At 72.7% G+C, this 55,766-nt stretch carries 53 protein-coding genes (1 of these 53 running past the window's edge); 32 read left to right on the top strand and 21 right to left on the bottom strand.

Going from position 1 to position 55,766, the window contains the following annotated elements:
- On the bottom strand, nt 1-715 hold the 5' portion of the coding sequence (locus tag ACZ62B_RS35800; RefSeq protein ID WP_469693617.1) for a PspA/IM30 family protein. It extends 71 nt beyond the left edge of the window; only the first 715 of its 786 coding nucleotides appear in the window; its start codon is at nt 713-715; its stop codon lies beyond the left edge, outside the window.
- A 261-nt stretch (nt 716-976) separates the two neighbouring features.
- On the opposite strand from ACZ62B_RS35800, the gene ACZ62B_RS35795 reads away from it, so the two are divergent.
- Together ACZ62B_RS35795 and ACZ62B_RS35790 are read left to right on the top strand one after the other, a co-directional pair.
- Nucleotides 977-1,621 carry a DUF3043 domain-containing protein gene (locus ACZ62B_RS35795; protein WP_344565428.1) on the top strand — a complete coding sequence of 215 codons (645 nt, stop codon included), beginning with the start codon at nt 977-979 and terminating at the stop codon, nt 1,619-1,621.
- Between the two features lie 62 nt (nt 1,622-1,683).
- Nucleotides 1,684-2,349 carry a methyltransferase domain-containing protein gene (locus ACZ62B_RS35790; protein WP_344565426.1) on the top strand — a complete coding sequence of 222 codons (666 nt, stop codon included), beginning with the start codon at nt 1,684-1,686 and terminating at the stop codon, nt 2,347-2,349.
- A 160-nt stretch (nt 2,350-2,509) separates the two neighbouring features.
- Here ACZ62B_RS35790 and ACZ62B_RS35785 read toward each other — a convergent pair whose 3' ends face one another.
- Nucleotides 2,510-2,722, bottom strand: coding sequence for a hypothetical protein (locus ACZ62B_RS35785; RefSeq protein ID WP_073935607.1), 213 nt, complete (start codon nt 2,720-2,722; stop codon nt 2,510-2,512).
- Nucleotides 2,723-2,806: 84 nt separating this feature from the next.
- Here ACZ62B_RS35785 and ACZ62B_RS35780 point away from each other — a divergent pair, with 84 nt between their 5' ends.
- On the top strand, nt 2,807-4,006 hold the full coding sequence (locus tag ACZ62B_RS35780; RefSeq protein ID WP_344565424.1) for a bifunctional adenosylcobinamide kinase/adenosylcobinamide-phosphate guanylyltransferase: 1,200 nt from the start codon (nt 2,807-2,809) through the stop codon (nt 4,004-4,006).
- 15 nt (nt 4,007-4,021) lie between these two features.
- Here the strand turns inward: ACZ62B_RS35780 and ACZ62B_RS35775 are convergent, their stop codons facing one another.
- The gene (locus ACZ62B_RS35775; protein ID WP_344565422.1) at nt 4,022-5,071 is read right to left on the bottom strand and encodes a class I SAM-dependent methyltransferase; all 1,050 of its coding nucleotides are present in this window, start codon (nt 5,069-5,071) and stop codon (nt 4,022-4,024) included.
- A gap of 222 nt (nt 5,072-5,293) precedes the next feature.
- On the opposite strand from ACZ62B_RS35775, the gene cobT reads away from it, so the two are divergent.
- Nucleotides 5,294-6,352: a nicotinate-nucleotide--dimethylbenzimidazole phosphoribosyltransferase gene (cobT, locus tag ACZ62B_RS35770; RefSeq protein WP_344565420.1), complete on the top strand. Its 1,059-nt coding sequence runs from the start codon at nt 5,294-5,296 to the stop codon at nt 6,350-6,352.
- Nucleotides 6,353-6,382: 30 nt separating this feature from the next.
- Here the strand turns inward: cobT and ACZ62B_RS35765 are convergent, their stop codons facing one another.
- Complete coding sequence (locus ACZ62B_RS35765) at nt 6,383-7,144, bottom strand: hypothetical protein (protein ID WP_344565419.1); 762 nt, start codon at nt 7,142-7,144, stop codon at nt 6,383-6,385.
- A 60-nt stretch (nt 7,145-7,204) separates the two neighbouring features.
- On the opposite strand from ACZ62B_RS35765, the gene ACZ62B_RS35760 reads away from it, so the two are divergent.
- Nucleotides 7,205-7,999 carry an adenosylcobinamide-GDP ribazoletransferase gene (locus ACZ62B_RS35760; protein ID WP_469693613.1) on the top strand — a complete coding sequence of 265 codons (795 nt, stop codon included), beginning with the start codon at nt 7,205-7,207 and terminating at the stop codon, nt 7,997-7,999.
- A 30-nt stretch (nt 8,000-8,029) separates the two neighbouring features.
- Here ACZ62B_RS35760 and ACZ62B_RS35755 read toward each other — a convergent pair whose 3' ends face one another.
- Nucleotides 8,030-8,371 carry a hypothetical protein gene (locus ACZ62B_RS35755; RefSeq protein ID WP_344565416.1) on the bottom strand — a complete coding sequence of 114 codons (342 nt, stop codon included), beginning with the start codon at nt 8,369-8,371 and terminating at the stop codon, nt 8,030-8,032.
- Nucleotides 8,372-8,399: 28 nt separating this feature from the next.
- Nucleotides 8,400-10,127: an aa3-type cytochrome oxidase subunit I gene (gene ctaD / locus ACZ62B_RS35750; protein WP_469693611.1), complete on the bottom strand. Its 1,728-nt coding sequence runs from the start codon at nt 10,125-10,127 to the stop codon at nt 8,400-8,402.
- A gap of 264 nt (nt 10,128-10,391) precedes the next feature.
- Between ctaD and ACZ62B_RS35745 the strand changes: the two genes are divergently transcribed.
- Nucleotides 10,392-10,997 carry an RDD family protein gene (locus ACZ62B_RS35745; protein ID WP_468878843.1) on the top strand — a complete coding sequence of 202 codons (606 nt, stop codon included), beginning with the start codon at nt 10,392-10,394 and terminating at the stop codon, nt 10,995-10,997.
- Here the strand turns inward: ACZ62B_RS35745 and ACZ62B_RS35740 are convergent.
- Nucleotides 10,957-11,766 (bottom strand): endo alpha-1,4 polygalactosaminidase, encoded by an 810-nt coding sequence (locus ACZ62B_RS35740; protein ID WP_469693609.1) that lies wholly within the window; start codon nt 11,764-11,766, stop codon nt 10,957-10,959. The two genes, ACZ62B_RS35745 and ACZ62B_RS35740, sit on opposite strands and share 41 nt — an antisense overlap.
- A gap of 312 nt (nt 11,767-12,078) precedes the next feature.
- Between ACZ62B_RS35740 and ACZ62B_RS35735 the strand changes: the two genes are divergently transcribed.
- The 7 genes from ACZ62B_RS35735 (at nt 12,079) to ACZ62B_RS35705 (ending at nt 23,033) form a co-directional block, all read left to right on the top strand.
- The gene (locus tag ACZ62B_RS35735; protein WP_469693607.1) at nt 12,079-13,620 is read left to right on the top strand and encodes a leucyl aminopeptidase; all 1,542 of its coding nucleotides are present in this window, start codon (nt 12,079-12,081) and stop codon (nt 13,618-13,620) included.
- A 438-nt stretch (nt 13,621-14,058) separates the two neighbouring features.
- A complete protein-coding gene (gene lpdA / locus ACZ62B_RS35730; RefSeq protein WP_344565409.1) occupies nt 14,059-15,447 on the top strand; it encodes a dihydrolipoyl dehydrogenase in 1,389 nt (462 codons plus the stop codon).
- Nucleotides 15,448-15,509: 62 nt separating this feature from the next.
- Nucleotides 15,510-17,267, top strand: a complete 1,758-nt coding sequence (gene sucB / locus ACZ62B_RS35725) for a 2-oxoglutarate dehydrogenase, E2 component, dihydrolipoamide succinyltransferase (RefSeq protein ID WP_469693605.1) — start codon at nt 15,510-15,512, stop codon at nt 17,265-17,267.
- Between the two features lie 236 nt (nt 17,268-17,503).
- Nucleotides 17,504-18,127, top strand: a complete 624-nt coding sequence (locus ACZ62B_RS35720; protein ID WP_030228993.1) for a GntR family transcriptional regulator — start codon at nt 17,504-17,506, stop codon at nt 18,125-18,127.
- A gap of 462 nt (nt 18,128-18,589) precedes the next feature.
- A complete protein-coding gene (gene aceE, locus ACZ62B_RS35715; protein ID WP_469693602.1) occupies nt 18,590-21,295 on the top strand; it encodes a pyruvate dehydrogenase (acetyl-transferring), homodimeric type in 2,706 nt (901 codons plus the stop codon).
- A 58-nt stretch (nt 21,296-21,353) separates the two neighbouring features.
- Nucleotides 21,354-22,328 (top strand): helix-turn-helix transcriptional regulator, encoded by a 975-nt coding sequence (locus ACZ62B_RS35710; protein WP_344565403.1) that lies wholly within the window; start codon nt 21,354-21,356, stop codon nt 22,326-22,328.
- Between the two features lie 186 nt (nt 22,329-22,514).
- Nucleotides 22,515-23,033 (top strand): DUF4240 domain-containing protein, encoded by a 519-nt coding sequence (locus ACZ62B_RS35705; protein WP_469693629.1) that lies wholly within the window; start codon nt 22,515-22,517, stop codon nt 23,031-23,033.
- 13 nt (nt 23,034-23,046) lie between these two features.
- Here ACZ62B_RS35705 and ACZ62B_RS35700 read toward each other — a convergent pair whose 3' ends face one another.
- A complete protein-coding gene (locus ACZ62B_RS35700; RefSeq protein ID WP_167748595.1) occupies nt 23,047-23,223 on the bottom strand; it encodes a hypothetical protein in 177 nt (58 codons plus the stop codon).
- A complete protein-coding gene (locus tag ACZ62B_RS35695; protein WP_344565400.1) occupies nt 23,220-24,143 on the bottom strand; it encodes a peptidoglycan recognition protein family protein in 924 nt (307 codons plus the stop codon). Before ACZ62B_RS35695 ends, ACZ62B_RS35700 begins: the two co-directional genes overlap by 4 nt.
- A 197-nt stretch (nt 24,144-24,340) precedes the next feature.
- Between ACZ62B_RS35695 and ACZ62B_RS35690 the strand changes: the two genes are divergently transcribed.
- A complete protein-coding gene (locus tag ACZ62B_RS35690) occupies nt 24,341-25,525 on the top strand; it encodes a MarP family serine protease (protein WP_344565398.1) in 1,185 nt (394 codons plus the stop codon).
- Between the two features lie 16 nt (nt 25,526-25,541).
- On the opposite strand, the gene ACZ62B_RS35685 is transcribed toward ACZ62B_RS35690, so the two are convergent.
- A complete protein-coding gene (locus ACZ62B_RS35685) occupies nt 25,542-26,027 on the bottom strand; it encodes a GNAT family N-acetyltransferase (RefSeq protein WP_468727481.1) in 486 nt (161 codons plus the stop codon).
- 72 nt (nt 26,028-26,099) lie between these two features.
- Between ACZ62B_RS35685 and ACZ62B_RS35680 the strand changes: the two genes are divergently transcribed.
- Together ACZ62B_RS35680 and ACZ62B_RS35675 are read left to right on the top strand one after the other, a co-directional pair.
- Nucleotides 26,100-27,002: a TIGR01777 family oxidoreductase gene (locus ACZ62B_RS35680; RefSeq protein ID WP_344565394.1), complete on the top strand. Its 903-nt coding sequence runs from the start codon at nt 26,100-26,102 to the stop codon at nt 27,000-27,002.
- A gap of 280 nt (nt 27,003-27,282) precedes the next feature.
- Nucleotides 27,283-28,686 carry an NAD(P)/FAD-dependent oxidoreductase gene (locus ACZ62B_RS35675; protein WP_469693598.1) on the top strand — a complete coding sequence of 468 codons (1,404 nt, stop codon included), beginning with the start codon at nt 27,283-27,285 and terminating at the stop codon, nt 28,684-28,686.
- Between the two features lie 626 nt (nt 28,687-29,312).
- On the opposite strand, the gene ACZ62B_RS35670 is transcribed toward ACZ62B_RS35675, so the two are convergent.
- A complete protein-coding gene (locus tag ACZ62B_RS35670; RefSeq protein ID WP_469693596.1) occupies nt 29,313-30,785 on the bottom strand; it encodes a regulator in 1,473 nt (490 codons plus the stop codon).
- Nucleotides 30,786-31,092: 307 nt separating this feature from the next.
- Here ACZ62B_RS35670 and lipB point away from each other — a divergent pair, with 307 nt between their 5' ends.
- From lipB to ACZ62B_RS35650, 4 genes are all read left to right on the top strand, one after another.
- Nucleotides 31,093-31,890 (top strand): lipoyl(octanoyl) transferase LipB, encoded by a 798-nt coding sequence (gene lipB, locus ACZ62B_RS35665; RefSeq protein ID WP_344565388.1) that lies wholly within the window; start codon nt 31,093-31,095, stop codon nt 31,888-31,890.
- A gap of 130 nt (nt 31,891-32,020) precedes the next feature.
- The gene (lipA, locus tag ACZ62B_RS35660; protein WP_468878827.1) at nt 32,021-32,986 is read left to right on the top strand and encodes a lipoyl synthase; all 966 of its coding nucleotides are present in this window, start codon (nt 32,021-32,023) and stop codon (nt 32,984-32,986) included.
- A gap of 270 nt (nt 32,987-33,256) precedes the next feature.
- Nucleotides 33,257-33,472, top strand: a complete 216-nt coding sequence (locus ACZ62B_RS35655) for an SCO2195 family GlnR-regulated protein (RefSeq protein WP_468723300.1) — start codon at nt 33,257-33,259, stop codon at nt 33,470-33,472.
- Nucleotides 33,473-33,509: 37 nt separating this feature from the next.
- Complete coding sequence (locus ACZ62B_RS35650; RefSeq protein ID WP_073935628.1) at nt 33,510-34,214, top strand: DUF4191 domain-containing protein; 705 nt, start codon at nt 33,510-33,512, stop codon at nt 34,212-34,214.
- A gap of 121 nt (nt 34,215-34,335) precedes the next feature.
- Here the strand turns inward: ACZ62B_RS35650 and ACZ62B_RS35645 are convergent, their stop codons facing one another.
- Entirely contained in the window at nt 34,336-34,806 is a 471-nt protein-coding gene (locus ACZ62B_RS35645) for an RDD family protein (protein ID WP_344565381.1), read from the bottom strand.
- Between the two features lie 210 nt (nt 34,807-35,016).
- Here ACZ62B_RS35645 and glnA point away from each other — a divergent pair, with 210 nt between their 5' ends.
- On the top strand, nt 35,017-36,426 hold the full coding sequence (glnA, locus tag ACZ62B_RS35640; RefSeq protein WP_468723303.1) for a type I glutamate--ammonia ligase: 1,410 nt from the start codon (nt 35,017-35,019) through the stop codon (nt 36,424-36,426).
- 129 nt (nt 36,427-36,555) lie between these two features.
- Nucleotides 36,556-36,813, top strand: a complete 258-nt coding sequence (locus ACZ62B_RS35635; protein ID WP_344565377.1) for an SCO2583/SCO2584 N-terminal domain-containing protein — start codon at nt 36,556-36,558, stop codon at nt 36,811-36,813.
- A 5-nt stretch (nt 36,814-36,818) separates the two neighbouring features.
- On the opposite strand, the gene ACZ62B_RS35630 is transcribed toward ACZ62B_RS35635, so the two are convergent.
- The 6 genes from ACZ62B_RS35630 to ACZ62B_RS35605 all read right to left on the bottom strand — a co-directional run bounded on the left by ACZ62B_RS35630 (nt 36,819) and on the right by ACZ62B_RS35605 (nt 43,251).
- A complete protein-coding gene (locus tag ACZ62B_RS35630; protein WP_468723307.1) occupies nt 36,819-39,371 on the bottom strand; it encodes an ABC transporter permease in 2,553 nt (850 codons plus the stop codon).
- Nucleotides 39,368-40,126 carry an ABC transporter ATP-binding protein gene (locus ACZ62B_RS35625; protein WP_469693627.1) on the bottom strand — a complete coding sequence of 253 codons (759 nt, stop codon included), beginning with the start codon at nt 40,124-40,126 and terminating at the stop codon, nt 39,368-39,370. Before ACZ62B_RS35625 ends, ACZ62B_RS35630 begins: the two co-directional genes overlap by 4 nt.
- Nucleotides 40,127-40,215: 89 nt before the next feature.
- Nucleotides 40,216-40,665 (bottom strand): hypothetical protein, encoded by a 450-nt coding sequence (locus tag ACZ62B_RS35620; protein WP_469693591.1) that lies wholly within the window; start codon nt 40,663-40,665, stop codon nt 40,216-40,218.
- 171 nt (nt 40,666-40,836) lie between these two features.
- The gene (locus ACZ62B_RS35615; RefSeq protein ID WP_344565369.1) at nt 40,837-41,511 is read right to left on the bottom strand and encodes a response regulator transcription factor; all 675 of its coding nucleotides are present in this window, start codon (nt 41,509-41,511) and stop codon (nt 40,837-40,839) included.
- The gene (locus tag ACZ62B_RS35610) at nt 41,511-42,758 is read right to left on the bottom strand and encodes a sensor histidine kinase (protein WP_344565367.1); all 1,248 of its coding nucleotides are present in this window, start codon (nt 42,756-42,758) and stop codon (nt 41,511-41,513) included. Before ACZ62B_RS35610 ends, ACZ62B_RS35615 begins: the two co-directional genes overlap by 1 nt.
- 178 nt (nt 42,759-42,936) lie before the next feature.
- Nucleotides 42,937-43,251: a hypothetical protein gene (locus ACZ62B_RS35605; protein WP_344565363.1), complete on the bottom strand. Its 315-nt coding sequence runs from the start codon at nt 43,249-43,251 to the stop codon at nt 42,937-42,939.
- A 232-nt stretch (nt 43,252-43,483) separates the two neighbouring features.
- Between ACZ62B_RS35605 and ACZ62B_RS35600 the strand changes: the two genes are divergently transcribed.
- The 8 genes from ACZ62B_RS35600 (at nt 43,484) to ACZ62B_RS35565 (ending at nt 51,523) form a co-directional block, all read left to right on the top strand.
- Entirely contained in the window at nt 43,484-43,843 is a 360-nt protein-coding gene (locus ACZ62B_RS35600; protein ID WP_344565358.1) for an arsenate reductase family protein, read from the top strand.
- A gap of 109 nt (nt 43,844-43,952) precedes the next feature.
- Nucleotides 43,953-44,594 (top strand): RlpA-like double-psi beta-barrel domain-containing protein, encoded by a 642-nt coding sequence (locus ACZ62B_RS35595; RefSeq protein WP_382053027.1) that lies wholly within the window; start codon nt 43,953-43,955, stop codon nt 44,592-44,594.
- Between the two features lie 261 nt (nt 44,595-44,855).
- Nucleotides 44,856-45,884: a glutamine synthetase gene (glnII, locus tag ACZ62B_RS35590; protein ID WP_344565354.1), complete on the top strand. Its 1,029-nt coding sequence runs from the start codon at nt 44,856-44,858 to the stop codon at nt 45,882-45,884.
- A gap of 322 nt (nt 45,885-46,206) precedes the next feature.
- Nucleotides 46,207-46,746: a winged helix-turn-helix domain-containing protein gene (locus ACZ62B_RS35585; RefSeq protein WP_469693588.1), complete on the top strand. Its 540-nt coding sequence runs from the start codon at nt 46,207-46,209 to the stop codon at nt 46,744-46,746.
- Nucleotides 46,747-46,806: 60 nt separating this feature from the next.
- Nucleotides 46,807-47,817: an NAD-dependent epimerase/dehydratase family protein gene (locus tag ACZ62B_RS35580; RefSeq protein WP_344565350.1), complete on the top strand. Its 1,011-nt coding sequence runs from the start codon at nt 46,807-46,809 to the stop codon at nt 47,815-47,817.
- Nucleotides 47,818-47,885: 68 nt separating this feature from the next.
- Nucleotides 47,886-49,151: a sensor histidine kinase gene (locus ACZ62B_RS35575; protein WP_344565348.1), complete on the top strand. Its 1,266-nt coding sequence runs from the start codon at nt 47,886-47,888 to the stop codon at nt 49,149-49,151.
- The gene (locus ACZ62B_RS35570; protein WP_344565346.1) at nt 49,136-49,789 is read left to right on the top strand and encodes a response regulator transcription factor; all 654 of its coding nucleotides are present in this window, start codon (nt 49,136-49,138) and stop codon (nt 49,787-49,789) included. The genes ACZ62B_RS35575 and ACZ62B_RS35570 overlap by 16 nt, the downstream gene beginning before the upstream one ends.
- 216 nt (nt 49,790-50,005) lie before the next feature.
- Nucleotides 50,006-51,523, top strand: coding sequence for a DUF1996 domain-containing protein (locus tag ACZ62B_RS35565; RefSeq protein ID WP_344565344.1), 1,518 nt, complete (start codon nt 50,006-50,008; stop codon nt 51,521-51,523).
- Nucleotides 51,524-51,600: 77 nt separating this feature from the next.
- On the opposite strand, the gene ACZ62B_RS35560 is transcribed toward ACZ62B_RS35565, so the two are convergent.
- Entirely contained in the window at nt 51,601-52,035 is a 435-nt protein-coding gene (locus ACZ62B_RS35560; RefSeq protein ID WP_344565342.1) for a hypothetical protein, read from the bottom strand.
- Between the two features lie 134 nt (nt 52,036-52,169).
- Here ACZ62B_RS35560 and ACZ62B_RS35555 point away from each other — a divergent pair, with 134 nt between their 5' ends.
- Nucleotides 52,170-54,059, top strand: coding sequence for a hypothetical protein (locus ACZ62B_RS35555; protein ID WP_469693585.1), 1,890 nt, complete (start codon nt 52,170-52,172; stop codon nt 54,057-54,059).
- Nucleotides 54,060-54,123: 64 nt separating this feature from the next.
- Entirely contained in the window at nt 54,124-54,819 is a 696-nt protein-coding gene (locus ACZ62B_RS35550; protein ID WP_468878804.1) for a TetR/AcrR family transcriptional regulator, read from the top strand.
- Between the two features lie 4 nt (nt 54,820-54,823).
- Here the strand turns inward: ACZ62B_RS35550 and ACZ62B_RS35545 are convergent, their stop codons facing one another.
- Together ACZ62B_RS35545 and ACZ62B_RS35540 are read right to left on the bottom strand one after the other, a co-directional pair.
- Entirely contained in the window at nt 54,824-55,180 is a 357-nt protein-coding gene (locus tag ACZ62B_RS35545) for a 5-carboxymethyl-2-hydroxymuconate Delta-isomerase (RefSeq protein ID WP_344565336.1), read from the bottom strand.
- Between the two features lie 55 nt (nt 55,181-55,235).
- On the bottom strand, nt 55,236-55,766 hold a 531-nt coding region (locus ACZ62B_RS35540; RefSeq protein WP_469693582.1), incomplete at its 5' end, for an alpha-1,6-glucosidase domain-containing protein.

Below are 55,766 nucleotides of genomic sequence, written 5' to 3'. Positions count from 1 at the left end.
TGGCCTGCTGTCCACCCGTGGGACCGCCGGCCAGCTCGGCCTTCATGCGCTGCAGTTCCAGCTCTACATCCGTACCACCGGAGAGCCGGTCCAGCTCGGCCTGGATGTCGTCCTTGTGCATGCCGGACTGGTCGTCGAGGGCGCCGGAGGCGAGCAGTTCGTCGATCGCGCCGGCCCGCGCCTGGAGCTGGGCGGTCTTGTCCTCGGCCCGCTGGATCGCCATCCCGACGTCGCCCATCTCCTCGGAGATGCCGGAGAAGGCCTCGCCGATCCGGGTCTGCGCCTGGGCGGCGGTGTACGTGGCCTTGATGGTCTCCTTCTTGGTGCGGAAGGCGTCCACCTTGGCCTGGAGGCGCTGGGCCGCGAGGGTGAGCTTCTCCTCCTCGCCCTGCAGCGTGGCGTGCTGCGTCTCCAGGTCCGTCACCTGCTGCTGGAGCGCGGCGCGGCGGGAGAGGGCCTCACGGGCCAGGTCCTCGCGGCCGAGCGCGAGCGCCTTGCGGCCCTGGTCCTCCAGCTTGCCCGACTGGGACTGGAGCTGGTTGAGCTGGAGCTCCAGGCGCTTGCGCGAGGTGGCCACGTCGGCGACGCCGCGGCGGACCTTCTGGAGCAGCTCCAGCTGCTTCTGATACGAGTAATCGAGGGTCTCGCGCGGGTCCTCGGCCCGGTCAAGGGCCTTGTTCGCCTTCGCGCGGAAGATCATCCCCATACGCTTCATGACACCGCTCATGGGCTTCGCGCGCCCCCTTCTGACCGACTCCAGCTCCAGCACCTGCGACAGAACCCACAGTACGGGCCCCACATCCATTACCGCACTGTTCGGGGACGGATGCGCTCATCCCCAAGGACGACTGAGCAACCTCCCGATCCGGCGTAGGGAGTAGGTGATCCCCGGGGCCGGCCGGCCGGCTCCCCGGAGGCCCGCACAACGTCCCCCTCTGTCCTTTTGGAGACGTCCGGTGTTGCCGGATCGTTCCCCATGGGGCTGGGGTCCAACCCCGGGCACCCCGTACCCTTGGGTTTTGTGTTCCGTAGCCGCGCCAAGGAAGAGAAGGCATCGGTCGCCGACAAGGCGACGGTGACCGACTCCAAGCAGACCCGTCACCCGGAGGCCCCGAAGGGCCGCCCCACGCCCAAGCGGAGCGTGGCCCAGTCGCAGCGCCGCAGCGTCGCCAATACGACGATGACGCGCAAGGAGGCCGCCAAGCGGCAGCGCGAGGAGCGCCGTGCCGCGATGGAGCGTCAGCGCCAGGCGCTGGCCAGCGGCGACGAGCGCTATCTGCCCGCCCGCGACAAGGGGCCGGTGCGCCGGTTCGCGCGGGACTTCGTGGACTCGCGGTTCAACATCGCGGAGTACTTCCTGCCGATGGCCGTGATCATCCTGGTGCTGAGCATGATCCAGGTGCCGCAGCTGCAGAACGCCGCGCTGCTGCTGTGGCTCGTGGTGATCGTGATGATCGTCCTCGACTCGATCGTGACCGGGTTCCGGCTGAAGAAGCGGCTGGCGGAGCGCTTCCCCGACGACCGTCGGCGCGGCGCGGTGGCCTACGCGCTGATGCGCTCGCTCCAGATGCGCCGACTGCGTCTGCCCAAGCCCCAGGTCAAGCGCGGGGAGCGGCCCTGAGCGCCACGCTCAGCGGGCTCAGTGGGCTCTCCGGGCTGCGTGACGTCGTCCGGCAGGAGCTGGTGGCCCGCCAGCTGGAGGAACAGATAGCGGGGCGCTTCGCGGTCGGACGACGGCTGCGGGTGCTCGACGTCGGCATGGGCCGGGGCGCGCAGACGCTCCGGCTCGCCCGGGCCGGCCACCAGGTGACCGGCGTCGAACAGGACGCGGCGATGATCGCCGCCGCGCGGAAGGCCCTCGCCGGGGAGCCGGAGGGCATCCGGGAGCGGATGCGGATCGTCGAGGGCGCCGCCGGGGACACCGGTGTGCATTTCCTGCCGGGCAGCTTCGACGTGGTGCTCTGTCATGACGTGCTCATGTACGTCGAGGAGCCGGACGCGCTGCTGGCGGGGCTGGCCCGGATGCTGGCGCCCGGCGGACTGCTGTCCCTGCTGGTGCGCAACGGCGACGCGCCGGCGATGCGGGCGGGTCTGTGCGGCGACTGGGCGGAGGCGCTGGCGGCCTTCGACACGGAGTCGTACCGGTTGAAGCGGCTGACGGCGACGCTCGCGGGGATCGGGGCGCCGCTGCACACCTGGTACGGCGTGCGGGTCTTCACGGACACGGCGGCGGACGACGTGGTCCCGGACGACCTGGACGCCCTGCTCACCCTCGAGGACCGGGCCGGCCGCACGGATCCCTACCGGGGGGTGGCGGCACTGCTGCACCTGTGCGGGGTCCGGGGCTGAGAGCTCGGCCCCGGACGGGCGGGGGCATCGCGTTTTTTCTCGCCCCCGCCGCCCCTTCCCTTCCCGTCCCTGGGGGCTGCGCCCCCAGGCCCCCGTTCGCGCAGTTCCCCGCGCCCCTATAGGGACGTGGGCAACCACCCGCTCGCCCGCACGTCCGGGTTCACGCCTCTTCCGCGTGGAGGCTCATCGGGCCGTAGATCTCCGTGGTGTCCTCAAGGAGCCGCACCTGGTCGGCGCCGCCCTCCGCGAGGGCCTTCCAGTGCTCCCCGATCCAGGACTCGGCGTCCCCCTGCGTGGGGAACTCCTCCGGCGGCACCGCGGGCTCGACCTGCGTCCCGTCGGCCTTCTCGAACCGCCACGTCCATGCCGCCATGTACGCCTCCCAAGAGTGTGATCACACCGAGCTCAAAGCCTAGTCGGACGGGCAGCCACCGTGGGGGCAGGTGAGAATCGGGGCGTGGAACTGACTCTGCTCGGCACCGGTGCCCCGGCGGGACTGCCCCGCCCCGACTGTCCCTGCGCCGCGTGCGCGGCCGCGCTCGGCGTGGACGCGCGGGCGGCCACCTCGCTGCTCGTGGACGGGGCGCTGCTGCTCGACCTCACGCCGGGCACCGCGCTCGCGGCCGCCCGCGCGGGGCGTTCGCTGGGCGGCGTACGCCAGGTGCTGCTGTCGCACCCGCACGACGGCCCCGCGGTCGAGGTGCCGGCCGGGCTGCCACAGCCGGGACGGGTGCCGGACGGGCGGGAGTTGGCGCTGCTGACGGGGCATCGGGTGCGGGCGGTGGCGCTGGACGCGCCCGGCACCGGGTACGCGGTGACCGGCCCGGACGGGCAGCGGCTGCTGTACCTGCCGCCGGGCGGGGCGCCGGCCGGTCTCGACGGGCCGGCCGAGCCGTACGCCATGGTGCTGCTGGACGTCGTGGGGCGGCCGGACGCGCTGGCGAGGCTGCGGGAGTCGGGGGCGGTGGGCCCGGCCACGGACGTCGTCGCCGTCCACCTGGACCACGACGTGCCGCCGGGCGCGGAGTCGCGGCGCCGGCTCGCGGCGGCCGGGGCACGTGCCGTGCCGGACGGGACCACGCTGGAGGTGGGCGCCTACGAGGACGTGCCCGACGTACCGCGGCGGACGCTGGTGCTGGGCGGGGCGCGCTCGGGCAAGTCGGTGGAGGCGGAGCGGCGGCTGGAGTCGTTCCCGGAGGTGCTGTACGTGGCGACCGGCGGGACGCGGGGCGGGGACACGGAGTGGGCGGCGCGGGTGTCGGCGCATCAGGAGCGGCGGCCGGGGTCGTGGCGGACCGTCGAGACGTGCGACCTGGTGCCGCTGCTGAAGGACGACGGGCCGCCGCTGCTGGTCGACTGCCTGTCGCTGTGGCTGACGGACGCGATGGACGCCGTGGGGGCGTGGGACGACGCGGAGTGGGCGGACGGCGGGGAGCGGGCGCTGCGGGACCGGATGCGGGAGCTGACGGACGCGGTGCGCGGGGCGCGGCGGACGGTGGTCGCCGTGTCCAACGAGGTCGGCTCGGGCATCGTGCCCGCGACCGCGTCCGGCCGCCGGTACCGGGACGAACTCGGGCGGCTGAACGCGGCGTTCGCGCGGGAGTGCGAGCAGGTGCTGCTGGTGGTGGCGGGGCAGGCGGTCGTCCTGCGGGGATGAGGTCCTGGGGCGGCCCTACGGTTTCGGCTTGCGCGCGATGATCCGGTAGGCGTTGGCGAACGGGGTGTGCCGCACCACGGGCGCGAGGGCCAGGTCCGTCACCGCCGCCGCGACCACCAGCGGGGTGCCCGCGCGGAGCAGCACCGCGCGCAGGTGCTGCTGGAACGGGGTCGGCGGGACGGCACGCCAGGGGGTGTCCGGGGCGGGCAGCGCGTGGGAGAGGGCCAGGGCGGTCAGGCCGGCGAGGTCGTGCGGTACGTGCGCGGCGCGGTGCCCGGCGGTGACGATGGCGCAGCCGCGCTTCTCGAGCTCCGCGCGGAGGTTGCGCTGGGGCAGCAGGTGCGGTCGGCGGGGCTGGTCGTAGGGCAGCCACCAGCGGCCGAACAGGGCGGCGAAGGCGCAGCGCGGGTCCAGGGTCTCGATGAGCAGGTGGCCGCCGGGGCGCAGGGCGTCGAGGGCCGCGTGGAGCTCCGCGCGGGGGTCGATGGTGTGTTCCAGGTGGTGCAGCAGGCTGACGATGTCGTAGCGGCCGGCCAGCCGGGCCAGGACCCGCGGGTCGGTCAGCGGCCCGATGTGGGCCTCCTCGACGCGGCCGAGCGTACGGGCCCGCTCGACGCGCGCGGTGAGGTCGGTGCCGTCGAAGGCGGTGTACGGGAAGAACTCCCGCGCGGTCAGCGGGAAGCGGGCGAGTCCGGTGCCGACGTCCAGCCAGCTCTCCGGTTCGCCGAAGGGGAGCATCGCGCGGGCCGCGCCCCGGTGGCGGTGCCGGACGGCGTGCAGGGCGAGGACGCGTTCGGTGGCGGGGTCGCGGGGCGCGTCGCGCACGGTCCGCCGGTAGAAGGCGAGGCCCTCGGCGGTGAGGCGGGGGTTCTGGAAGGTGTGGCCGCAGTCCCGGCACTCGTCGACGGTGAACAGGCCCGGCCGGTGCCGGCGCAGATCGCCCGTTCTCAGCCGGTTGCGCAGCCGCGCGGAGCCGCACCAGGGGCAGTCCCCGCGGCGCGGCTCGTGCACCCGGGCGGAGCCGTGGGAGGCGGGGATCGCGCGGGCTGGGTCGGTTGCGGACATGGGCGGCTCCCGGCGTGAGGGCGTACGGCGCCCGGACGGGGCGACGTACGGGGACGAGTGGGACGGACGGACTAATGTCCGGCGATCCACGGCAAAACGTTACGGATGGGAGGGCGTCACGGGGTGGAACGGCGCCGGGGTGGCGTGGTGGGGGTGAGGCCCCGTACGCGAGGCCGACCGGTGGGCCGTTCGTGCCGGACGGGGGCCGGTACTGTTCGGCGAATGAGCTCGCTTAATCTCGACGACTTCACCGATCTGATCGAGCGTCCGGACGGCGGGGTGCGCCGTGACGCGGAGGCGCGCCGGGAGCGCCAGATCGTGCCGCCCGGATCGCTGGGCCGCCTGGACGACCTGGGTGAGTGGCTGGCGGCGGCGCAGTCCGCGGTGCCGGTGCGGCCGATCGAACGGCCGCGGGTCGTGCTGTTCGCCGGCGATCACGGGATCGCCGGGCTGGATGTCTCCGCGCGGGCGGCGGGCAGCGCCGTGGAACTGGTGCGGGAGGTGCTGGAGGGCGGCCGTCCGGTGTCCGTGCTCGCCCGGCGGCAGGGCGTGCCGGTGCGGGTGGTCGACATGTCCCTGGACTGCGATCCGGAATCGCTGCCCGAGGACGTGGTGCGCCACCGGGTGCGGCGGGGCAGCGGGCGCATCGACATCGAGGACGCGCTGACCCCTCAGGAGACCGAGGCGGCCTTCCGCGCGGGGATGGCCGTGGCCGACGAGGAGGCCGACTCCGGTACGGATCTGGTGGTGCTCGGCGATGTGAGCGTGGGCGGGACCACGGTGGCGGGCGTGCTGGTGGCCGCGTTGTGCGGGACGGACGCGTCGGTGGTGACCGGGCGCGGCGGGCTGGCGATCGACGACCTGGCGTGGATGCGCAAGTGCGCGGCGATCCGGGACGCGTTGCGGCGGGCGCGGCCGGTGCTGGGTGATCAGTTGCAGTTGCTGGGGACGGTCGGCGGGGCCGACCTGACCGCGATGACGGGGTTCCTGCTGCAGGCGGCGGTGCGGAAGCTGCCGGTCGTGCTGGACGGTGTGGTGACGGCGGCGTGTGCGCTGGTGGCGCAGCGGGTGGCGTTCCGGGCGCCGGACTGGTGGCTCGCGGCGCACGACAGCGGCGAGCCGGGGCAGGCGAAGGCGCTGGACCGGATGGCGCTGGACCCCGTGCTGTCGCACGGGGTCACGGTCGGGGAGGGCGCGGGCGGTCTGCTGGCGCTGCCCCTGGTCCAGGCGGCGGCGGCCCTGGCGGCGGAGCTGCCGGAGGTTTCGGCTTCGCCGGAGTGACGGGGCGGCGGGGGTGAAGAGGACTTCGGGTCAGTCCCGTTCCAAGGGGCGCGGCGTGGGGTCCGGTGTGCCGCCGAGCCAGTTCTCGACGGCCCGGCGGGGGCCGGACCAGCGGCGGTCGTGGTGGTAGGCGCGCAGGATCGCGCGGGCGCGGGCACGTGGCCGGCGCCGGTAGAAGCGCCGGGCCCACAGCGATCCCGGCCGGGCCAGCCGCAGCGACCCGATCACGGCCACCGCCGGGATGATCACACCGAAGACGGCGACACGCGCCTTCCCCTTGCTCAGGGCGATCAGCGCGAACAGGAAGTTCACCCCCACGCTCGCGGCGGCACCCGCGCGGTTCTGGAGCTCCTCCTGGGACAGGTCGTTGACACCGAACGGCGCGAACCCCGCCAGCAGCAGCCCGACCAGCGCGGCGGTGAGCACGACCGCCTCGACGCTCTTGCGCCCCGCCTCGGTCCAGTACACGTCGTCGAGGTGCAGGATGAGCGCGAACTCGTCCAGGACCAGCCCCGCGCCGATCCCGAACAGCACCGCGGCGAAGGCGGCCCCCAGCCCGTCCCCTCCGCTCGCCACCGAGCCGAAGCCGCCGACGACCGTGAGGACGACACCGGGCACGACGTGGTGGATGTGCAGTTCGCCCGCCGTGACGTTGCCGAAGGGGCCCTTCCCGGCCCGGATCAGACGGGTGATGGTCCGGGTGATCACAAAGGTGAGGACGAAGGCGGCGAGCGCGAGGAGCAGCGGAAGCTTGCCCGGTTCGATGATGTTCCGATCCAGCCAATGTCCCATATGCGCACTTTATCCACAGGGGGCACGGACGCCCCGGTGACCGCCGGGTAATCTGCGCCGGTGCCCGCACCCCCCTCCCTCGCATCCGTCGCCGACGGCCTCCGCTTCGCCTTCGGCACCCTCACCGTGCTCCCGGTCCGGGTCACCCGCTGGGACCGGCCGGCCGCACGCGCCGGAATGCTGTGCGCCCCGGCGGCCGGCCTGGTGGTCGGCGCCCTGTCCGCCGCCACGGGGCTCCTGCTGCTGCTCCTCGGCGCGGGCGCGCCGCTCGCCGCCGTCGCCACCGTCGCCGTACCGGCCGCCCTGACCCGCGGTCTGCACCTCGACGGGCTCGCCGACACCGCGGACGGGCTCGGCAGCGCCAAGCCCGCCGAGGACGCGCTGAGGATCATGAAGCAGTCGGACATCGGCCCGTTCGGGGTGCTCACGCTCGTCCTCGTGCTGCTGGCTCAGGTGGCCGCGCTGACGCAGGCGTACGGCCACGGCTGGGCGCGGGGCGCGTTCGCCGCCGTCGTGTCGGCGGTCGTGGCGCGGCTGGCGCTCGCCCTGGCCGCCCGCGCCGGTGTGCCGCCCGCCCGTCCGGAGGGGCTGGGTGCGGCGGTCGCGGGGGTGGTGCCGGTGGCGGGCGCGGTGGGCGTCGCACTCGCGGTGACCGGGCTCGCGGCGGCCGGGGGCGCGCCCCTGGGGGCGTACGACGTCCTGCGCGCCGTACTCGCGGTGGTCCTGGCCGTCGCCGTCGCCGAACTGCTGCTGCGGCACTGTGTCCGCCGTTTCGGCGGCGTCACGGGCGATGTGTTCGGCGGCCTCGCGGAGACGGCGGCGACGACCGCGCTCGTCGTCATGTCACTGGGCTGAGACCGCCGCGGAAGCGGGGTGTCATCGGTGTCATCGCCGGGTGAGGAGCGCGGCGATCGCCGTGGCCGCGCCGCTCGCCCCCGCCACGACCGCCAGGGCCACGCAGCGCGCCCTCAGCCGCCGGTAGCGGGCCTCGTACTCGGTGCGCAGCTCGGCCGTCCGGTCGCGGATCCGCACCAGTGTGGCCCGGGAGACGGCGATCCGGTCGGCCCGGTACACGCGTTCCACCTCTTCGCGCTGCGCGGTCGTCAGCCACGGCAGTTCCCCGGCGAACCGGTCGGCCTGCCGCCGGGCCTCCTCGACCTCGGCGGCCCACAGGAGGTGGCCTTCGAGCCGGGCCAGGCCGAGGGCGCTGTCCTGACGGGGATTCACACGCTCCTCCACGTTCCGGGCCGTGTTCTCATCGCTGCTTGTCGCCGGGGGCCACGGTCACGGAGGTCCGGGGGCGGTTCTCGCTGTCGTCCAGTGCGGCGATGTCCGGGTGGTGCAGGTCGAACGCCGGGGACTCGCTGCGGACCCTCGGCAGGGTGAGGAAGTTGTGCCGCGGGGGCGGGCAGGAGGTCGCCCACTCCAGCGAGCGGCCGTAGCCCCAGGGGTCGTCGACGCCGACCGGCTTGCCGTACTTGGCCGTCTTCCAGATGTTGTAGAAGAACGGCAGCATCGACATGCCCAGCAGGAACGAGGCGATCGTCGAGACCGTGTTCAGGGCGGTGAAGCCGTCCGCGGCCAGGTAGTCGGCGTAGCGGCGCGGCATGCCCTCGGCGCCCAGCCAGTGCTGGATGAGGAAGGTGCCGTGGAAGCCGAAGAACAGCGTCCAGAAGGTGATCTTGCCCAGGCGTTCGTCGAGCAGCTTGCCGGTGAACTTCGGCCACCAGAAGTGGAAGCCGGCGAACATCGCGAAGACGACCGTGCCGAAGACCACGTAGTGGAAGTGCGCGACGACGAAGTACGAGTCCGTGACGTGGAAGTCCAGCGGCGGCGAGGCCAGCAGGACGCCGGTGAGACCGCCGAAGAGGAAGGTGACGAGGAAGCCCAGCGCCCACAGCATCGGTGTCTCGAAGGAGAGACTGCCCTTCCACATGGTGCCGATCCAGTTGAAGAACTTCACCCCGGTGGGCACCGCGATCAGGAACGTCATGAAGGAGAAGAACGGCAGCAGCACCGCACCGGTGGGGAACATGTGGTGCGCCCACACCGTCACCGACAGGCCCGCGATCGCGATGGTCGCGCCGACCAGCCCCATGTAGCCGAAGATCGGCGTGCGGGAGAAGACCGGGATGACCTCGGTGATGATGCCGAAGAACGGCAGCGCGATGATGTACACCTCGGGGTGGCCGAAGAACCAGAACAGGTGCTGCCACAGGATCGGCCCGCCGTTGGCCGAGTCGAAGATGTGCGCCCCGAACTTGCGGTCCGCCTCCAGCGCGAACAGCGCCGCGGCGAGGACGGGGAAGGCGAGCAGGACCAGCACACCGGTCAGCAGCACGTTCCAGGTGAAGATCGGCATGCGGAACATCGTCATGCCCGGCGCGCGCATGCAGATGATCGTGGTGATGAAGTTGACCGAGCCGAGGATGGTGCCGAAGCCGGAGAACGCCAGACCCATGATCCACATGTCGGCGCCGATGTTCGGCGAGTAGGACTCGGTCGACAGCGGGGTGTAGGCGAACCAGCCGAAGTCGGCCGCCCCGTTGGGGGTGAGGAAACCGCCGACCGCGATCAGCGAGCCGAACAGGTACAGCCAGTAGGCGAACATGTTCAGCCGCGGGAAGGCGACGTCGGGCGCGCCGATCTGCAGCGGCATGATCCAGTTCGCGAAACCGGCGAACAGCGGCGTCGCGAACATCAGCAGCATGATCGCGCCGTGCATCGTGAACGCCTGGTTGTACTGCTCGTTCGAGACGACCTGCAGGCCCGGCCGGGCCAGCTCGGCGCGCATCACCAGTGCCAGGGCCCCGCCCAGCACGAAGAACGCGAACGACGTCACCAGATACAGCGTGCCGATCGTCTTGTGGTCCGTGGTCGTCAGCCACTTCACCACGACCTCGCCACGCCTCTGGCGTCTGACCGGCAGCTCGTCCTCGTAGGTCTCCTCGTCGAGTGAGCCCACCGCGCTCTTGTCCGCCACTGTCCACGTCCTCCTATGGGCTCGGGGAGAGTTCCGAAGGCAGCATGACGGGACGATTCCCTGCCGTGCCCGAAGTCGGACACCGTGGCGCGCTTTCCACTCGGCATTCGGGTGACGTCGGACTTCTGTGCCAGTGGCGGGCGCGGTGGCCGCCGTACCCGTCGTCATGTCACCGGGCTGAAACGATCTCCCCGTACCCCTGTGGACCCGCCGTCCACGCCGCTAGCCTGAGCCGCCGGACGGACAGAACAACGGGGGACGTCGATGCCGACCTTTCGTCGTGCCGTGGCCTGGTTCATCGACTTCGCGCTGGTGGTGGCGCTGGCCTCGGTACTCGCGGTGCTCACCTTCAACCGGATATCCACCCTGGTCACCGACGTGCCCGAACTCGCCGCGCGCGGCGGTTTCGACCTGCTGACCTCGCGCGGTGACGTGGTCGACGCCTCCGAGGACCTCGGCCTGTCGCTGTGGAACAAGTCCGTGCTCTACGTCGAACAGGCCTTCGGGCTGCTGGTCGTCGCCACGTTCCTCTACCAGTGGGCGTGCCTGGCCCTGATCGGGCGCACCCTCGGCAAGGGGCTGACCGGGCTGCGGATCACGCCCCGCGGGCCCGGCGCGGCGGCGCGCCGGGCGGCGGTGACCACGGCGGCGGACGTCGCCGTGTACGCCGTGGCCTGTGTGCTGCTGATCGAGGGGCGGTTCGCGCTGTCCGTGCTGGTGTGGGCGGTCGCGGTGGCCCTGTTCCTGTTCAACGCGCTGCCCGTGCTGGGCCCCGGCCGCCGTTCCCTCGCCGACCGGGTGGCGGGCACGTCGGTGACGGGGCTCGGCCTCAGCAGGCCTGACGCCATGCGTCCAGTTCGTACTTTTTGAGCAGGGAACTCAGCTCCAGCCGCCGGGAGTCGACGCAGAAGCGGTCGGTGGTCAGCTCGTACTCGACGTGGAAGACGGCCTTGTCCGCCTCGACGAACGGGGTCAGCTCGGCGCACTCGCCGTACTGGGCGCACTGTTCGTTGACCGCGAAGTCGAAGTCGTCGACCAGTTCGGGGATCTGGTCGAGGTCGTTCTTCAGGCCGACGGCCATACCGCGCTCGTGGGCGAGCCGGGCGATCAGCCGGTTGTAGCGGAGCTGGTCGCCGGCGGTGAGCGGGAACCCGGTGCGGTTGCGGTAGCCGTCCATGTTGTCCGGCTCCACCGCGTCGAAGCCCTTCTCCCGGCACATGTCGATGCGCTCGGCCATGAGCGGCTCCAGTACGTCGGTACGGCGGATGTCGAGCCAGCGCTCGCCCTCCCAGCCGTTGCCGCGGCCGATCACCGACTCGGGGAAGTCGTCCGCGTCCGGGCGGAAGTCCTCCCAGGCGCCGGTGGAGAGGTAACAGATGACCTTCCGGCCGTCGCGGTGCAGCTTCGCGACCGTCTCCTCCGAGTGGTCGAAGCCGTCGATGTCGTAGACGGGGACGTCGACGGAGGTGTCGAGCCGTCCGCTGAGCTGCCACTGCCAGTCGGTGCCGGGCCGGGGCCGCCAGCGGTCGCCGGCCGGCGTCTTCGCGCCGGCCGCGTCGTCGGCGCCGGGTCCGGGCGCGGCCGTACAGGCCGCCAGCAGCAGGGCGAGCAGCGGGACAAGGAGGAAGGGTCGTCTCACCGGGCGGTCTCCAGAACGGGTGGCGGTGTGGTCGGCACCGCGGGCGGTACACGGGAACCTCAAGGATCATCGTCGCCGCCCCCGGGTGCGGCGGCGGGGTCCGGGAGATGACCGCGGCGCCGCCACGAGGTGAACGCCCGCGGGAGTGAGCGAACGCTCACACGCGCGTAGGCTCGTGCCGAGTGTCCGCCGCCCGGGGACGACCCCGACGGCACCGCGCCCGCAGGCCGGAACTAGGGTCGGCTGCCGGGCCCGGTCGACCCACACCCTTCGGCCACAGCAACTTCACATCGGAAGCGAGATTTCACCACCGTGACTGCTCTCACTCTCAGCACCGCCGCGATCCCCGGCCTGCGGGCCGACGCGATCGTGATCGGCGTCGCCAAGGGCTCCGCGTCAAAGCCGGGGGGTCCCGTCGTCGCACCGGGCGCCGAGGCCGTGGACCAGGCGTACGACGGCGGACTCGCCGGCGTCCTGGAGACCCTCGGCGCGTCCGGTGCCGAGGGCGAGGTGACGAAGCTCCCCGCGCCGTCCGGCTTCAAGGCGCCGCTCGTGGTGGCGGTGGGCCTCGGCGCCCAGCCCGAGAAGGACTCCGGCTACGACACCGAGGCGCTGCGCAAGGCGGCCGGTGTGGCCGCCCGTGCCCTCGCCGGTTCCAAGAAGGCCGCGTTCGCCCTGCCCCTGACGGACGCCGCCGACGCCGGCGCGGTCGCCGAGGGCGTGCTGCTGGGCGCGTACTCCTTCGACGTCTACAAGGACAACGGCACGTCCGCCAAGGACGGCAAGAACGGCAAGGCGCCGCTCGCCGAGGCCGCGCTGCTCGGCGGCAAGCCCCGCGACAAGGCGTACAAGGCCGCGGTCGAGCGCGCCACCGCCGTCGCCGAGGAGCTGAACCGCGCCCGCGACCTGATCAACATGCCGCCGAACGACCTCAACCCCGAGGCGTTCGCGGCCATCGCCCAGACGGCGGCCAAGGAGCACGGCATCAAGGTGCAGGTGCTCGACGAGAAGGCCCTGACCAAGGGCGGTTACGGCGGCATCCTGGGCGTCGGCGCCGGGTCGGCGTCGGGGCCGCGGCTGGTGAAGCTGTCGTACACCTCGGCCAAGGCGAAGAAGCACCTCGCGCTGGTCGGCAAGGGCATCACCTACGACTCGGGCGGCATCTCGCTGAAGCCGGCCGGGCACAACGAGACGATGAAGTGCGACATGAGCGGTGCCGCCGCCGTGTTCGCCGCGGTCGTCGCCGCCGCACGGCTCGGTCTCGAGGTCAACGTGACCGGCTGGCTGGCGCTGGCCGAGAACATGCCGTCCGGCTCGGCGACGCGCCCGGGCGACGTGCTGCGCATGTACAGCGGCAAGACGGTGGAGGTGCTCAACACGGACGCCGAGGGCCGGCTGGTCCTCGCGGACGCGCTGTGGGCGGCCTCCGCGGAGAAGCCGGACGCGATCGTGGACGTCGCGACGCTGACCGGGGCGATGATGCTGGCGCTGGGCAACCGGACGTTCGGGATCATGGCCAACGACGACGCGTTCCGCTCCGCGGTGCACGAGGCGGCGGAGGAGGTCGGCGAGCCGGCGTGGCCGATGCCGCTGCCGGAGCACCTGCGCAAGGGGATGGACTCCGCGACCGCCGACATCGCCAACATGGGCGAGCGGATGGGCGGCGGGCTGGTCGCGGGTCTCTTCCTGCGCGAGTTCGTGGGTGAGGGGATCACCTGGGCGCACCTGGACATCGCCGGGCCGGCGTTCAACGAGGGCGGGCCGTTCGGGTACACGCCGAAGGGCGGTACGGGGTCGGCCGTCCGCACGCTGGTGCGGGTTGCCGAGCTGGCGGCTTCGGGGGACCTCGGCTAAGGGTGCCCTTTCAGGGCGCCTTTTCGGGGCGCCTGAGAGCTCGGGGGCACGGGGAGTTGCGCGACTGCGGGTCCGTCGTGGCTGGTCGCGCGGTTCCCCGCGCCCCTTTGGGGCGGCTGCGGCCCGGCCCCCTTTTTTGCAGGCACCGCCGGCCGGGTCGCGCCCCTCCGGGGGCGCGGGAACTGCGCGAGCAACCCCCACCGACCCGCACCGACGGAATCCCGGGGGCAGCACCCCAGGGGCGTCGGGGCCCCACCTTTTGGGGAACGTGGGGTGTCTCACACCACGGCCCGGCGTCTCGTTCGGGTTCCACAAGTGCGAAGATGGGGCTCGGCAGGACAGGGCCCCATCCAAGGGCCGAGAACATAGAGCGGCCGGACACCAGCCGCCGACCGGTCACTGGAGACCGGCGTGGCGCACATGCATGGAGGACGTGACGTGGCGAACGACGCCAGCACCGTTTTCGACCTAGTGATCCTCGGCGGTGGAAGCGGTGGCTACGCCGCGGCCCTGCGCGCGGCGCAGCTGGGCCTGGACGTCGCCCTGATCGAGAAGAACAAGCTCGGCGGCACCTGCCTGCACAACGGCTGCATCCCCACCAAGGCCCTGCTGCACGCGGGCGAGATCGCCGACCAGGCCCGCGAGAGCGAGCAGTTCGGCATCAAGACGACCTTCGAGGGCGTCGACATGGCGGGCGTGCACAAGTACAAGGACGATGTGATCGCCGGCCTGTACAAGGGCCTGCAGGGTCTGGTCGCCTCCCGCAAGGTGACCTACATCGAGGGTGAGGGCCGGCTGTCCTCCCCCACCTCCGTGGACGTCAACGGCCAGCGCGTCCAGGGCCGCCACGTCCTGCTGGCGACCGGCTCCGTGCCGAAGTCGCTGCCGGGCCTGGAGATCGACGGCAACCGGATCATCTCCTCCGACCACGCCCTCGTCCTGGACCGCGTGCCGAAGTCCGCGATCATCCTGGGCGGCGGCGTCATCGGCGTCGAGTTCGCCTCCGCGTGGAAGTCCTTCGGCGCCGACGTCACGATCGTCGAGGGCCTCAAGCACCTCGTCCCGGTCGAGGACGAGAACAGCTCCAAGCTGCTGGAGCGCGCCTTCCGCAAGCGGGGCATCAAGTTCAACCTGGGCACCTTCTTCCAGAAGGCCGAGTACACCCAGGACGGCGTCAAGGTCACCCTCGCCGACGGCAAGGAGTTCGAGGCCGAGGTCCTGCTCGTCGCCATCGGCCGCGGCCCGGTCTCGCAGGGCCTGGGCTACGAGGAGCAGGGCGTCGCCATGGACCGCGGCTACGTCCTGGTCGACGAGTACATGCGCACCAACGTCCCGACGATCTCCGCCGTCGGTGACCTCGTCCCGACGCTCCAGCTCGCGCACGTCGGCTTCGCCGAGGGCATCCTGGTGGCGGAGCGTCTGGCCGGTCTGAAGACCGTTCCGATCGACTACGACGGTGTCCCGCGGGTGACGTACTGCCACCCGGAGGTCGCCTCCGTCGGCGTCACCGAGGCCAAGGCCAAGGAGATCTACGGCGCGGACAAGGTCGTCGCCCTGAAGTACAACCTGGCGGGCAACGGCAAGAGCAAGATCCTGAAGACCGCGGGCGAGATCAAGCTCGTCCAGGTCAAGGACGGTGCGGTGGTCGGCGTCCACATGGTCGGCGACCGTATGGGCGAGCAGGTCGGCGAGGCCCAGCTGATCTACAACTGGGAGGCGCTGCCGGCCGAGGTGGCCCAGCTCATCCACGCCCACCCGACGCAGAACGAGGCGATGGGCGAGGCCCACCTGGCGCTGGCCGGCAAGCCCCTCCACTCCCACGACTGACGCTCTCGGGCATCGGGCGCGACGACACAGACTTCCGCACTTTTAAAGGAGCAACCGAAACCATGGCGGTTTCCGTAACCCTTCCGGCGCTCGGCGAGAGCGTCACCGAGGGCACTGTCACCCGCTGGCTGAAGGCCGAGGGCGAGCGCGTCGAGGCCGACGAGCCGCTGCTCGAGGTCTCCACCGACAAGGTCGACACCGAGATCCCCGCTCCCGCCTCCGGCGTGCTGTCCTCCATCAAGGTCGCCGAGGACGAGACGGTCGAGGTCGGCGCCGAGCTGGCGCTGATCGACGACGGCACCGGCGCCCCGGCGGCCGAGCAGGCCCCGGCCGCCGAGCAGGCCGCCCCGCCGGCTCCCGCCCCGGAGCCGCAGGCCCAGCCCTCCGCCGAGCAGGCCGCACCGGCCCCGGCGCCCACCGCCGAGGCCACGGCCGGCGGCGGCTCCGCCCAGGGCACGGACGTGGTCCTGCCCGCGCTCGGCGAGTCCGTCACCGAGGGCACCGTCACCCGCTGGCTGAAGTCGGTCGGTGACACCGTCGAGGCCGACGAGCCGCTGCTGGAGGTGTCGACGGACAAGGTCGACACCGAGATCCCCGCCCCCGCGTCCGGCACGCTGCTGGAGATCGTGGTCGGCGAGGACGAGACCGCCGAGGTCGGCGCCAAGCTGGCCGTCATCGGCGAGGCGGGTGCCGCTCCGGCCGCCGCCCCGGCCCCGGCCGCCCCCGAGGCCCCGGCGCAGCCCGCGCCCGCCCCGGCTGCCCCCGCCCCGGCTCCCGCTGCTCCGGCTCCGGCCCCGCAGCAGGCCGCCCCGGCTCCGGCCCCGGCGCCCGCTCCGGCCCCGCAGGCGCCCGCGGCTCCGGCTGCCGCCCCCGCCGCCGCCCAGGCGACGGACGAGGGCGCCTACGTGACCCCGCTGGTGCGCAAGCTCGCCGCCGAGAACGGCGTCGACCTGTCCACCGTCAAGGGCACCGGCGTCGGCGGCCGCATCCGCAAGCAGGACGTCATCGCCGCCGCCGAGGCCGCGAAGGCCGCCGCCCCGGCCCCGGCCGCCGCCGCTGCGCCCGCCGCGAAGAAGGCCCCGACCCTCGAGGCCTCCCCGCTGCGCGGTCAGACCGTGAAGATGCCGCGGATCCGCAAGGTCATCGGCGACAACATGGTCAAGGCCCTGCACGAGCAGGCCCAGCTCTCCTCGGTGGTCGAGGTCGACGTCACCCGTCTGATGAAGCTGCGCGCCCGCGCCAAGGACGCGTTCGCGGCACGTGAGGGCGTCAAGCTCTCCCCGATGCCGTTCTTCGTCAAGGCCGCGGCCCAGGCGCTGAAGGCGCACGCGCCGATCAACGCCAAGATCAACGAGGCCGAGGGGACCATCACCTACTTCGACACCGAGAACATCGGTATCGCGGTGGACTCCGAGAAGGGCCTGATGACCCCGGTCATCAAGAACGCCGGTGACCTCAACCTGGCCGGCATCGCCAAGGCGACCGCCGACCTGGCGGGCAAGGTCCGGGCGAGCAAGATCACCCCGGACGAGCTGTCCGGCGCGACCTTCACCATCTCCAACACCGGTTCGCGCGGCGCGCTGTTCGACACGATCATCGTGCCCCCGGGCCAGGTCGCGATCCTCGGCATCGGTGCCACGGTCAAGCGTCCGGCCGTCATCGAGACCGAGGAGGGTACGGTCATCGGCGTCCGCGACATGACCTACCTGACCCTCTCCTACGACCACCGCCTGGTGGACGGTGCCGACGCGGCCCGTTACCTGACGGCGGTCAAGGCGATCCTGGAGGCGGGCGAGTTCGAGGTCGAGCTCGGTCTGTGAACCGACCCGTGCTCCCGTGACCGCTTGATCCGCGGTCGCCGACACGGTCCGTACGGTGCCCCCGTCGGAGAAGCTTTCGAGGCTTCCCCGGCGGGGGCACCGGCGTATGGAACGTGTAAGTCTCGTCTCACCTGGGCGAAAGCGCCCCCGTGCGCCCCTCCGGGGCGGGCCGACCGCCGTATTGTCTAAGCGTCAAAGCCCCCCGGGGGCCCGTGGGCCCCGCTAAGGAGCCCCTCATGACCGCGCCCGTCGTCCACTCGCTGCGCGAACAGATCCGCGAGCACATCCTGGAAGGGATCATCAGCGGACGCTGGCAGCCGGGCGAGCGGATCGTGGAGCGGCGGATCGCGACCGAGCTGGAGGTCAGCCAGACGCCCGTACGGGAGGCGCTGCGCGAGCTGGAGTCGCTGCGGCTGATCGAGTCGGCGCCGAACAAGGGCGTGCGGGTGCGGAACCTCACGGCGGCCGACCTGGAGGAGAGCTACCCGGTGCGGGCCGGTCTCGAGGCGATCGCGGCGGAGCTGGCCGCGGGGCGGCTGGCGGAGGACTGCTCGGCGCTGGAGCCGCATGTCGCGGCGCTGTACGAGGCCGACCGGTTGTCCGACGGGACGGGGCAGGTGCGGCACACCGTGGGGTTCCACCGGGAGTTGGTGCGGGCGGCCGGCAACTCGGTGTTGCTGCACACGTGGGAGGGGCTGGGGATCGAGGTGTTCACCGCGCTGTCGATACGGTGGCTGGGGACGGTGCAGCAGTCCTACGCGGAGGAGCACGAGGAGTTGGTGGCCGCGTTTCGGCGGCGGGATCCTCTGATCGCCGATCTGGTCAAGGCGCATGTGCTGGGGTGTGCGCCTCGGGCGTAGTGCCGGGAGTTTTTTCGCCCCCGCCGCCCCTTCCCTCCCCCACTCTCGGCTTCGCTCGAGCGGGAGGCACCCCCATCGTCCCCGGGGGCTTCGCCCCCCAGACCCCCTTCGCGCCCACGCGGCGGAGCCGCATGTCGACACAGCCCCGCGCCCCTGCAGGGGCGCGGGGAACTGCGCGATCAGGCCACGACGGCCCGCAGCCGCCATACAGCCGAAACCGCCCGTGCTCTTCCGCGCACGCATCCCCTCACCTGCGCAAACACCCCGACCGAACAGTCACCCCGTGCCACAAGCAGAGGCACCGCGTGCCGACTTTCTCGGGATCAAGAGATTTTGCCCCTCAACCCTTTGATCGATCATCGATCAGGGAGTTACAGTCGCCAGCGGGCTTGCACCCGAGCCCTCCGCCCTGTCCTGCCAAAGACACAAGGGCACCCCCCTTCGACTGAGGAAGGCGGCGACATGACGACCGACCCCAACGCCATCCAGCCGAGCGAGCTCGACCAGCTCCCGGACCGCGACCCCGAGGAGACCGCCGAGTGGCAGGCCTCCCTGGACGCCGTCACCAAGGCGGCCGGGCCGCACCGTGCCGCGTACCTGATGCGCCGCACGCTGGAGCGTGCCGAGGGAGCCGGCCTCGCGCTGCCGAAGCTCCTCGAAACGGACTACGTCAACACCATCCCCACCTCCGCCGAGCCCACCGTGGACGGCGACGAGGCGATGGAGCAGCGGATCACCGCCTGGAACCGCTGGAACGCGGCGGCCATGGTGACCCGCGGCAGCAAGTACGGCGTCGGCGGCCACATCGCCACCTTCGCCTCCGCGGCCTGGCTCTACGAGACCGGCTTCAACCACTTCTTCCGCGGCAAGGAGGGTGACGGCTCCGGCGACCAGCTCTACATCCAGGGCCACGCCTCCCCCGGCATCTACGCCCGCGCCTTCCTCGACGGCCGGATCGGCGAGGAGCAGCTCGACAACTTCCGCCGCGAGGCGGGCGGCAACGGCCTGCCGTCGTACCCGCACCCGCGCCGCCTGCCCTGGCTGTGGGAGTTCCCCACCGTCTCCATGGGCCTCGGGCCGATCTCCGCGATCTACCAGGCGCGCTTCAACCGCTATCTGACCAGCCGCGGCATCAAGGACGTCTCCGACTCCCACGTGTGGGCGTTCCTCGGTGACGGCGAGATGGACGAGCCCGAGTCGACGACCGCGCTCACCCTCGCCTCCCGCGAGCGGCTCGACAACCTGACCTTCGTCATCAACTGCAACCTGCAGCGCCTCGACGGTCCGGTCCGCGCCAACTTCAAGATCGTGCAGGAGCTGGAGGCCCAGTTCCGCGGCGCCGGCTGGAACGTCATCAAGACGCTCTGGGGCACCGCGTGGGACGAGCTGTTCCGGCTCGACACCACCGGCGCTCTCGTACGACGCCTCCGCGAGGTACCCGACGCGCAGGTGCAGACGTACCAGACGCGCGACGCCGCCTACATCCGCGAGGACTTCTTCGGCAAGGACCCGGCGCTCGTCGAGATGGCGAAGCTGCTGAGCGACGACAAGATCCTCGAGTGCTTCCACCTCTCGCGCGGCGGCCACGAGTCCCGCAAGGTGTACGCCGCGTACAAGGCCGCGCTCGCCCACAAGGGCGCGCCGACCGTGATCCTGGCGCAGACCGTCAAGGGCCACACCCTCGGTGAGGGCTTCGCCTCCAAGAACGCCAACCACCAGATGAAGAAGCTGACGGTGGACGAGTTCAAGGCGATGCGCGACCGGCTCGAACTGCCGGTCTCGGACGCGCAGTTCGTCGACGGCGTGGTCCCCTACGTCCACCCGGGCGCCGACTCCCCCGAGGTCCGTTACCTCCAGGAGCGCCGTGCCGCCCTCGGCGGTCCGGCCCCGGCCCGCCGCGTGCACCCGGTCGCGCCGCTGCCGCAGCCCGCCGACAAGGCGTTCGCCGCCTTCGACAAGGGCTCCGGCTCGCAGAACGTGGCCACCACCATGGCCTTCGTCCGCCTGGTCAAGGACCTGGTCCGCGACAAGGAGACCGGCAAGCGCTGGGTGCCGATCGTCCCCGACGAGGCGCGCACCTTCGGCATGGAGAGCCTCTTCCCGTCCCTCGGCATCTACTCGCCGATGGGCCAGACGTACGAGCCGGTCGACCGCGACCAGCTCATGTACTACAAGGAAGCCAAGAACGGCCAGATCTTCAACGAGGGCATCACCGAGGCCGGTGCCATGGCCGAGTTCGTCGCCGCCTCGACGTCGTACGCGACGCACGGCGAGACGATGATCCCGTTCTACATCTACTACTCGATGTTCGGCTGGCAGCGCACCGGCGACCAGATGTGGCAGCTCGGCGACCAGCTCGGCCGCGGCTTCCTGGTCGGCGCCACGGCCGGCCGTACGACGCTGACGGGCGAGGGCCTGCAGCACGCCGACGGCCACTCGCCGGTCATCGCGGCGACCAACCCGGCGGCGCTGACGTACGACCCGGCGTTCGCGTACGAGATCGGCGTCATCGTCAAGGAGGGTCTGCGCCGGATGTTCGGCGAGGCCCTGCCCGGCGAGGACCAGAACGTCTTCTACTACCTGACGGTCTACAACGAGCCGCTGCCGCAGCCCGCCAAGCCGTCGGCCGCCGGTATCGACGAGGGCATCGTCAAGGGCCTGTACCGCTTCAACACGGCGGAGTCCGCGGGCCTGTCCCCGGCCGCGAACGCGCCGCGGATCCAGCTCCTCGGCTCCGGTACGGCGATCCACTGGGCGCTGAAGGCGCAGAAACTGCTCGCCGAGGAGTGGGGTGTGGCCGCCGACGTGTGGTCCGCCACCTCGTGGACCGAGCTGCGCCGGGACGCCATGGAGGCGGACGAGGCGCTGCTGCGCGGCGAGGACCGGGTGCCGTTCGTCCGGCAGGCGCTCCAGGGCGCCGAGGGTCCGGTCCTCGCGGTCTCCGACTACATGCGCCAGGTCCCGGACCAGATCGCGCAGTGGGTCGAGCAGGACTACTCGTCGCTGGGAGCCGACGGCTTCGGTCTGTCGGACACCCGTGACGCGGCCCGCCGCCACTTCGGTGTCGACGCCGAGTCCATCGTCGTCGCGGCCCTGGCGCAGCTCGCCCGCCGTGGTGAGGTCCAGGCCGCGTCCGTGAAGGAAGCGCGCGCGAAGTACGGCCTGTGACGGCTTGATCGTGCAGGAGGCCCCCGCCACGGCGGGGGCTTCTTGCATGATGGGGCGCATGCGTGCTGCCCGGCTGATCAAGATGGTGCTGCTGCTCCAGTCCCGGCCCTCCATGACCGCCGCCGAGCTGGCGCGGGAGCTGGAGGTGTCGGAGCGGACGGTCACCCGGGACGCGCAGGCGCTGTCGGAGGCCGGGGTGCCGGTGTACGCGGACCGGGGGCGGATCGGAGGCTACCGGCTGGTCGGCGGGTACCGGACGCGGCTGACGGGGCTGGCGCGCGGGGAGGCGGAGGCGCTGTTCCTGTCCGGGGTGCCGGGGGCGCTGCGCGAGATGGGGCTGGAGGACGCGGCGTCGGCGGCCCGGCTGAAGGTGTCGGCGGCCTTGCTGCCGTCCCTGCGGGACGCCTCCCGTACGGCGGCGCAGCGGTTCCATCTGGACGCGCCGAACTGGTTCAGCGAGCCGGAGACGCCCGAGCTGCTGCCGGCCGTCGCGGACGCCGTGTGGGACGACCGGCGGGTCACCGCCCGGTACCGCCGTGACGGCGGCGAGGTGGAGCGGGAGCTGGAGCCGTACGGGCTCGTGCTCAAGGCGGGGGTCTGGTACCTGTGCGCGCGGGTTTGCGGGCAGGGGTCCTTCCGGGTGTACCGGATCGACCGGTTCACGGCGGTGGAGGCGGGCGCGGAGCGTTTCGAGCGGGCGGAGGACTTCGATCTGCCGGCGTTCTGGGGGGAGCGGGCGGAGCAGTTCGCGCGGTCGATCCTGCGGGCGGAGGTCGTGGTGCGGCTGTCGGCGGAGGGGGTGCGGCGGCTGCCGCATGCCGTGGACGCGGCTGCGGCGCGGGAGGCGTTGGGGCGGGCGGGGGAGCCGGATGGGGATGGGTGGGTGACGGTGACTCTGCTGGTGGAGTCCGAGGAGGTTGCCCATGATCAGCTGATGGCGTTGGGGGCGGAGGCGGAGGTGCTGGCGCCTTCGGCTCTGCGGGAGCGGTTCGCCGCGGGGGCTGTGCGGCTGGCGGAGCTGTACGGGCGGTGAAAAGGGGGGTCTCTTCGATCCTCTGATGAGGGGGAGCGCCCTTTGGGGTTTTCGCCCCCGCCGCCCCTTCCCTTCCCGTCCCTGGGGGCTTCGCCCCCAGACCCCCTCCGCGCAGTTCCCCGCGCCCCCTGTGTGCGTGCGCTGCGGGTGCGTCCGTGGTGTGCAGGGTCGATGCTTGACCTCGTGATGGACGAGACGGAGTTCTGGGAGCTGGTGGACGCCGCCCGTGAGGACGCCGGGGGTGATCCGGAGGAACAGGCCGATCTGTTGGTGGAGCGGCTGCTGCGGCTGGACCCGGAGGCGGTCCTGGACTTCGCCCGTCACTTCGAGTCCCGTTACCACCGCGCCTACCACTGGGATCTGTGGGGCGCCGCCTGGGTGCTGCTGGACGGGGCGAGCGACGACGCCTTCGACTACTTCCGGTGCTGGCTGATCGGCCAGGGCCGGGAGGTGTTCGAGGGGGCGCTGCACGACCCGGACGCGCTGGCCGGTCTGCTGGACGAGTTCGACGAGGAGGTCGACGGCGACGGCGAGGACCTCGGTTACGCGGCGGACGAGGCGTACGAGCAGCTCACCGGGACGGTGGCGCCCGACCTCGACCTGCCCCCGGCCCCCGCGGAGCCGGAGGGCACGCCGCTCGACTTCGAGAACGAGACCCTGCTCGCCGAACGCTACCCGCGGCTGTGGGAGCGGTTCAGGGACTGAGCGGCGGGCCCGGTCACAGGCGCCGGTGAGGGCTCGGCGCGTGGCGCAGGGGCGCGGCGTTGGCCTGCATGAGTGCGGCGGCGGTATGGGCCGTGGGGCCCAGGACCACGGCGGCGGCGGCGCACAGGGCCGTCCAGGGGCGGCGCAAGGCGTCCGCCCAGGTGGTACTTCGGTCAGGCGTGTCGTTCATGGGACCTGCTCTTCGTTCCGCGTGTTCCGTGTGTTCCGTGTGTCGTCGTTCCGTACGGTGGTCCGGGTGTCGTCGGGCAGGGTGTCCCCGCTCTCGCGTCCCTGGAGGCGGGCCGCCAGGGCCCTGATCTCCGGGAGGCGGGCCTTGAGCGCGGCGCCCGGGCAGTCGGTCATGTAGCCGTCGCTGTGGCCGGCGACCGCGGGCAGGACGGCGGTGGTGCCGGCCGCGTAGCGGCTGCCGCCGTTGCTGGAGACCAGCCGGACGTCGGCGCGCGGATCGGTGCCGGACGTGCCGAGCTTCCAGGCGGCCACGGCGGCGATCGCGCGCAGCATCTCCTGCGGCACCTCGGCCCCCTCGGTGAAGGTGCCGAGGGCGGCTATCCCGGTGGTGCGGTGGTTGAAGCCCTGGGTGTGGGCGCCGGTGACGGGGCGGTCGGTGCCGCCCGCACGGCCCTCGTAGACGGTGCCGCAGCGGTCGACGACGAAGTTGTAGCCGAGGTCGTCCCAGTCGCGGGCGCCGGTCTGGCCCTCGTACAGGCCCCGGATGATGCCGGGGGCGTCGGCGCAGTCGTAGCCGTTGGGCGAGTCGGTGTGGTGGACGAAGACGGCGACGACCTCGTCGTCGTAGCGCGGCGGCGGCTGTTCCCGCGCGGCGTCGCCCAGCCAGACGGAGCGGGGTACGACGGCCGGTGCCGGCGCCTGATGGGCGGCCGTGGCCCGCGCGGCGCCGCGCGCGGCGGAGTTCTCGGCGGCGTGCTCGACGCCGTGGGCGCACAGCACCAGGGCGACGGCGGCGGCCACGCCCGGCAGACAGCCGAGCGACGCCGTGACGGCCCGTGGCGGGCGCGGGGAGCCGGGCCCGCCGGGTATCCGGGGGGAGCGGCGCTGCCGCGCTCCGCGCGGTCTCCTGGGGACACGCATGAGCCCACTGTGGGCCGGTCCGCCCGCGTCTGCGATCCGTACTGCGCCACCCGGTGGAACCATCGCCCCGGTCCGCGACGTTTTCCCGGTACACGCGCGCGTGGCCGCATTCCCGCGGCCGTCGCGCGCGTGGCTGATCACCGGGCCCCTCCCCCACGTACTGATGGGCCGGTGGTCCCGAGAGAAAGGCGGCGTGCGTGGACCTGCTCGACATCCTGCTGTTGCTGGTCGTCCTGGCCTACGCGGCGTCCGGTTACCGGCGCGGGCTGCTGGCGGGCTGTGTCTCGCTGGCCGGTTTCGTGGGCGGTGCGGTCGTGGGCGTGTGGATCCTGCCGTGGGTGATGGACCTGGTGACGCCGGGGACGACCCGGGCGACGGTGACGGCCGTGTTCACGGTGCTGCTGCCGGCCGTGACGGGCCACGAACTGGCGGGGCGGCTGGCGCTCAGACTGCGGCGGGAACTGGACCGGGGCCCGCTGCGGGTGGCGGACGGGATCGGCGGGGCGGTGGCCAACTCGGTGGCCGTGCTGATCGTGGCGTGGGTGGCGGCGAGCGTGCTGGGCGCGTCCTCCTCCCCGCTGGTGACGTCGGCGATCCGGGACTCGCGGCTGCTGGGCGCGGTGCAGGACGCGATGCCGGACACCACACCGGGCTGGTTCTCCGGGGCCACGTCGGCGCTGACCGAGGCGGGTTTCCCGCAGGTCTTCAACCCGTTCGAGAACGAGTCGACCGCCGAGGTCGCCGCGCCCACCGGCGACAGCGTCACCGCCGCCGCCACCCGGGCCGCGCAGCGCGCCACGGTGAAGGTCGAGGGCGTGACGGGCACCCAGGGCCGCGAGGGCAGCGGCTTCGTGTACGCGACGGAGCACGTGATGACCAACGCCCATGTGGTGGCCGGCATCGACGAGCCGACCGTGCGCGTGGGCGGGGTGGGACGGACGTACGAGGCACGGGTGGTGCTCTTCGACCCGCGCAAGGACGTGGCCGTGCTGTACGTGCCGGAGCTGCGGGCGCCCGTCCTGGAGTTCGACGACGACGCCGACCGCGGCGACTCGGCGGTCGTCGCGGGCTACCCGCAGGACGGCGACCTCGACCTCCGGGCGGCGACGGTCGCGAGCCGGCTCCAGGCCCGGGGACAGAACATCTACAACGACGCGACGGTCACCCGCGAGATCTACTCGATCCGCTCGACCGTCCGCCCCGGCAACTCCGGCGGCCCGCTGCTGACGACCGAGGGCCGGGTGTACGGCGTGGTGTTCGCGCGTTCCACCTCGGACGCGGAGACCGGCTACGTGCTGACGGCGGACGAGGTGGCGGACGAAGCCGGACGCGCGGCGGACGCGACGGCGCCGGTGGACACCGGGGAGCCGGTGACCTCGTAGGCCCCGTCGGGGTCGGTCAGACCAGCGACCGCCCCATCATGACGTCGTCGACGTACTCGCCCCCGACGAAGAACTCCCCCGGCTGCACGCCCTCCACGACGAAGCCCTCGGACTCGTACAGCGCCCGGGCGGCGGTGTTGTGGCCGAGCACGCGCAGGGTGATCCGGCGTGCACCGCGCTCCCGCGCCTCCGCGACGGCGGCCCGCACCAGGGCCCGGCCCACGCCCAGACCGCGCGCCTCCTCGGCGACGGCGAGACCGTGGATCTGCCGTACGTGCGCGTTGCTGGCGAGTTCGGTGGCGAAGCCGAGACGGACGTACCCCACGATCCGGCCCCCGTACTCGGCGACACGATGGTCCCGGGGCCCGGACCGCTCGCTGAAGAACCAGTCGTACGTCGGCTGCGGGGTGACGGCGTGCAGGGTGGACCAGGTCTCGCGGTCGAGACGGGCCAGTTCCCCCTCGTCGTCGGGACGGGCGACACGTATGAACGGCTCGGACATGAGCGCCACTGTACGGGCGGCTCGCGTCGCCCCGGCCGTGATTTCCGTGCCGCGAGGGGCAGGATGGACTCCATGGAACGTTCCCGAATCGCGGTGGCCGGTGCGTCCGGGCTCATCGGCGGCGCGCTGGCGCGGTCCCTGACGGCGGACGGGCACGAGGTGGTCCGGCTGGTGCGGGGCGCTCCGCGGGCGGCGGGCGAGGTCCGCTGGGACCCGGAGCGCGGGTCGGTGGACGCGGCCGACCTCGCCGGGTGCGACGCGGTGGTCAATCTGGCGGGTGCCGGGGTCGGCAGCCGGCGCTGGACGGCGGCCTACAAGGCGCGGATCAGGGCCAGCCGGGTCGGGGGCACGACCGCGCTCGCCGAGGCCGTCGCCGGGCTGCCCGAGGACGTACGGCCCCGGGTGTTCCTCAACGGCAGCGCGATCGGCTACTACGGCGAGACCGGCGACCGGACGGTGGACGAGAGCGCGCCGCCCGGCGAGGGCTTCCTCCCGGAGCTGTGCGTCGAGTGGGAGGCGGCCGCGGCACCGGCGCGGGAGGCGGGCGTACGGACGGTGTTCGCGCGCACCGGCCTGGTGGTGGCGCGCGGGGGCGGGGCATGGGGCAGGCTCTTCCCCCTCTTCCGGGCCGGGCTGGGCGGACGGATGGGCGACGGGCGCCAGTACTGGTCGTTCGTCGCGCTGCACGACGAGGTGGCCGCGCTGCGCCATCTCCTCGACACCGACGGGCTGTCCGGACCGTTCAACCTGACCGCGCCCCACCCGGCGACCAACCGTGAGATCACCGAGGCGATGGCGCGTGTGCTGCACCGCCCGGCGGTGTTCGCGGTGCCGGCACCGGTGCTGCGGACGGTGCTCGGGGAGATGGCCGGGGACGTCCTCGGCAGCGCCCGGGTGCTGCCGGCCCGGCTGCTGGAGTCCGGCTTCCGGTTCGCGTTCCCCCGGATCGAGGGGGCGGTCCGGGCGGCGTCGTGAGGCGCGGGCGTGAACGCGCGCCCGTGTAAAGGCGGGAAGACGTACCCGCGTGACCACGAACCACCCAGAACCGGCCCGGAACCGATCCGGCCCTGAGCCCTCTGCGACCACATCGCACCCGTCCGGCGTGCGTATGCGACCGTCGTGCGCCTGTGCTCTGTCCATGCGCGACTGACCAGGTACTCGGCCACGGTCCTAACCTCGACCCGAACTCGGGTATCCCTGGGGCCGGTTGGGGGCATGACGTCTCCAGCGCCCGCGCAACCTCGAGGAGGGGCACGTGCTTGAGCCCACGTACCAGGCGGACGTCGTCGTCGTGGGAGCCGGGGTCGCCGGACTCTCCGCGGCGCGACGACTGACCAGCGCAGGAGTCACCACCATGGTCCTGGAGGCCGCCCATGAGGTGGGCGGCCGGATGGCGACCGAGAAGGTCGACGGCTTCCGGCTCGACCGGATCGGACGGCTGCTGTCCACGGCGTATCCCGAACTACGGCCGGCCTCGGGCCTCGACGGGCTGGTGCTGCGGCCCTTCGCGCCCGGCGTCCTGCTGCACAGCGACGGACGGCACCACCGTGCGGGCGTGCAGCCGGGCGTGAGGGGGGCGCGGAGCGCGAGGGGCGCACTCCATGCCGTGCGCGCCCTGGCGAGCGCCCCACGGCCGGGCGGCGGGCCCAGAAGGCCGGTGGCAGTGCCCGGACGGCAGGTGTCCGTGCCCCGCAGCCGCGCCGGCGCCCCGCTGGGCACGGCGGTCGACCAGGCCCGCCTGGGCGCCGCGTTCAGCAAGCTCGCGGGCACACCGGTGGAACGGCTGCTGGCCCGGCCCGAGACGACGGCGGCCGAGGCGCTGCCGGCCCGGGGCCTGCCCGCCCGCACCATCGACGGCTTCTTGCGCCCTCTCCTCGCCGCCCTGCTGTGCGACCCGGATCTCACCACGTCCAGCCGGTGCGCGGATCTGGCGCTGCGGGCGTTCGCGAGCGGGCGGCTGTGTGTGCCGGAGGGCGGTGCGGAGGCGCTGCCGCGGACGCTGGCGCGGACGTTGCCGCCGGGCACGGTGCGCACGGGGGTGCGGGTCACCTCCGTGTCGACGACCTCGGTGACCACCGCGGAGCACGGGGAGTTCCGGTGCGGCGCGGTGCTGATCGCGACCGGGGCGCGGGCCGCCGCCGAGCTGCTGCCCGGGCTGCGGGTGCCGGACTTCCACCCCGTGACGGTGGTGCACCACAGCGTCGACGAGGCCCCGGGGACCGGTGCCTCGCTGCTGCTCGACGCCGAGCGGGGCGGGCCGGTGGCGCACACGGCGGTCGTCAGCCGGGTCGACCCGTCCAGGGCCCCGGCCGGGCGCACACTGGTCAGCTCGACGGTCCTGGGTCCGCCGGTGCCGGGGGTGGACACTGCCGTACGCATGCATCTGGCCCGGCTGTACGGGATGTCGACGGCGCGCTGGGAGACGCTGGGTGTGTACCACACGGCGGAGGCGGTGCCGGTGATGCGGCCGCCGCACGATCTGCGGCGGACGGTGCGGTTGCTGGCGGGGCTGTACGTGTGTGGTGATCATCGGGATACCGGGACGGTGCAGGGGGCGTTGCACTCGGCGCACCGGGCGGCTGCGGCGATCCTGATGGATTTGGGGGCGGGGCGGTCGATGCATCGGGCGGATCCGGTGCCGAGCGCTCGCGCGGCGTGAGTTGGGGGTGCCCTGTGCTGGTGTCGGCCGGGGGGTGCGCTTTGCGGGGTGCCCCGCGTCCGGCGCGGCTTCACAGCCCGGTGCCTTGGGAGGTGCCCCGCGTGGGTGTGGGCCGGGGGCGTTCGCGCAGCCCGGCGCTTACGGGGTGCCGTCGCGCCCACCCGTGCCGCCCCAGCGGCGCGGCTACGCGCGGAGGGCGGGGGTGGTGGTTGCGCCCACTCGTGCCGCCCTGCGGCGCGATTGCCCGCGGAGGGCGGGGGTGCGGCGCGACTGCGTGCGGAGGGGCGGGGACGGCGGGGCGCAGGCGCGTACGGTCCGGGGCGCGTGCCACGGTGGGCGCACCGCAGCCGCCCGCGGCGGGAAGGGGACGGGGCGGGGGTGGCCGCCCGCAGCGGCTGGCGCGTCCGCACCCCGCACCCCCACCAAGGAACGCAGTCGCGCCAGTCCGAGGACGGACACCCCCGACCCGGCCCCGACCCACCCACCCACCGCAGGCGCTACACACGCCCCCACCGAACCGAAAGAGGCGCCGCAGGCATCCCCCCACCGGACCGAAAGCCGCGCCGCGGGCATGTCCCCCACGGGGCCGAACCCCGCGCCGCAACCATCCCGCCCACCGGAGCGGGTCAGCCGTAGGCCGCGACCCTGTCGCGGTACGTGCGTACGGGGGCCGCGTCCCGGTACGGTTCCAGCCTGCGTTCGAAGTCGCGGACGTACTCGACGGCCCGGACCGAGCGCATCTCCGCCGCCGCCCCGGCCGCCTCGGCGGCAAGCTGGCACGCCTGGTCCAGCTCCCCCAGCCCCAGCCGGGCGGTCGCCAGCACCATCCGGCAGAAGAGCCGACTGCGGGCGTACCCCGGCGCCCGCAACCGCAGCGACCGCTCCGCGTGCTGCGCGGCGGCCCGGAACTGCTGCAGATCCCGGTGGCAGTGCCCGAACTCGTCGGCGAGCTGCGCCTCGTCGAAGAAGCGCGCCCAGTACGGAACCTCGTCACCGGGCCGCGCCCCCTCCAGCGCCCGCTCCGCGCGCACCAGCGCCGCCGTACAGGCCCGCACCTCCCCCAGCACCCCGTGCCCCCGCGCCTCGGCCGCGTGCAGCAGCGCCTGCACGACCGGCGGCCCCGACCCGCCCGCCCCCTGCTGGGCGACCCGCGCGAGCTGCACGGCCTCCCGCCCGTGCCCGAGGTAGACGGCCTGCCGGCTCATGGTGACCAGGACGTACGCGCCGTACGGCCGGTCCCCCGCCGCCTGCGCCAGCCGCAGCGCCTGCACGAAGTACCGCTGCGCGAGCCCGTGCGCCGCGATGTCGTACGACGTCCACCCGGCCAGCCGCGTCAGATCCGCGGCGGCCGCGAACAGCCGGCGCCCGGTCTGCTCGCCGTACGTGCCGCGCAGCATCGGCTCGCACTCGTGTTCCAGGTACCGCACGAGAGCCTGGCGGGCGTGCCCGCCGCCGTACGCGTCGTCGAGCGTGCGGAACAGCTCGCCGACCGAACGCAGCGCCGCGATGTCACCGCCGGTGACCCGGTGCCCCGGACCGCGTTCGGCCGTGGCACGCCGGCGTGCGAGCAGTTCGGCCGGCCGGACCGGCGGCCGGACCGGCGGCCGCCCCTGCGTCGGCACCCGTACCGGCACCGGCGGCTCCGCCCGGGCCACCTTGTCGTCCGCCCGCCCGATCAGCCAGTCCCGGCTCGGCACGACCAGCCCCGCCGAGGTGAAGGCGATCTTCCGCAGCTCGGCGTGGCTGCCGGAGTCCTTGCGCCACAGCCCGCTGACGATGTCGACGGCCTCCTCGGGGGTGGCGGCGAACTCCAGCCCCGCGTAGACCGGCGCGCAGGCGTCCAGCCCCAGGTCCTGCGCGGTCAGCCGTCGGCCCAGGCGCCGGGTGAAGACCTCGGCGATCAGCGCCGGCGTCGTACCGCGGGGCTGCTGCCCGCGCAGCCAGCGGGTGACGGACGTCTTGTCGTATCTCAGGTCGAGCCCGTGTTCGAGACCGAGCTGGTCCACGCGTCGGGCGAGTCCCGCGTTGGAGAACCCCGCTTCTGCGATGAGCGCGGCGAGCTGTCGGTTGGGGGTGCGCTGCGCGGGTCGTTCCGTCATCTGCGGTGCGGTCTCCTGCCTTCCGGCTGAGCGAGGTGCCCGGATTGCCTGTGAGCAGCCCTTATGGCCACACGGACGGCGCGAATGTAGCGGAGAGTAAGCACCCGATCGCAGAATTCGACCGTCATTCATCCGATCGTGTGAGGATTGCCCGAAAGCTGACAGCCGTCCCTGACCGGTCAGGGACCGACCCCCGGCCGACCCCCGGCCGACCCCCGACCAGCCCCCGACCAGCCCCCGCTCGAACGGTCGTACAGTGGCGTGGGCGCGTTTCGTGCCTGACGACCTTCTAGGGAGGCGCTTTGCCGTGAGCGATTTGCGGTTCGTGCGGATGGGCTTCGGGGCCGAGGCCGTGGACTACCAGCTGGCCTGGGACGAGCAGCGCCGGGTGCACGCGGCACGGTTCGCCGACGAGGTGCCCGACACCGTGATCCTCCTGGAGCACCCCCCGGTCTACACGGCCGGCCGGCGCACCGCGGAGAGCGAGCGCCCCCTCGACGGCACCCCGGTCATCGACGTGGACCGCGGCGGCAAGATCACCTGGCACGGCCCCGGCCAGCTCGTGGGCTACCCGATCCAGAAGCTGCCCCGCCCGGTGGACGTGGTCGCGCACGTCCGCCGCCTGGAGGAGGCCCTGATCCGCACCTGTGCGGAGTTCGGCCTGGAGACCACCCGGGTCGAGGGCCGCAGCGGCGTCTGGGTCCTCGGCGACCCGGTGGAGCGGCGCCCCGCGCTCGGCGGCCTCTCCCTGGACTTCGACCCCCGGCTGCAGGACGACGAGTTCGACCCCCGCCTCAACGGCCCGGAGTACGCGCCCTCCAACGCCGGCCAGCGCCGCGAGGACCGCAAGATCGCCGCGATCGGCATCCGGGTGGCCAAGGGCGTCACGATGCACGGCTTCGCGCTGAACGTGAACCCCGACAACAAGTGGTTCGACAAGATCATCCCGTGCGGCATCCGCGACGCGGGCGTCGCCTCCCTGGCGAACGAGCTGGGCCGCGACATCACGATCGCCGAGGTGCTCCCCGTAGCGGAACGCCACCTCCGGGACGTCCTGGAGAACGCGGAACCCAAGCCCCGGGCCATCGAGAAGACACCGGCGTAGAAGCAGCCCGTCCAGGGCCGGAGCGGGTCCGGGGGCGGCAGCCCCCGGCAGCCCCGACACCCACACCGGGTTTCAAATCAACGGGCGTACCCTTGAGCACGCCGAAGAATCAATCGCTAGGGAGCCGGTCGTGTCCGCAGTCGCACCCGACGGACGCAAGATGCTGCGCCTGGAGGTCCGCAACAGCCAGACCCCCATCGAGCGCAAGCCCGAGTGGATCAAGACCCGGGCGAAAATGGGCCCCGAATACTCCAAGATGCAGAACCTCGTCAAAAGCGAGGGGCTGCACACGGTCTGCCAGGAAGCCGGCTGTCCGAACATCTACGAGTGCTGGGAGGACCGCGAGGCGACCTTCCTCATCGGCGGCGACCAGTGCACCCGGCGCTGCGACTTCTGCCAGATCGACACCGGCAAGCCCGAGGCGCTGGACCGTGACGAGCCGCGCCGCGTGGGCGAGTCGGTCGTCACCATGGACCTGAACTACGCCACCATCACCGGCGTCGCCCGCGACGACCTGGAGGACGGTGGCGCCTGGCTGTACGCGGAGACCGTGCGCCAGATCCACGCGCAGACGGCGGACCGCGCGGACGGCCGCACCAAGGTCGAGCTGCTCGCCCCCGACTTCAACGCGGTCCCCGAGCAGCTGGCGGAGGTCTTCTCCTCCCGCCCCGAGGTGTTCGCGCACAACGTCGAGACGGTCCCCCGGATCTTCAAGCGGATCCGCCCCGGCTTCCGCTACGACCGTTCCCTGAAGGTCATCACCGAGGCCCGCGACTACGGCCTGGTCACCAAGTCGAACCTGATCCTCGGCATGGGCGAGACCCGCGAGGAGGTCAGCGACGCGCTGAAGCAGCTCCACGACGCGGGCTGCGAGCTGGTCACCATCACGCAGTACCTGCGGCCCTCCGTGCGCCACCACCCCGTGGAGCGCTGGGTGAAGCCGCAGGAGTTCGTGGAGCTGAAGGAGGAGGCCGAGCAGATCGGCTTCTCCGGTGTGATGTCCGGCCCGCTGGTCCGCTCCTCGTACCGCGCCGGCCGCTTGTACCGGATGGCGGTCGAGAAGCGGGGCGCGTACGTGGCCTCGCAGGCCGTCTGACGTACGCCCCCGGAGCCACCCGGAACGGCACCACCGAGCGCGTGTGAATTCACGCACAAGGCCCTACCGGCCGGTAATGGCCGAGACCGCGCGGCCCCGACCGTCCTCGCAGATGAGGGCACAGGTCGGGGCCGCGTCGGCGTTCCGGCCCCTCCCACCGAGGCTTCATGCCTGTTTGACCGACCGGTCACGCCCTGGTAACACCAGTCAGTGAGCCTGGAATCACAGCACGTACACCCCTACCCGCCGGCACCGAGGGAGACCTCCACCATGCAGGCCGCGCCCGTCCGCGCCACCGCCATCCCGTCCTTCGCCACCGCCCTGCGCGCCGTCGAGTCGCTGCTGATGAGCGGCGGCCAGCGCACCGCCCGCCGCAACGCCTGGACCTCGGTGCTGGAGGACCGCCGCCGCGCCAGGGACCGGGTCGAGGCACAGCGCGTCCTCGACCAGAGCCTTGCCGCCCCTTCCCTGACGACCCGCCCCTGACCTACCGCCCCTCGCCGGGACACGTAGACTTCATGGCATGGCGAGGAAGGAAACCGCAGCGGACGCTGCGAACCCCGGGCGACTGAAGCAGATCGCCCTGACCTACAAGATGACCCGCAGGGCCGACAAGAAGATCGGTCTTGTACTCGCGGCTGTCGGAATCGTCACCTTCGGTGTCTTCCTCGCGATCGGTTTCTTGATCGGGCACCCCATCTATCTCGGCATCCTGGGCCTCCTGCTCGCCTTCCTCGCGACGGCGATCGTCTTCGGGCGCAGGGCCGAGCGGGCCGCCTTCGGGCAGATGGAGGGACAGCCGGGCGCCGCCGCGGCCGTGCTCGACAACATCGGCCGGGGCTGGACGACGACCCCCGCGGTGGCGATGAACCGCAACCAGGACGTGGTGCACCGCGCGGTCGGCAAGGCCGGCATCGTGCTGGTCGCCGAGGGCAACCCGAACCGGGTGAAGAGCCTGCTGGCCGCCGAGAAGAAGAAGATGAACCGCATCGTCGCGGACGTCCCGGTGCACGACCTGATCGTGGGCACCGGCGAGGGCCAGGTCGAGCTGAAGAAGGTCCGTACGACCATGCTCAAGCTGCCCCGCGTGCTCACCGGCCCGCAGGTCACCGCGACCAACGACCGGCTGCGCGCCCTGGGCGACCTGATGAGCAACATGCCGCTGCCGAAGGGCCCGATGCCCAAGGGCATGAGACTGCCGAAGGGCGGCGGCCCGAGGGGCCGCTGACCCCACCCGTTCCGCTACGACGACGGGGGCGCCGGAATCGGATTCCGGCGCCCCCGTCGTCGTGTCCGGGGACCGATCGCCGCGCGCCCCGGGACCGGTCCCCGTGTCCCGGGACCGGCTGTCAGATCCGCACCTCGACCGTGCGGGCCAGCCGGTCGTGCAGTCCGCGGCCGTCACGGTCCCAGACGAGGGCGGGGACGGCCAGGCACAGCAGCACCGAGCGCACCAGCCCGCGCAGCGGCTGGATCCGGCCGGTGTCGAGGGCGACCACCCGCAGCCCGAGCAGGCGCTTGCCGGGGGTGAAGCCGACCGTGCCGACGGTGAGGACGCTCAGCACGAGGAACACCAGCAGCGCCCAGTTGCTGGTCGCCTGCCCCTCGTAGCCCTCGGTGATCAGACCGTATGCGATCAGGACGCACAGGCCCCAGTCCACGGCGAGGGCGCCGAGCCTGCGTCCGGGTCCTGCGATCGAGCCCGGTCCGTTCTCCGGCAGCCCCAGCTGCTCGCCCCGGTAGCCGAACTCGGCACCGGCGTCCTCCAGGGCCGCGCGGGGCCCCGAGAGCCATGATCCGATTGCTTGCCTGTTGTCCACCCGTCCACGGTACTGCGCCCGGATATGACCACAGGACGGCGGGGTGCGCCGGGGCTACCGTGGGAGAGGACCCGGTTAACTTGTGCGAAACAAATGGGTCACGCCCGAGAAATGACCCGTCCCTAGGGTCGAGGGGAGCGTGTGCCACCCGCACTGGCCACACGAACGGTCTACCACCCCGGCGGGACGGTCGGGAGTAGGAGGAGCTGGATGTTCCAGAACGCCGACGACGCCAAGAAGTACCTCGCGGACGAGGACGTCAAGTTCATCGACGTCCGGTTCTGCGACCTCCCGGGTGTGATGCAGCACGTCACGATCCCTGCCGAGGCGTTCGACCCGGACGAGGAGCTGGCGTTCGACGGATCGTCGATCCGCGGTTTCCAGGCCATCCACGAGTCCGACATGTCGCTGCGCGCGGACCTGTCGACCGCCCGGGTCGACCCGTTCCGCCGTGACAAGACGCTGAACATCAACTTCTTCATCCACGACCCGATCACGGGCGAGGCCTACTCCCGCGACCCGCGCAACGTGGCCAAGAAGGCGGAGGCGTACCTGGCCTCCACCGGGATCGCGGACACCGCGTACTTCGGTCCCGAGGCCGAGTTCTACGTCTTCGACAGCGTGCGCTTCAAGACCTCCGAGAACGAGTCCTTCTACCACATCGACTCCGAGGCGGGCGCCTGGAACACCGGTGCGCTGGAGGACAACCGCGGTTACAAGGTCCGCTACAAGGGCGGCTACTTCCCGGTCCCGCCGGTCGACCACTTCGCCGACCTGCGCGCCGAGATGTCCCTGGAGCTGGCCAAGGCCGGCCTGAAGGTCGAGCGCCAGCACCACGAGGTGGGCACCGCCGGCCAGGCCGAGATCAACTACCGGTTCAACACGCTGCTCGCCGCCGCCGACGACCTGCAGCTCTTCAAGTACATCGTCAAGAACGTCGCGTGGCGCAACGGCAAGACCGCGACCTTCATGCCGAAGCCGATCTTCGGTGACAACGGCTCGGGCATGCACGTCCACCAGTCGCTGTGGACGGGCGGCGAGCCGCTCTTCTACGACGAGCAGGGCTACGCCGGCCTGTCGGACACGGCCCGCTACTACATCGGCGGCATCCTCAAGCACGCGCCGTCGCTGCTGGCCTTCACCAACCCGACGGTGAACTCGTACCACCGTCTGGTGCCGGGCTTCGAGGCGCCGGTGAACCTGGTGTACTCGCAGCGCAACCGCTCCGCCGCGATGCGCATCCCGATCACCGGCTCCAACCCGAAGGCCAAGCGCGTGGAGTTCCGCGCCCCGGACGCCTCCGGCAACCCGTACCTGGCCTTCTCGGCGCTGCTCCTGGCCGGCCTGGACGGCATCAAGAACAAGATCGAGCCGGCCGAGCCGATCGACAAGGACCTCTACGAGCTGGCTCCCGAGGAGCACGCGAACGTGGCGCAGGTCCCGACCTCCCTCGGCGCGGTCCTCGACCGCCTGGAGGCCGACCACGAGTTCCTCCTCCAGGGCGACGTGTTCACGCCGGACCTGATCGAGACGTGGATCGACTTCAAGCGCGCCAACGAGATCGCCCCGCTCCAGCTCCGCCCGCACCCGCACGAGTTCGAGCTCTACTTCGACGTCTGATCGGGCCACGGCGCCCCCGCCCCGGTTCCTCCGGGGCGGGGGCGCCGTCGTGTGTCCGGAAAACTTCCCTCTCCGCGCCCGAAGGGGGATCCTTGGTCCGACACAGTTGTTCGAGAGAAGGTCACGGGGATGTCCGAAAGGGACGACGAGGAGCGGGAGTTCGACATCAAGTGGGCGGACGGCGCCGCGCACAAGGAACCGTCGGCCCGGGCCCGGATGCTCGCCGCGCGCTGGAAGGACAACCCGCCCGGACCGGTCCCGTTCCGCGGCGAACCGGAGTACCGGGGATCGGCCGGCCGCTCCTCGTGGGTGTCGACGGCCGTGGTGCTCGGCTGCGTCGTCGCGGTGATCGTGCTGCTCGGGTACATCAACTTCCGCCCGTACTGATCCGGCTAGTCGGCCTGGGCGACGGCGACCGTCGGCGGGGTCCGGGAGGCGCGGAGGGCGGGCACCGTGCCCGCGGCGGCGGTCACCAGGACGAGGGCGGTGAAGACCGCCGCCAGTTCCCCCGCGGGAACGCTGAACGGGGCGCTCGTCTCGGCGACACGGACCACCAGCCAGGAGTACGGCAGGCCGAGGGCCAGACCGAGGAATCCGCCCAGTACGCCGTGGAGCGCGCATTCCACCGTGACCATGCGGTGCACGGCCGCTCCACTGAGGCCCAGGGCCCGCAGCAGCCCGAACTCGCGCTTGCGTTCGACGACGGTGAGACTCGCCGTGGTCGCGACTCCGGCGACCGCCACCAGGACGGTCAGCCCCAGGACCATGATCACCGTCGTGGCCGTCGTCCGCAGGTCGTCGGAGCCGTCGGCCTGGGCGGCCGGGGCCTCGGCGATGACGCGGCCGTCGCCGCGCTCCGGACCGGTCAGCGTGTCGGTGAGGGCCCGCTGTGCGCGGATCCGTCCCTCGGCGCCGTCCTCCGTGGCGTTGGCGGTGACCGTGGTGGGCGCGGCGTCCGCTCCCATGCGGGTGAGGTCCGCGGCGGGGACGAAGAAGTTCCCTCCGTAGGGTCCGGCTCCGGGCAGCGTCGCCGCCACGGTGAGCTGGACGGGACGGCCCTCGAACTCCAGCGTCACGCGGTCGCCGGCCCGGACGCCGAGCCGGTGGGCGTGGTCGGCGTCCACGACGACGTGGCCGGGTCCGAGGCGGTCCAGGGAGCCGGTGCGGGCGGTCAGGCCCGTGCCGGAGCGGACGGTGCCGAGGTCGAGGTCGGAGACCGTCGCGCCGCGGCCGCTCTCGACGACCTCCGCCGCGCGGAACGCGGTCACGTCGGTCAGTTCGGGGCGGGAGGTCAGATCGGCGGCCAGCGACCGGTCCAGCGTCTCGCTGTCCCTCGCGTACAGGGAGAAGTCGGCGGGTGCCTCCACCGTCTGCCGGTAGCGCTCGTAGGCGTTCAGGGAGGCGAGGCAGGTCAGGGTCGAGCCGACCAGGCAGACGCCGAGGGCGACGACGACCGAGACCGAGGCCGCCCTGCCCGGCGCGCCCCCGACGCCCGCGACCGCGAGCCGGCCGGCCGCACCGGTGCGGCGCAGGGGCACGGCGACGGCCGCCAGCACCGGCCGGACCAGACGGGGGCCGAGGGCGATCAGGGCCAGGAAGGCCAGCCCGCCCGAGAGCACCACGGCGGTCAGTGCCGCGAACCGGTCGTACCCCGTGTCGCCCGGCTGGGGCAGGCCGTCGTACTGCTGCCGGGCGAGGAGCGCCGCGCCTCCCGCGCACAGCAGGCCCAGCAGGGCCCTGCCGAGGCCGCCCGCCGCGCCCGCCCCGGACGCCGCGCTGCGCAGGGCCTGCAGCGGGGAGACCCGTGAGGCGCTCAGGGACGGGGCCAGGACCGCGAGGACCGCGAGGAGGCCGGTGCCGAGGACGGTGAGGACGGCCTCCGTCAGCGGGAAGCCGGAGGGGACGGACAGGTCGTGCCCGAACCGCCCGGCGACCGGGGGGACGAGCCGCCCGCAGCCCCAGGCCGCAGACGCACCGGTCGCGCCGGCCAGCAGGCCGACCACCGCCCCCTCGACGACGAGCGCGGCGGCGAGCCGTCGCGGGGTCGCCCCGATGGCGCGCAGCAGCGCCAGCTGGCGTACGCGCCGTGCGAAGACGATGCGGAAGGTGGAGGTCGCGACGAGGACGGCCGCGCCGACGGCGACGGCGAGGAAGACGGTGACCAGCTCCAGGGTGTCCTTCGCCTCCGCCACCGCCTCGCGGGCCTCCTCCTCCCGCACCTCGTCCCCGGACCGCACCTGTGCTCCGGGCACCGCCTGCCGGATCCGTTCCCCCGGATCCGCGGAACCGGACGCGGAGTCGGTGCGGATGTCGATGCGGGAGTAGCCCGGCACTCCGAGCAGTTCCCCGAGCCGGGGGCCGGGGGCGTACCCGGTGGGTTCCGCGTCGTTCGTGGCGGTGCTGCGGACGATGCCGCTGACCTCGACCGTCACCCGTCGGGTGCCGTCGCCGTCGGCTCCGGGCCGCAGCAGGGTGAGCGACGATCCCGGAGCGAGGCCGTACTCCCGCGCGGCCTGCGTGTTGACGGCGAGCCGGCCCGGCCCTGAGGGGTACGTGCCGTCGAGCAGCCGGACTTCCGCCAGGGCGCCGGTGCCCGGGTCCGCGGACAGGGCGAGGTAGCGTTCGACGGCGCTGCCGCCCAGCGGGCTGCCGCCGTCGATCCGGCCGACGGCCTCGGCGACTCCGGGCGTCTTCCGGATCTCGTTGAGGCCGGCCTCGCCGATGTCCTCCCCGTCGCCGGGCGTGACCACCAGCGACACCGCTCCGGGTGTTCCGCGGAACTTCTCGACGACGGTCGCGGTGACGATCTGCTGGGCCATGACGGTCCCGAAGACGACGAAGGCCGCGATCAGCAGTGACAGGCCGGTCGCCGCGAACCGTCCGGGCCGCCGCAGGAGTTCCGCCACCTGGGAGCCCAGGACGGTCGCGCGCCACGGGGTCCTCATCGCCGCCTCCCCGTGACGTCGCCGGCGAGTGCGGCGGCCCGTCCGGAGGGGGCGGCGTGCCCGGCGGAGGCGGCGTGCCCGGCGGAGGCGGCGTGCCCGGCGGAGGCGGTGTGCTCGTCCTTCACGAGGCGTCCGTCCGCGAGGGTCAGCACCCGGTCGGCGTACCGCGCGGCCGCGGGGTCGTGGGTGACCATCACGACCGTCTGGCCGAGCTCGTCGACGGACCGGCGCAGCACGGTGAGGACCTCGGTGCCGGCCCGCGAGTCGAGGTTGCCGGTGGGTTCGTCGGCGAAGAGCACGGCCGGCCGGGCCACCAGCGCCCGGGCCACGGCGACCCGCTGCTGCTGGCCCCCGGACAGCTCGGCGGGGCGGTGCGAGGCCCGGTGGGCGATGCCGAGGACCTCGCAGAGGTGGTCCACCAGCTCGCGGTCCGGGCGCCCGCCGGACATGGTGACGGGCAGCACGATGTTCTCGTACGCCGTCAGCTGCGGCAGCAGGTTGAACGACTGGAAGACGAACCCGATCCGCTCCCGGCGCACCCGGGTCAGCCGCCGGTCGGACAGCCCGGTGATCTCCGTCCCGTCCAGGACGATGCTGCCGGAGGTGACGGTGTCGAGTCCGGCGACGCAGTGCATCAGGGTCGACTTCCCCGACCCGGAGGGGCCGACGACGGCGGTGAACCGGGCGCGCCGGACACCGACGGACACCCCGTCGAGGGCCCGTACCTCGGCGGTGCCCTGGCGGTAGGTCTTCACCAGGTCGGTGGCGGTGATGACGTCGTCGTCCGGTGCGCGGTCGCGGGCGGCGGTGTGGACGGCCATGGGGACGGTTCCCGCGATCCGGGTCAGGCGCCGAGCGGCGGCACGGACAAGGTGATGCCCGCGTCCGAGCAGTGTCCCTGCGCCACTTCCCGGAGGTCCTTCACGTCCTTCGCGGACGGTACTTCGGAGGACTTCTGGGCGGTCGCCAGCGCCCAGCCCTCGTACGTGGCGACCCGGTAGCCGAGGTAGCCGTCCTTCATCTGCGCGCGGCGCTCGTCGCCGGTCTTCTCCCACCACTTCTCCGCTTCCGGGGCGGGGCCGGTGGAGATCTCCTTGGCCTCGGTGATGATGCGCTGCGCCAGCCGGCAGTCCTCGGCGGAGGCCTGGCTGAGTTCGTCGCGGTCCAGCCACCAGTACCCCGCTCCGACGGCCAGGGCCGCGGCGACCGCGGCCGCGGCCGCGCCGATGACGAGACGGTTCCGCTTGCGGTTCTTCGCGGCGGGGGCGGTGGACGTGGCGGGCGTGGTGCTCATCGGATCCTCCAGATGTCTTCTCGGCCGCGTTCGGCGACAGTGAGAAGTCTGGAGTTCGGCGGCCCGCCGGACATCGGCCACGGATCCGAGATCGGAGGCGGCGGATCTGGCACACCGGACGGGGTGGTCTCTGCGCCCCCGGGCGCAGAACCCGGGGGCGCTTCTGCACCCTCAGGGGGAGGGACGGACCAGCCCGGACTCGTAGGCGAACGCGACGGCCTGGGCGCGGTCCCGCAGGTGCAGCTTCGCCATGAGGTTGCCCAGGTGCGTCTTCACCGTGGCCCCCGCGACGTACAGCTCCGCCGCGATCTCGGCGTTGGACATCCCCCGGGCGACCAGGGCGAGCACGTCCCGCTCGCGCGCGGTGAGGACGTCCAGCCGTTCGGCCTGTCCGTTCGCCGGTGCCAGCCGGTCCGAGACCCGGTCGAGGAGCAGCCGGGTGATGCGCGGCGCCACCACCGACTCCCCCGCGGCCAGGACCCGGATGGCGTTCACGACCTCCGTGGCGGGGGCGTTCTTCAGCAGGAAGCCGCCGGCCCCGGCGCGCAGTGCCGCGAACGCGTCCTCGTCGTTGTCGAAGGTGGTCAGCACCAGCACGCCGGGCGGGTCGTCGAGCCGCATCAGCCGCTCCGTGGCCTGGATGCCGTCCATCACCGGCATGCGGATGTCCATGATGACGACGTCCGCCTCGACCTTTTCCAGCAGGTCGAGGGCGTCCGCCCCGTTCTCCGCCTCACCGACGACCTCGATGTCGTCCTGACCGGCCAGCACCATGGAGAAACCGGCCCGGATCAGCGGCTGGTCGTCCACCACGGCCACCCGGATCGGCCTGTCCGCCTGTGTCATCACTTCGTCCTTGTCGGAATCGAGGCACGTACGTGCCATCCGCTGCCGAGCCGGGGGCCGGCCTCGAAGCTGCCCCCGGCGAGCTCCACCCGCTCCCGCATCCCCACCAGGCCGTTCCCTCCGGAACGGCCGCCGACGCCGCGGCCGGCGAGGGTGCCCGCCCCGTCGTCGACCACGCTGATCAGCAGGGTGCCCCGCTCCTCGTGGAGCCGGATGCCGACCCCGGCCCCGGCCCCGGCGTGGCGGAGCACGTTGGTGAGGCACTCCTGGACGATGCGGAAGGCCGTCATCTCCTCCGCCGGCGACAGCCGTCCCCCGTCGACCTCGACCGACACGTCCACGGTCAGTCCCGCGGCCCGTGCCCGTTCGGCGACGACCTCGATCTCGTCGAGGGTGACCAGGCGCCGTGGCGGGCCGCCGTCGGCGGAGTCCGGGTCGCCGGAGCCGGGGTTCCCCTCGCGCAGCACCCGGACGATGCGGTGCATGTCGTCGATCGCGTCCCGGCCGGTGGCGGCGATCGTCTTCAGCGCGGACTGCGCCCTGTCCGGCGACTTCCGCAGCACGGCCTCGGCGCCGTCGGCCTGGAGGATCATCACGGCCAGGCTGTGTGCCACCACGTCGTGCAGTTCACGGGCGATCTCGGCCCGCTCCCGGGTCGCGGCCAGCCGGACGCGCTGTTCCTGTTCCCGCTCGGCGTGCCAGGCGCGGGCCGCCTGGCTCTCGGCGTAGAGGCGCCGGGTGTGCAGGGCGAAGGCCGTCAGCCAGACCGTCAGCGTCAGGCCCCAGAAGATCAGGAACGTTTCGAGGCCGACGAACGGCTCGATGCCGAGGGCCGGCATCCCCACCGTCCCGGCCACCGTGGCCAGCAGCACCGCGGCGCCCGCGAGGTACGGCATCCAGGTGGTCCGGGAATGGTGGACGACCGACATCATGGCGAACAGCACGGCCACGTCGTACGAGGCGGGCGCCGACGCCAGCGGGAGGTCGGGCAGGTCGTACAGGACGAACTGGACGACGCTCAGCGCCAGGACGACCGCCAGCACCGTGCCGGGGAGCCGTCTGCGGGCCAGCAGGCACAGGGCCATCAGCCCGCCCAGGAGCAGGTCGTAGTCGCCGCTGTAGTACTCCGCCGCCACCAGGACCACCAGCGCGATGCCGATGTCGCAGGCCCGGGCCATGGCGCGGCCGTACCGGCCGGACGGCGCCATCCAGGCCGACGGGACCGGGACCGTCCTCTCCTCAGCCAACCGTCGTACCTTTCTCCTCCGGCGGGGCGCGACCGCGTGCCCCGCCGGCACAAGTGCCTCCGGGCCGCGGTGACTTCGGAGTGAGGACGGTGTCCTCACCCGCCCATACTGCCTCAGCGCGCGGCACGGCGGTGCCGGGCACCCCACCTCGGGGAGGTGCCCGGCGCCGGTCCGCTGTTCAGCGGTTGTAGCGCATGAACGCGCGCACCATGTGGCACGTGGTGTCCGACGGCGGGTGGACGCCGATCAGCGCCGCCGTGGTGCGGATCTTCTCGTTGCGGGCCTGGGCGGGCAGGTAGACGCCGGAGTCGAGCAGGGCGATGGCGAGCCGCATCGCCTTGAGCCGGCGGTTGTGCGTGACGTACCACTCGCGCGGGCGGCCCGCCGGGAGCGGGCGCTTCTCCACCGGGGCGCAGGGCAGTTCGAGCGGCACGGGGCGCTTCGCGGTGGACTGGGTGGGCAGGGGCTTCGGCTTCAGTGCGGCAGCGGGCACGGGCATCCTCCTGTCGCGGTCGGGGCGGCCCGCCGGGATCCCCGACGACCCCGGTACCACCCTCGAACACTGCCTCCATTCTACTGCCCCCCACTGACAATCAGCAGACCCGAAGAAGCCAATAAATGCCCTGGTGAGAACGGGTTTTGTCGTGACGTCACACAGGTCCCGCACGCCACGCGCACGGGGGCGGAGAATTCGAACAGAGCGGGGTCGGCGTACCGTGGGCGGCATGGAGATCTGGATCAATCCCGCCTGTTCCAAGTGCCGTAGCGCCATCAGCCTGCTCGACGCCGAGGGGGCCGAGTACACCGTCCGCCGCTATCTGGAGGACGTGCCGAGCGAGGACGAGATCCGGGCGGTGCTGGAGCGGCTCGGGCTGGAGCCGTGGGACATCACCCGGACCCAGGAGGCCGTCGCGACGGAGCTGGGGCTCAAGGAGTGGGCGCGGGAGGCCGGCACGCGGGACCGCTGGGTCGCGGCGCTCGCCTCCCACCCCAAGCTGATCCAGCGGCCGATCATCACGGCGGACGACGGCACGGCGGTCGTGGGCCGCACGGAGGACGCCGTACGGGACGCCCTCTCCCGCTGACAGCCATGTGACGCAGGACACTTCGACCGCCCGGCCCAACCGCTGAGCAACTCTGTTCGGTATCTCGTACATAGCGGCGTACGCTCCCCTACCTCTTCAGGAGGCGCGCATGTCGCGCAGGAGAACCCTCGGCCCGAAGAAGAAACTCGCGCTGCTGGTCGGCGCCGCGACGGTGGCGGGAGGCGGGGCCTTCGTCATGGCGAACACGTCGAACGCGGCGCCGCCGCCGACCACCAGGTCGGCGGCGGACTCGACCGTCTGCCAGGGCCTCGCCACCGCGCTCGGCAACAACCAGAAGTTCATCGAGGGCCAACGGGCCGCCCCGGACGCGCAGTCCGAGGCGCGGATCGCCAACCGCGAGGCGGTCATCGCCCAGATCCGGCGCCAGCAGGAGGCCTCCGGGTGCACGGTGGGGGAGTCGGCTCAGGACTCCCAGGCCGCGCAGCCGCAGCAGCCCGCCCCCTCGCAGCCCGCGGCGGAGGAAGAGGGCGCGCGGGCCTCCGGCGAGCAGGTGTGCGACGGGTCGACCGTCACCCTCTCCGGCGAGGACGGCGCCCCGGCCGCGTCCAGCAACCAGTTCCCGGCCGGTACGAAGCTGAAGGTCACCAACCTGGACAACGGCAAGTCCACGACGGTGGAGGTCACCTCGGTCTCCGGCAGCTGCGTACTGCTCAACGACGCGGCCTTCGAGCAGGTCCGGGAGGCCGGCAAGTTCCTGATCCGCCGCGCGGTGATCGAGAAGGTGGGGTGAGGTCCGGGTTCGTCGCGGATTCCCAGGGCCCGCCGCTCCCCCACCGGGGCGGCGGGCCCGTCCGCGTCCCCCGCCACCGGGCACGCCCGCTCACACGGTGAGGTGGGACACGGCGGTGTCAGGTAACACGGGGTTCACATTCGGGCAATGGCCGGGAAATCGCCTGTTGACAGGCTGCGGGACATCGACGGCGGCGCCCCAGTGCCGCAGCGCCGCAGCACCCGCACAAGCGCCCAGACCCACCCCCGAAGGATGTGGACCGTGAGCTTCAAGGCCGAGTACATCTGGATCGACGGCACCGAGCCGACCGCCAAGCTGCGTTCCAAGACGAAGATCCTGGCCGACGACGCCAAGGGCGCGGAGCTGCCGATCTGGGGCTTCGACGGCTCCTCCACCAACCAGGCCAAGGGCCACGCCTCCGACTGCGTCCTCAAGCCGGTCTTCGTCTGCCCGGACCCCATCCGCGGCGGCGACGACGTCCTGGTGCTGTGCGAGGTCCTCAACACGGACATGACGCCGCACGAGACCAACACCCGTGCCGCGCTGGCCGAGGTCGCCGCGAAGTTCACCGCGCAGGAGCCGATCTTCGGCATCGAGCAGGAGTACACCTTCTTCAAGGGCGCCCGCCCGCTCGGCTTCCCCGAGGGCGGCTTCCCGGCCGCGCAGGGCGGCTACTACTGCGGCGTCGGCTCGGACGAGATCTTCGGCCGTGACGTCGTCGAGGCGCACCTGGAGAACTGCCTGAAGGCGGGCCTGGGCATCTCCGGCATCAACGCCGAGGTCATGCCCGGCCAGTGGGAGTTCCAGGTCGGCCCGCTGGCCCCGCTGGAGGTCTCCGACCAGCTGTGGGTGGCCCGCTGGCTGCTCTACCGCACGGCCGAGGACTTCGAGGTCTCCGCCACCCTCGACCCCAAGCCGGTCAAGGGCGACTGGAACGGCGCGGGCGCGCACACCAACTTCTCCACCAAGGCGATGCGCGAGGGCTACGACGCGATCATCACCGCCTGCGAGTCGCTCGGTGAGGGCTCCAAGCCGCTGGACCACGTCAAGAACTACGGCGCCGGCATCGACGACCGCCTCACCGGTCTGCACGAGACCGCCCCGTGGAACGAGTACTCCTACGGCGTCTCGAACCGCGGCGCCTCGGTCCGCATCCCGTGGCAGGTCGAGAAGGACGGCAAGGGCTACATCGAGGACCGCCGTCCGAACGCCAACGTCGACCCGTACGTGGTGACCCGCCTGCTGGTCGACACGTGCTGCACCGCGCTGGAGAAGGCCGGCCAGGTCTGATCCGTACCGCAGTCGTCGCGAGGGGCGTCCACCGACCGGGGTGGGCGCCCCTCCGCGTCGTCCGAGCGGTGAAAGGGGACTCCTGCCGGCCGCGAGTGTCTGCTTCAATGGGGGCATGGCCAGCTTCCGGAAGTACGACGCGACGGGTCGCCGTGACCTGGAACCGTTCTGGCCCTCCCGTCAGCACCACGACTTCGACCGGGTGTGTTGTCGCGCGACGAACGCGCCGGCCCTCTGACGCCCGGATCCTCTCCCGGCCTCCGGCCGCCGCGCACCGCGTACGTCCTCGACGAACCCCTTCGCGCGAAAGAGCTGACGACTCATGGCGACCCCCCGTTCCCTGTCCTCCGCCTCCCCTTCCTCCCCTCCCCGGCTGCGTGCCGTCGACCGGGACGAGGTGGTGACCGTCGCGGATCTGCTGCCGCCGGGCGCCACCTGGCTGCCCGCGCCGCAGAACGCCCTGCCCGTCCTGCCCGGCCGCCCGCCGATGGTCGGCTACCTGGTGCTGGTCCCCGCCGACCGGCAGCCGCCGTTCCCGGCCGGCTCCCCCGGCACCGAGACCGCCGGCGACCCGCTGATCCGGATCGACCCCGCACAGCGCACCGCCCACGTCGACGGACGGCAACTCGACCTCACCTACCTGGAGTTCGAACTGCTCGCCCATCTCGTGGCGCACCCGAACCGGGTGCACACCCGGGACCACCTGGTCGGCACGGTGTGGGGCTACGGCCATGTCGGCGACGGCCGTACCGTCGACGTCCACATCGCCCGGCTGCGCCGCAAACTGGGCTCCGGACACCGGGACACGATCCGCACCGTGCGCCGGGTCGGTTACAAGTACGTTCCGCCGACCGGGCGCTGACGATCTGCCCACGGCAGATTCCCCTTCCCGGCCACCGGAACGCCCGGCAGAGTCACCGGTATGAGACTTCTGATGCTGGGTGGTACGGAGTTCGTGGGCCGGGCCGTCGTCGAGGCGGCCCTCGGCCGGGGCTGGGAGGTGACCGTCTTCCACCGGGGGCGGCACGAGGCCCCGGAAGGCGCGCGGACGCTGCTGGGCGACCGCACCGAGCCGGGCGGGACGGCCGCGCTCGACGAGGACCCCGGCGAGTGGGACGTCGTCGTCGACACCTGGTCGGCCGCCCCGCGCGCGGTGCGGGACGCGGCGCGGCTGCTGCGGGGCCGCGCCGGACGGTACGTGTACGTGTCGAGCTGCTCGGTGTACGACTGGGCCCCGCCCGCCGGATACACCGAGCGGGCACGGGTGGTGGAGGGCGCCTCCGCCGACGCCGGTCCCACGGACTACGCGCGGGACAAGCTGGGCGGTGAGCTGGCCGCCGTGGACGCCTTCGGCGCGGACCGGTCGCTGCTGGTGCGGGCGGGGCTGATCCTCGGGCCGTACGAGAACGTGGGCCGGCTGCCCTGGTGGCTGAACCGGACGGCGCGCGGCGGGCCGGTCCTCGCGCCGGGCCCGCGTGACCTGCCGCTCCAGTACGTCGACGTCCGCGACCTCGCGGAGTGGATCCTCGGGGCGGCGGAGCAGGGGCTGAGCGGGCCGTACAACCTGCTGTCGCCGCAGGGGCACAGCACGATGGGCGAGCTGCTCGAAGCCTGTGTCCGGGCGACCGGCGGCCCGGCCGAGCTGCGCTGGACCGCGCCGGAGGTGATCCTCGAAGCGGGCATCGAGCCGTGGACGCAGCTGCCGGTGTGGGTGCCGCCGGGCAGCGACCTGCACGACGCGCTGCACTCGGCGGACGTCTCCCGGGCGGTCGCGACGGGGCTGCGGTGCCGCCCGGTCGCCGAGACCGTGGCCGACACCTGGGCCTGGCTGCGGGAGATCGGCGGCACCGCGCCCCAGCGCCCTGACCGGACCGAGAAGGGGCTCGATCCGGAGGTGGAGGCGAAGGTGCTGGGGACTACTGGAGGGGTGTAGCTGGCACCACCCTCTGTCCGGGTGTCCGGACCAATGCCCCGCCCGTCCCGCTCGGCCAGACTTGTGCCATGACCACAGACACGAAGATCGGCAACAGGCGGACCGGGGGGCGGGGCGTCGCGCTCGCCGCGATACGGGGGCTGGCGCTCGCCCTCGTGTCGCTGCCGGGGGCGGTGCTGTGCTTCGTGCTGTCCCTGGTGTCCATCGCGCTGATCCCGATCGGCGTCGGCATCGTCACCACCCCGTACGTGCTGAAGGGGGTGCGGGCGTTCGCGAACTGGCGGCGGGTGCTGGCGGCCGAGTGGGGCGGGGTGCGGATCCCGCCGTCGTACCGGCCGATACCGAAGGACGCCAACCCGTGGGGGCGGACGTTCGGGATGCTGGGCGACCCGGCGACCTGGCGGGACCTGCTGTGGCTGCCGGTCGACATGACCGCCGGTTTCGTCACCGCGCTGCTGCCGTTCGTGCTGCTGGTCTATCCCCTGGAGGGTCTCGCCATCGCCGTCGGGCTGTGGCGGGTGCTGCCCGACGGGTACTGGTACGGCTTCGTACGGGTCACGAACCAGATGTCCGCGCTGGGCGCCGGCGTCCTCGCCCTCGCCCTGCTGTTCCTCGCGCACTTCTTCACCCCGCGCCTGCTGCACGTGCACTTCCTGCTCACGCGGGCCGTCCTGGGCTCGGGCCGGGGCGAGCTGTCCGAGCGGGTGCGGGTGCTGACCGAGACCCGGCGGGACGCCGTGGACACCTCCGCCGCCGAGCTGCGGCGCATCGAGCGGGATCTGCACGACGGGGCGCAGGCGCGGCTGGTCGCCATGGGCATGGACCTGGGGACGATCGAGGCGCTGATCGAGAAGGACCCGGCGAAGGCGCGCGAGCTGCTGGCGCACGCCCGGCAGTCCTCCGCCGAGGCGCTGACCGAGCTGCGGGAGCTGGTGCGCGGCATCCATCCGCCGGTGCTGGCCGAGCGCGGCCTCGGGGACGCGGTGCGGGCGCTGGCGCTGCGGCTGCCGGTGGCCACGGAGGTGAACGTGGAACTGCCCGGACGGGCCGAGGCACCCGTGGAGTCGGCGGTGTACTTCGCGGTGAGCGAGGTGCTCACCAACGCGGTGAAGCACTCCGGGGCGGACCGGATCTGGGTCGACCTGCATCACGCCGAGGGTCATCTGCGGGTGACGGTCACCGACAACGGGCGGGGCGGCGCGGTGGTCGGGGCCGGTTCGGGACTGACCGGGGTGGAGCGGCGGCTGGGTACATTCGACGGCGTCCTGGCCGTCAGCAGCCCCGCGGGCGGTCCCACCATGGTCACGATGGAGATCCCTTGCGCGTTGTCCTAGCCGAAGACCTGTTCCTGCTGCGCGACGGACTCGTCCGGATGCTCGAAGCGCACGACTTCGAGGTCGCGGCGGCCGTGGAGTCCGGGCCCGAGCTGGCGCGGGCGCTGGCCGAGCTGGAGCCCGACGTCGCCGTGGTCGACGTACGGCTGCCGCCGACGCACACCGACGAGGGGCTGCAGTGCGCGCTGGAGGCGCGTCGCAGACGGCCGGGGCTGCCGGTGCTGGTGCTCTCGCAGCACGTGGAGCAGTTGTACGCGCGGGAGCTGCTGGCCGACGGCAGCGGCGGGGTCGGCTATCTGCTGAAGGACCGGGTGTTCGACGCGGAGCAGTTCGTGGACGCCGTACGACGGGTGGCGCGGGGAGGTACGGCGATGGATCCGCAGGTGATCCAGCAGTTGCTGGCGCGGCAGTCGGGGAACGACCGGCCGCTGACGCGGCTGACGCCCCGCGAGCTGGAGGTGCTGGAGCTGATGGCGCAGGGGCGGACCAACGCGGCGATCGCGGCCCGGCTGGTGGTGACGGAACGGGCGATCGCGAAGCACACCGCGAACATCTTCGCCAAACTGGGTCTCGAGGTCTCGGACGACGACAACCGGCGCGTGCTGGCGGTTCTCGCGTATCTCGACCACGGCCGGTGAAACCGGACCCGCCCCTTCACCGCGAGTGGACGATCGACAACTCCCGGTATTCCAGGGCCTGTTGAAACCAGTGTGGCCGTACTGACTTCCCATCGATTTCCGGGACGGGTGAACACCCGTGGGGCGGCTCCCGTACTCAAGGGAGCCGCTTCACTCCTGCCGGGCCGCTCGACGCCCCGCAAAGGTGCCCCCGTAAGGAAGGTCAAGAGGATTTCCATGGGACGCAACACAAGAAAACGCCGTATGCCGCTGGCCACCAAAGTGACAGCCGGGGCGGCGGCCCTGGCGCTCGGTGGGGGCGGGCTGGTCTGGGCCAACTTCTATGCCTCGGCGCACGAGGAGGGAGGCCACAACCAGACGAAGTCGAGGGGGGCACGGGTCGCCACGATCAACTGCCCCGACGTCGGCCAGAAGCTGACGAAGGTGCCGAGGAAGGCGCGCAGGGGCGTGGCGGAGGAGCTGGCCCGGCTGGACCGGCAGATCACGGACGCCTACACGCGTCTCGCGGAGACGCGCCAGGCCCAGGCGGGCGACGAGAGCTACGTCGACAACGCCATCCTCGGACCGCTGAAGTCCAAGCGGACGGCCACCCTCGACCGGATCGGCATCAACATCGACCGGGCGGGCGGCAAGGCGCCGCGCGACCTCGGCCGGTTCGCCCAGTGCCAGGGTGTTCCGGTCGAACAACCGGGGAACGACGGCGGCGGCCAGGACAACGGCGGTCAGGACCAAGGCGACGGCGGCCAGGACCAGGGTGGCGGCGGCCAGGACAACGGTCAGGACCAGGGCAACGGCGGTCAGGCCGGCAACGGCCCCGTGGCGGACGACTTCATCAACATCGAGGACGTGCAGCCGAACTCCCGCAACCTGCCCAACGGTCTGGCCGCGAACGGCGACGGCGGTTCGACGGGCACCTTCACCACCGACTGCGGCACCAACGAGAACGCGCTGCGCAACTCGGACAACGTGATCGCCGCCCCCGGCGTCAGCAACGGCGCCCAGCACCAGCACGACTACGTCGGCAACCAGGCCAACACCGCCTTCGCGAGCGACGAGGACCTGGCCAACGGCGACACGAGCTGCCAGAACCAGGGGGACAGGTCGACGTACTTCTGGCCGGTCCTGCGGATCCAGGACGGTACGCAGGACATCGACCAGGACCAGCCGGGCGGCGGTCAGGACGGCAACGTCGGCAAGATCGTCGCGCCCACCGAGGCGGAGCTGAAGTTCGTCGGCAACCGGACGAGCGACGTCGTCGCGATGCCGAGGGCGCTGCGCATCATCACCGGTGACGCCAAGTCCTTCACCAACGGGCTGAACAACGCCAACACCTCCTGGAGCTGCACCGGCTTCGAGGACCGGCAGGTGACGGACAAGTACCCGATCTGCCCCGACGGCAGCGGCGTGGTCCGGACGACCAACTTCCAGAGCTGCTGGGACGGCCAGAACACCGACAGCGCCAACCACCGTACGCACATGGACTTCGTCGAGGCGGACGGCAGCTGCTCGAACGGCTTCCAGGCCGTCCCCCAGCTCCAGGTCCGCCTGGTCTACGACAACATCCCGGCCCCGCGGATCGAGAACGGGCAGGTCGTGAACCCGTTCGCGCTGGACTCCTTCCCGGAGCAGCTCCACAAGCCGATCACCGACCACAACGACTTCATCAACTTCTTCGACGAGGACCTGATGAACGAGATGGTCGACTGCATCAACAGCGGCCAGGACTGCCGGTAGTCCGGCGGTCCGGTGACGGGAAGAGGCCGGCGGTGGGAGGTCCCACCGCCGGCCTCTCCGTGTGCCCCGGCCTCGGGTCAGCCGTGGTGGCCGCCGCCCTGGTTGTGGCTGCCGCCGGGGTTCATGTGCTCGGACCCCTCCTCCATGGTCCCGCCGAGCATGCTCCGCAGCGCCGTCACGGTCCGCTCCTCGCCCACGGCCACCCACTTGCGGCCGACGAGGTAGTAACCGCCGTAGTCCTTGGCGGTGCTGAGCCATTCGGCCTGGCCCCGGTCGGTGGCGAAGGTGGCGAGGACGTACTTCTCGTCGCCCTTCCCGCACAGCGCCTGGCGGATGGTGTCGGCGTCGGTCTGCATGTTCGGCTCGCACTTCGCCTCGGCGGCCAGATGCTCCAGGCTGCCTGTCGCGGTGGGCGGCACCTCGTCCTTCCCGTCCCCGCCGGATCCGCAGGCGGTCAGCGCCAGTGCCGCCGCCGCACCGGCCAGCGCGAGCATCGGTCGGGTCAGCCTCATGTGTTCCTCCGGTCCCTCGCGGGCGACATGCCGCACGGAGCCCCGGCTCGGGGCCCTCGCCCTTCGATACGGCTGTGACGCCCGCGACGCTCAAATCCCGGTGACCATCCCCCGGTCCGCTCGTTCTGCTGGACGTGCAGTCACAGGATGTCGTCCCGCCCTCCCCAGCCTCCTCCGCGGCCGGTCCGGTCGTGGGCGTCGAGCAGGCCGAGGCCGCGCTCGTCGAGCACTATCCGCGGCTCGTCCGGCTCGCCTACCTGGTGCTGCCGTCCGGCAGGGGCCGGAGCAGGCGGGTGCTCACCGCGCACTCCCTGGTCCAGCGGGCGCTGCCCCGTGGCCGCACCCCCGCACCGCTGGTCCCCGCCCAGCGGGCCGGCCGGGACGGCGACCCCGGGTACGCGCTGCTCCGCCTCCAGGTGCTGCGTACGGCACTGGGGCGCGGGGCGCGGCTGCCGTCGCCGCTGCCGCGGGTGTGGGGGCTGAAGCTGTTCCCGCGCTCGGGCGGCGCCGACGAACTCGCGCTGGACCAGCGGCTGAACGCGCTGTCCGGGCCGGCCCGCGCCGCCCACGCCCTGCGCGGCCTGGAGCGGCTCCCGGACGGGGACGTGCGCGAGGTGCTCGCGGCGGCGGGCGTCGCCGACGTGGACGCCGCGCTGGAGGAGGCCGACGGGATCCCCGACCCGTACCGGCTGCTCGACTCCCCCGAGTTCGACCCCTGCGCGCTCCAGGCCCGGCCGACGGATCTGCTGCGCCGCCGGCGGCGTCTGAAGGCCGCGCTGGTCGGCGGGGCGGCGCTGGCGGTGTGCGGGACGCTGCTCGCGCTGCCGGGCGACGGCTGGGGCCCGGACGGCGCCGCCGCGCCCCCGTACGCGCGCAATCCGGCCGCGCAGGCCGCGCTGGACCCGGGGAAGCTGACCCGGGTCTCCCCCACCGCGTGGAGGACCTCCGCGCGCACCGACTTCTCCGTGTGGCCGGCGCGCGGCGACCGCACCGGCGACACGGCCCTGCTGCGCCGCGCCCTCGCCGTCTGGGCGCGGCCCGGGGAGGGCGTCCGGGTGTCGGCGACCCCGGGCACCCCGTCCGGCGGCCCCGCCGGGCCGCCCCGGCTGCTGTACGCGGGGACGGTCGACGCCGCGCGCGTGGTGGTGCTGTACGACGGTCTGCGCCTCGCCAGGTACGCCGAGCCGGCGGACGGCACGCAGGGGGCCGTGCTCGACCTCACCCGGGTCGACGGCGCCGGCCGGGCCGGGTCGAGCGCGGTGGTGCTGAGCCGCGTCGACGGCAACGTCCGTTATCTGCTGGCGCCCTGGGTGCGTGAGGCGGACCAGCGGGACCTGCGCGAGCCCGGCTCGCAGGCGACGGCCCTCACCTTCACCGACGGCGTGACCTCACCGCTGGCGAGTCCCGCCCTCCGGTCGGGGCCGTGCGCCTCCTGGAACGTGCTGCGGCTGACCGACGGCACCGGCACCCGGCTGGTGACCGACCTCGGCGAACTGGTCCCGGCGCACCTCACCGCCGGGCGTCCCGGCGAGACGCGTGAGGCCTCCGGCGCCGGGGCGCTGCGCACCTGGGCGCCGTACGCCTGCTCGCTGAGCGCGATGCGCTCGGCGGGCGTACGGAGCGTGAACGCCTGGGCGTTCGCCGAGCAGCCGCTGCCCGACGAGAGCGGGGAGGCGGCGTGGGTGTGCACGCGGGCGGAGACCTGGCGGGGCGACGGGGCGCGGGTGCTGGCGCAGTTCCACACGCCGGGCGGGCGGCTCGGGGCGGTGGCGGCGAAGGCCGAGTCCGCGCCGGCCTGCGGGGAGCGCGAGCCCCGGGTGCTCGCCGGGGTGCTGTGGAAGTCCGGGTCCGGCACCTGGTACCTGCTCGCTGCCGGCAGCCGCGACCTGGCGTCCGTCAGGGCGACGGGCGGGGTCGAGGGCTCGGCGCGGGGGCGGCTGCTGGCCGTCCGCGCCGAGAACGGCGCCCGCGCCGATCTCAAGGGCACGCTCGAGAACGGGCGGTCGATCGACGGACTGAACTAGCCGGACGAACACCACTGTCCGGTCCGGACCGTTCACGGCCGGAATCGATCGGTAAGGTGTTCGTATGACTACCGGGGTGCGGCGCAGGATGGGAGTCGAGGAGCGGCGGCAGCAGTTGATCGGCGTGGCCCTCGAACTGTTCAGCCGGCGTTCCCCCGACGAGGTCTCCATCGACGAGATAGCGTCACGGGCGGGCATCTCCCGCCCGCTGGTCTACCACTACTTCCCCGGCAAACTCAGCCTGTACGAGGCCGCGTTGAGGCGCGCGGCGGAGGACCTGGCGTCCCGGTTCGTGGAGCCGCACGAGGGCCCGCTGGGGTCGCGGCTGCGGCGGGTGATGGCCCGCTTCTTCGACTTCGTCGACGAGCACGGGCCCGGTTTCGCCGCCCTGATGCGCGGCGGCCCGGCAGTGGGCTCTTCGGCCACCAACGCGCTGATCGACTCCGTACGGCAGGCCGCGTACGACCAAATGCTGTCGCACATGGGCGTGGTGGGCCCGGCGCCGGTGCGGCTGGAACTGGTCGTACGGTCCTGGATCTCGCTCGTCGAGTCGACGGCGCTGATCTGGCTGGACGGGCGGCGCATCCCGCGCGCCGAGCTGGAGGCGCAGCTGGTGCAGGACTTCGCCGCGCTCGCCGCCGTGGCCGCCGCCCGCGACGAGGAACTGGCCGCGCTCCTCCGTGACCTGCTGGGGAACGAACCGGGCGACGGGCCGTTCACCGACCTCGCCACCCGGCTGATCTCACTGGCCGCTTCCTAGGGCCCTACTCCTCGAACTTCCGGTACGAGGCGTCGAGGTCGCGCACCTCGGCGGAGGCGTGCAGCCGCACGCCCTCGGCCGGCTTCACGTACTGCCGCAGCAGTTCCAGGACGGTCTCGGTGAGGCGGGCCTTGGTCTCGTCCGTGCGGCCGGGCAGCATGGCGATGTGGACGTGCACGAGGGCGTGTCCGTCGGTGTCGGGGCCGACCACGACGTCCTCGGTCCGCCGGAACCGGGTCTTGCACGCCGGCTGCTTGGCGGCTGCGATCTCCACCACGGCGGTGTGCAGGTCCCGTGCGAAGGCGGGCCGGTCGAAACCGTCCGCCAGTCGCTCGGAGTAGTCGACGGTGATCTGCGGCATGAGCCCTCCTGTTCAAGGTCAGGAGGGCTCACACTAGCCGCAGCTCCCCACGGGGTCAGCCGGCCGTGGTGAACACCGCCACCGTGCGCGCCGGGACGGTGAACGTGCCGGTGCCCTCCGCGTAGGACGAGGTCTTCACGACCGCGTCCCCGCCCGCCGCCTGCACCGGGTGCAGACCGTAGCCCGTCCCGGCGAGCGCGGCGACGCGCTGCTCCTGCCGTTCGGGCGTGGCGTTGAAGACGACGACGAGGTCACCGAGCTTCATGGTGATGACGCCGGGCGTCTCGTCCTTCCCGGACAGCGGGAAGGACAGCCGGGACTGGACCTGTCCCGCGGTGTCGAGGGAGAAGACCTGCTCCGTCGAGCGGATCCTCAGCAGATCCTGGTACGCGGCCGAGGTGCCCTCGATCTGCGGGCAGCCGACCTGGATCGCGCCGAGCAGCGGCTTGGCGTAGGGCCACTTGTCCTTGTTGTCGGCGGCGGGCGGCAGTCCCCGGCCGAAGCCGTTGCCGTCCGCGCAGTTCCAGTGGATGGCGTTGAACCAGTCGCCGCTGTCGTAGGAGTTGCGGTCCAGGGACTTGGAGCG

This window comes from Streptomyces sp. NPDC053426 (genome assembly GCF_055585405.1).
This window is presented reverse-complemented; position numbering and strand designations above follow the sequence as displayed.

What these genes read in the sequence shown, in the direction of transcription:
- ACZ62B_RS35565 (WP_344565344.1), top strand. Translation starts at nt 50,006, where the DNA reads ATGGGACGCAACACAAGAAAACGCCGTATGCCGCTGGCCACCAAAGTG.
- ACZ62B_RS35685 (WP_468727481.1), bottom strand. Translation starts at nt 26,027, where the DNA reads ATGTCCGAGCCGTTCATACGTGTCGCCCGTCCCGACGACGAGGGGGAA.
- ACZ62B_RS35600 (WP_344565358.1), top strand. Translation starts at nt 43,484, where the DNA reads ATGGAGATCTGGATCAATCCCGCCTGTTCCAAGTGCCGTAGCGCCATC.
- ACZ62B_RS35720 (WP_030228993.1), top strand. Translation starts at nt 17,504, where the DNA reads ATGACCGCGCCCGTCGTCCACTCGCTGCGCGAACAGATCCGCGAGCAC.
- ACZ62B_RS35765 (WP_344565419.1), bottom strand. Translation starts at nt 7,144, where the DNA reads ATGGGACATTGGCTGGATCGGAACATCATCGAACCGGGCAAGCTTCCG.
- ACZ62B_RS35655 (WP_468723300.1), top strand. Translation starts at nt 33,257, where the DNA reads ATGCAGGCCGCGCCCGTCCGCGCCACCGCCATCCCGTCCTTCGCCACC.
- ACZ62B_RS35710 (WP_344565403.1), top strand. Translation starts at nt 21,354, where the DNA reads ATGCGTGCTGCCCGGCTGATCAAGATGGTGCTGCTGCTCCAGTCCCGG.
- cobT (WP_344565420.1), top strand. Translation starts at nt 5,294, where the DNA reads ATGAGCTCGCTTAATCTCGACGACTTCACCGATCTGATCGAGCGTCCG.
- glnA (WP_468723303.1), top strand. Translation starts at nt 35,017, where the DNA reads ATGTTCCAGAACGCCGACGACGCCAAGAAGTACCTCGCGGACGAGGAC.
- ACZ62B_RS35550 (WP_468878804.1), top strand. Translation starts at nt 54,124, where the DNA reads ATGACTACCGGGGTGCGGCGCAGGATGGGAGTCGAGGAGCGGCGGCAG.
- ACZ62B_RS35795 (WP_344565428.1), top strand. Translation starts at nt 977, where the DNA reads ATGGGGCTGGGGTCCAACCCCGGGCACCCCGTACCCTTGGGTTTTGTG.
- sucB (WP_469693605.1), top strand. Translation starts at nt 15,510, where the DNA reads ATGGCGGTTTCCGTAACCCTTCCGGCGCTCGGCGAGAGCGTCACCGAG.
- ACZ62B_RS35680 (WP_344565394.1), top strand. Translation starts at nt 26,100, where the DNA reads ATGGAACGTTCCCGAATCGCGGTGGCCGGTGCGTCCGGGCTCATCGGC.
- ACZ62B_RS35560 (WP_344565342.1), bottom strand. Translation starts at nt 52,035, where the DNA reads ATGAGGCTGACCCGACCGATGCTCGCGCTGGCCGGTGCGGCGGCGGCA.
- ACZ62B_RS35775 (WP_344565422.1), bottom strand. Translation starts at nt 5,071, where the DNA reads ATGTCCGCAACCGACCCAGCCCGCGCGATCCCCGCCTCCCACGGCTCC.
- ACZ62B_RS35620 (WP_469693591.1), bottom strand. Translation starts at nt 40,665, where the DNA reads ATGAGCACCACGCCCGCCACGTCCACCGCCCCCGCCGCGAAGAACCGC.
- ACZ62B_RS35545 (WP_344565336.1), bottom strand. Translation starts at nt 55,180, where the DNA reads ATGCCGCAGATCACCGTCGACTACTCCGAGCGACTGGCGGACGGTTTC.
- ACZ62B_RS35650 (WP_073935628.1), top strand. Translation starts at nt 33,510, where the DNA reads ATGGCGAGGAAGGAAACCGCAGCGGACGCTGCGAACCCCGGGCGACTG.
- ACZ62B_RS35695 (WP_344565400.1), bottom strand. Translation starts at nt 24,143, where the DNA reads ATGCGTGTCCCCAGGAGACCGCGCGGAGCGCGGCAGCGCCGCTCCCCC.
- ACZ62B_RS35635 (WP_344565377.1), top strand. Translation starts at nt 36,556, where the DNA reads ATGTCCGAAAGGGACGACGAGGAGCGGGAGTTCGACATCAAGTGGGCG.
- ACZ62B_RS35585 (WP_469693588.1), top strand. Translation starts at nt 46,207, where the DNA reads ATGGCGACCCCCCGTTCCCTGTCCTCCGCCTCCCCTTCCTCCCCTCCC.
- ACZ62B_RS35630 (WP_468723307.1), bottom strand. Translation starts at nt 39,371, where the DNA reads ATGAGGACCCCGTGGCGCGCGACCGTCCTGGGCTCCCAGGTGGCGGAA.
- ACZ62B_RS35745 (WP_468878843.1), top strand. Translation starts at nt 10,392, where the DNA reads ATGCCGACCTTTCGTCGTGCCGTGGCCTGGTTCATCGACTTCGCGCTG.
- ACZ62B_RS35595 (WP_382053027.1), top strand. Translation starts at nt 43,953, where the DNA reads ATGTCGCGCAGGAGAACCCTCGGCCCGAAGAAGAAACTCGCGCTGCTG.
- ACZ62B_RS35700 (WP_167748595.1), bottom strand. Translation starts at nt 23,223, where the DNA reads ATGAACGACACGCCTGACCGAAGTACCACCTGGGCGGACGCCTTGCGC.
- aceE (WP_469693602.1), top strand. Translation starts at nt 18,590, where the DNA reads ATGACGACCGACCCCAACGCCATCCAGCCGAGCGAGCTCGACCAGCTC.
- ACZ62B_RS35705 (WP_469693629.1), top strand. Translation starts at nt 22,515, where the DNA reads ATGGACGAGACGGAGTTCTGGGAGCTGGTGGACGCCGCCCGTGAGGAC.
- ACZ62B_RS35575 (WP_344565348.1), top strand. Translation starts at nt 47,886, where the DNA reads ATGACCACAGACACGAAGATCGGCAACAGGCGGACCGGGGGGCGGGGC.
- ACZ62B_RS35670 (WP_469693596.1), bottom strand. Translation starts at nt 30,785, where the DNA reads ATGACGGAACGACCCGCGCAGCGCACCCCCAACCGACAGCTCGCCGCG.
- ACZ62B_RS35580 (WP_344565350.1), top strand. Translation starts at nt 46,807, where the DNA reads ATGAGACTTCTGATGCTGGGTGGTACGGAGTTCGTGGGCCGGGCCGTC.
- ACZ62B_RS35785 (WP_073935607.1), bottom strand. Translation starts at nt 2,722, where the DNA reads ATGGCGGCATGGACGTGGCGGTTCGAGAAGGCCGACGGGACGCAGGTC.
- ACZ62B_RS35615 (WP_344565369.1), bottom strand. Translation starts at nt 41,511, where the DNA reads ATGACACAGGCGGACAGGCCGATCCGGGTGGCCGTGGTGGACGACCAG.